The organism is Corynebacterium sp. HMSC072D12, assembly GCF_001813925.1.
GTDB lineage: Bacteria > Actinomycetota > Actinomycetes > Mycobacteriales > Mycobacteriaceae > Corynebacterium > Corynebacterium aurimucosum.
The window spans coordinates 36,904-92,720 of the sequence record NZ_KV814385.1 but is presented as its reverse complement, the minus strand read 5'-3'; the positions used below and the strand labels follow the sequence as shown (position 1 = coordinate 92,720).

The 55,817-nt window shown below is 61.4% G+C and carries 54 protein-coding genes (1 of these 54 running past the window's edge); 26 read left to right on the top strand and 28 right to left on the bottom strand.

Annotated features, from left to right (window positions below):
* Positions 1-1,342, bottom strand: the 5' portion of a protein-coding gene (locus HMPREF2943_RS02300) for a BCCT family transporter (RefSeq protein ID WP_070447206.1). Its footprint begins 503 nt before the window's first position; 1,342 of the gene's 1,845 nt are visible here — the first part of the coding sequence; it begins with the start codon at positions 1,340-1,342; the stop codon falls past the left edge of the window.
* A 305-nt stretch (positions 1,343-1,647) separates the two neighbouring features.
* Positions 1,648-2,496 carry a 16S rRNA (cytidine(1402)-2'-O)-methyltransferase gene (rsmI, locus tag HMPREF2943_RS02295; RefSeq protein ID WP_070447208.1) on the bottom strand — a complete coding sequence of 283 codons (849 nt, stop codon included), beginning with the start codon at positions 2,494-2,496 and terminating at the stop codon, positions 1,648-1,650.
* A 38-nt stretch (positions 2,497-2,534) separates the two neighbouring features.
* On the opposite strand from rsmI, the gene HMPREF2943_RS02290 reads away from it, so the two are divergent.
* Positions 2,535-4,148, top strand: coding sequence for a dolichyl-phosphate-mannose--protein mannosyltransferase (locus tag HMPREF2943_RS02290; RefSeq protein WP_070447210.1), 1,614 nt, complete (start codon positions 2,535-2,537; stop codon positions 4,146-4,148).
* Here the strand turns inward: HMPREF2943_RS02290 and HMPREF2943_RS02285 are convergent.
* Together HMPREF2943_RS02285 and HMPREF2943_RS02280 are read right to left on the bottom strand one after the other, a co-directional pair.
* Entirely contained in the window at positions 4,145-4,834 is a 690-nt protein-coding gene (locus HMPREF2943_RS02285) for a zf-HC2 domain-containing protein (RefSeq protein WP_070447212.1), read from the bottom strand. The two genes, HMPREF2943_RS02290 and HMPREF2943_RS02285, sit on opposite strands and share 4 nt — an antisense overlap.
* On the bottom strand, positions 4,821-5,234 hold the full coding sequence (locus tag HMPREF2943_RS02280; RefSeq protein ID WP_010187578.1) for a DoxX family protein: 414 nt from the start codon (positions 5,232-5,234) through the stop codon (positions 4,821-4,823). Before HMPREF2943_RS02280 ends, HMPREF2943_RS02285 begins: the two co-directional genes overlap by 14 nt.
* A gap of 54 nt (positions 5,235-5,288) precedes the next feature.
* On the opposite strand from HMPREF2943_RS02280, the gene HMPREF2943_RS02275 reads away from it, so the two are divergent.
* Positions 5,289-5,792: a methylated-DNA--[protein]-cysteine S-methyltransferase gene (locus tag HMPREF2943_RS02275; RefSeq protein WP_070710677.1), complete on the top strand. Its 504-nt coding sequence runs from the start codon at positions 5,289-5,291 to the stop codon at positions 5,790-5,792.
* Positions 5,793-5,816: 24 nt separating this feature from the next.
* The gene (locus tag HMPREF2943_RS02270) at positions 5,817-6,434 is read left to right on the top strand and encodes a DNA-3-methyladenine glycosylase I (protein ID WP_083315636.1); all 618 of its coding nucleotides are present in this window, start codon (positions 5,817-5,819) and stop codon (positions 6,432-6,434) included.
* Between the two features lie 40 nt (positions 6,435-6,474).
* Here the strand turns inward: HMPREF2943_RS02270 and glpR are convergent, their stop codons facing one another.
* The 4 genes from glpR to HMPREF2943_RS02250 form a co-directional block, all read right to left on the bottom strand.
* The gene (gene glpR, locus HMPREF2943_RS02265; protein WP_070710675.1) at positions 6,475-7,710 is read right to left on the bottom strand and encodes a divisome protein SepX/GlpR; all 1,236 of its coding nucleotides are present in this window, start codon (positions 7,708-7,710) and stop codon (positions 6,475-6,477) included.
* A 167-nt stretch (positions 7,711-7,877) separates the two neighbouring features.
* Positions 7,878-8,594, bottom strand: coding sequence for a GNAT family N-acetyltransferase (locus tag HMPREF2943_RS02260; protein ID WP_070447220.1), 717 nt, complete (start codon positions 8,592-8,594; stop codon positions 7,878-7,880).
* Between the two features lie 18 nt (positions 8,595-8,612).
* Entirely contained in the window at positions 8,613-9,905 is a 1,293-nt protein-coding gene (gene glp / locus HMPREF2943_RS02255) for a molybdotransferase-like divisome protein Glp (protein WP_070447222.1), read from the bottom strand.
* A gap of 88 nt (positions 9,906-9,993) precedes the next feature.
* Entirely contained in the window at positions 9,994-10,923 is a 930-nt protein-coding gene (locus HMPREF2943_RS02250; RefSeq protein WP_070447224.1) for a UTP--glucose-1-phosphate uridylyltransferase, read from the bottom strand.
* Between the two features lie 70 nt (positions 10,924-10,993).
* Between HMPREF2943_RS02250 and HMPREF2943_RS02245 the strand changes: the two genes are divergently transcribed.
* The 3 genes from HMPREF2943_RS02245 to mscL all read left to right on the top strand — a co-directional run bounded on the left by HMPREF2943_RS02245 (position 10,994) and on the right by mscL (position 13,103).
* Complete coding sequence (locus tag HMPREF2943_RS02245) at positions 10,994-11,560, top strand: 5-formyltetrahydrofolate cyclo-ligase (protein ID WP_070447226.1); 567 nt, start codon at positions 10,994-10,996, stop codon at positions 11,558-11,560.
* Positions 11,561-11,651: 91 nt separating this feature from the next.
* A complete protein-coding gene (locus HMPREF2943_RS02240) occupies positions 11,652-12,296 on the top strand; it encodes an SAF domain-containing protein (protein ID WP_070646122.1) in 645 nt (214 codons plus the stop codon).
* A 378-nt stretch (positions 12,297-12,674) separates the two neighbouring features.
* Complete coding sequence (gene mscL, locus HMPREF2943_RS02235) at positions 12,675-13,103, top strand: large conductance mechanosensitive channel protein MscL (protein ID WP_070447230.1); 429 nt, start codon at positions 12,675-12,677, stop codon at positions 13,101-13,103.
* 91 nt (positions 13,104-13,194) lie between these two features.
* On the opposite strand, the gene HMPREF2943_RS02230 is transcribed toward mscL, so the two are convergent.
* The 7 genes from HMPREF2943_RS02230 to HMPREF2943_RS02200 form a co-directional block, all read right to left on the bottom strand.
* Positions 13,195-13,461, bottom strand: a complete 267-nt coding sequence (locus HMPREF2943_RS02230; protein ID WP_070447232.1) for a hypothetical protein — start codon at positions 13,459-13,461, stop codon at positions 13,195-13,197.
* A complete protein-coding gene (locus HMPREF2943_RS02225) occupies positions 13,461-14,054 on the bottom strand; it encodes a MogA/MoaB family molybdenum cofactor biosynthesis protein (protein WP_010187605.1) in 594 nt (197 codons plus the stop codon). Before HMPREF2943_RS02225 ends, HMPREF2943_RS02230 begins: the two co-directional genes overlap by 1 nt.
* 109 nt (positions 14,055-14,163) lie before the next feature.
* A complete protein-coding gene (locus tag HMPREF2943_RS02220) occupies positions 14,164-15,609 on the bottom strand; it encodes a S1C family serine protease (RefSeq protein WP_070731063.1) in 1,446 nt (481 codons plus the stop codon).
* A gap of 132 nt (positions 15,610-15,741) precedes the next feature.
* Entirely contained in the window at positions 15,742-17,190 is a 1,449-nt protein-coding gene (locus tag HMPREF2943_RS02215; RefSeq protein WP_246817250.1) for a sensor histidine kinase, read from the bottom strand.
* 158 nt (positions 17,191-17,348) lie between these two features.
* Positions 17,349-18,047, bottom strand: coding sequence for a response regulator transcription factor (locus HMPREF2943_RS02210; RefSeq protein ID WP_070447236.1), 699 nt, complete (start codon positions 18,045-18,047; stop codon positions 17,349-17,351).
* A 256-nt stretch (positions 18,048-18,303) separates the two neighbouring features.
* Positions 18,304-18,477 (bottom strand): 50S ribosomal protein L32, encoded by a 174-nt coding sequence (gene rpmF, locus HMPREF2943_RS02205; RefSeq protein ID WP_010187615.1) that lies wholly within the window; start codon positions 18,475-18,477, stop codon positions 18,304-18,306.
* 15 nt (positions 18,478-18,492) lie between these two features.
* Positions 18,493-18,762, bottom strand: a complete 270-nt coding sequence (locus HMPREF2943_RS02200) for a type B 50S ribosomal protein L31 (protein ID WP_070520710.1) — start codon at positions 18,760-18,762, stop codon at positions 18,493-18,495.
* 538 nt (positions 18,763-19,300) lie between these two features.
* On the opposite strand from HMPREF2943_RS02200, the gene rpmB reads away from it, so the two are divergent.
* The 6 genes from rpmB to HMPREF2943_RS02170 all read left to right on the top strand — a co-directional run bounded on the left by rpmB (position 19,301) and on the right by HMPREF2943_RS02170 (position 22,123).
* Positions 19,301-19,537 (top strand): 50S ribosomal protein L28, encoded by a 237-nt coding sequence (gene rpmB, locus HMPREF2943_RS02195; protein WP_010187623.1) that lies wholly within the window; start codon positions 19,301-19,303, stop codon positions 19,535-19,537.
* A 2-nt stretch (positions 19,538-19,539) separates the two neighbouring features.
* Complete coding sequence (gene rpmG, locus HMPREF2943_RS02190) at positions 19,540-19,704, top strand: 50S ribosomal protein L33 (RefSeq protein WP_010187624.1); 165 nt, start codon at positions 19,540-19,542, stop codon at positions 19,702-19,704.
* A 3-nt stretch (positions 19,705-19,707) separates the two neighbouring features.
* Positions 19,708-20,013, top strand: coding sequence for a 30S ribosomal protein S14 (rpsN, locus tag HMPREF2943_RS02185; protein WP_010187625.1), 306 nt, complete (start codon positions 19,708-19,710; stop codon positions 20,011-20,013).
* 15 nt (positions 20,014-20,028) lie between these two features.
* Entirely contained in the window at positions 20,029-20,283 is a 255-nt protein-coding gene (gene rpsR, locus HMPREF2943_RS02180; RefSeq protein ID WP_010187626.1) for a 30S ribosomal protein S18, read from the top strand.
* A 240-nt stretch (positions 20,284-20,523) separates the two neighbouring features.
* Entirely contained in the window at positions 20,524-21,318 is a 795-nt protein-coding gene (locus HMPREF2943_RS02175; RefSeq protein ID WP_070447238.1) for a hypothetical protein, read from the top strand.
* An 88-nt stretch (positions 21,319-21,406) separates the two neighbouring features.
* Complete coding sequence (locus tag HMPREF2943_RS02170; protein WP_070447240.1) at positions 21,407-22,123, top strand: TetR/AcrR family transcriptional regulator; 717 nt, start codon at positions 21,407-21,409, stop codon at positions 22,121-22,123.
* 17 nt (positions 22,124-22,140) lie between these two features.
* On the opposite strand, the gene HMPREF2943_RS02165 is transcribed toward HMPREF2943_RS02170, so the two are convergent.
* Both HMPREF2943_RS02165 and HMPREF2943_RS02160 read right to left on the bottom strand, forming a co-directional pair.
* Entirely contained in the window at positions 22,141-22,821 is a 681-nt protein-coding gene (locus HMPREF2943_RS02165) for a DNA-binding response regulator (protein WP_246817249.1), read from the bottom strand.
* Between the two features lie 134 nt (positions 22,822-22,955).
* Positions 22,956-24,278 carry a serine/threonine protein kinase gene (locus HMPREF2943_RS02160; protein ID WP_070710672.1) on the bottom strand — a complete coding sequence of 441 codons (1,323 nt, stop codon included), beginning with the start codon at positions 24,276-24,278 and terminating at the stop codon, positions 22,956-22,958.
* Positions 24,279-24,422: 144 nt separating this feature from the next.
* Between HMPREF2943_RS02160 and HMPREF2943_RS02155 the strand changes: the two genes are divergently transcribed.
* Positions 24,423-25,091, top strand: a complete 669-nt coding sequence (locus HMPREF2943_RS02155) for a hypothetical protein (RefSeq protein WP_070646108.1) — start codon at positions 24,423-24,425, stop codon at positions 25,089-25,091.
* 23 nt (positions 25,092-25,114) lie between these two features.
* Here the strand turns inward: HMPREF2943_RS02155 and HMPREF2943_RS02150 are convergent, their stop codons facing one another.
* Complete coding sequence (locus tag HMPREF2943_RS02150) at positions 25,115-26,005, bottom strand: serine hydrolase (RefSeq protein ID WP_070710671.1); 891 nt, start codon at positions 26,003-26,005, stop codon at positions 25,115-25,117.
* 68 nt (positions 26,006-26,073) lie between these two features.
* Positions 26,074-26,997, bottom strand: coding sequence for a hypothetical protein (locus HMPREF2943_RS02145; protein ID WP_070710670.1), 924 nt, complete (start codon positions 26,995-26,997; stop codon positions 26,074-26,076).
* Positions 26,998-27,268: 271 nt separating this feature from the next.
* On the opposite strand from HMPREF2943_RS02145, the gene HMPREF2943_RS02140 reads away from it, so the two are divergent.
* Complete coding sequence (locus HMPREF2943_RS02140) at positions 27,269-28,102, top strand: flagellar basal body-associated FliL family protein (protein ID WP_070710669.1); 834 nt, start codon at positions 27,269-27,271, stop codon at positions 28,100-28,102.
* A gap of 224 nt (positions 28,103-28,326) precedes the next feature.
* On the opposite strand, the gene purH is transcribed toward HMPREF2943_RS02140, so the two are convergent.
* The 3 genes from purH to HMPREF2943_RS02125 are packed head-to-tail and all read right to left on the bottom strand — an operon-like array spanning position 28,327 to position 32,204.
* Complete coding sequence (gene purH, locus HMPREF2943_RS02135; protein WP_010187644.1) at positions 28,327-29,859, bottom strand: bifunctional phosphoribosylaminoimidazolecarboxamide formyltransferase/IMP cyclohydrolase; 1,533 nt, start codon at positions 29,857-29,859, stop codon at positions 28,327-28,329.
* A gap of 39 nt (positions 29,860-29,898) precedes the next feature.
* Positions 29,899-30,504 (bottom strand): phosphoribosylglycinamide formyltransferase, encoded by a 606-nt coding sequence (purN, locus tag HMPREF2943_RS02130; protein ID WP_010187645.1) that lies wholly within the window; start codon positions 30,502-30,504, stop codon positions 29,899-29,901.
* Positions 30,505-30,545: 41 nt separating this feature from the next.
* Complete coding sequence (locus HMPREF2943_RS02125) at positions 30,546-32,204, bottom strand: cell division protein PerM (RefSeq protein ID WP_246817248.1); 1,659 nt, start codon at positions 32,202-32,204, stop codon at positions 30,546-30,548.
* Positions 32,205-32,651: 447 nt separating this feature from the next.
* Between HMPREF2943_RS02125 and HMPREF2943_RS02120 the strand changes: the two genes are divergently transcribed.
* The 5 genes from HMPREF2943_RS02120 (at position 32,652) to HMPREF2943_RS02100 (ending at position 38,753) form a co-directional block, all read left to right on the top strand.
* Positions 32,652-33,404, top strand: a complete 753-nt coding sequence (locus HMPREF2943_RS02120; protein ID WP_010187647.1) for a M23 family metallopeptidase — start codon at positions 32,652-32,654, stop codon at positions 33,402-33,404.
* A 253-nt stretch (positions 33,405-33,657) separates the two neighbouring features.
* Positions 33,658-34,200 (top strand): helix-turn-helix transcriptional regulator, encoded by a 543-nt coding sequence (locus tag HMPREF2943_RS02115; protein WP_070710667.1) that lies wholly within the window; start codon positions 33,658-33,660, stop codon positions 34,198-34,200.
* Positions 34,197-34,913: an ABC transporter ATP-binding protein gene (locus tag HMPREF2943_RS02110; RefSeq protein WP_070447267.1), complete on the top strand. Its 717-nt coding sequence runs from the start codon at positions 34,197-34,199 to the stop codon at positions 34,911-34,913. Before HMPREF2943_RS02115 ends, HMPREF2943_RS02110 begins: the two co-directional genes overlap by 4 nt.
* Position 34,914: 1 nt before the next feature.
* Entirely contained in the window at positions 34,915-37,611 is a 2,697-nt protein-coding gene (locus tag HMPREF2943_RS02105; protein ID WP_070710666.1) for an FtsX-like permease family protein, read from the top strand.
* A 386-nt stretch (positions 37,612-37,997) separates the two neighbouring features.
* Positions 37,998-38,753, top strand: a complete 756-nt coding sequence (locus HMPREF2943_RS02100) for a M23 family metallopeptidase (protein WP_070710665.1) — start codon at positions 37,998-38,000, stop codon at positions 38,751-38,753.
* A gap of 4 nt (positions 38,754-38,757) precedes the next feature.
* Here the strand turns inward: HMPREF2943_RS02100 and pcrA are convergent, their stop codons facing one another.
* Positions 38,758-41,283, bottom strand: a complete 2,526-nt coding sequence (gene pcrA / locus HMPREF2943_RS02095) for a DNA helicase PcrA (protein ID WP_070710664.1) — start codon at positions 41,281-41,283, stop codon at positions 38,758-38,760.
* A gap of 122 nt (positions 41,284-41,405) precedes the next feature.
* On the opposite strand from pcrA, the gene HMPREF2943_RS02090 reads away from it, so the two are divergent.
* From HMPREF2943_RS02090 to pgi, 3 genes are all read left to right on the top strand, one after another.
* Positions 41,406-41,768, top strand: coding sequence for a chorismate mutase (locus HMPREF2943_RS02090; protein WP_070710663.1), 363 nt, complete (start codon positions 41,406-41,408; stop codon positions 41,766-41,768).
* A gap of 67 nt (positions 41,769-41,835) precedes the next feature.
* Positions 41,836-42,729, top strand: coding sequence for a trypsin-like serine protease (locus HMPREF2943_RS02085; protein ID WP_070710738.1), 894 nt, complete (start codon positions 41,836-41,838; stop codon positions 42,727-42,729).
* Between the two features lie 101 nt (positions 42,730-42,830).
* Positions 42,831-44,465 (top strand): glucose-6-phosphate isomerase, encoded by a 1,635-nt coding sequence (gene pgi / locus HMPREF2943_RS02080; RefSeq protein ID WP_070710662.1) that lies wholly within the window; start codon positions 42,831-42,833, stop codon positions 44,463-44,465.
* A gap of 162 nt (positions 44,466-44,627) precedes the next feature.
* Here pgi and HMPREF2943_RS02075 read toward each other — a convergent pair whose 3' ends face one another.
* From HMPREF2943_RS02075 to HMPREF2943_RS02055, 5 genes are all read right to left on the bottom strand, one after another.
* Complete coding sequence (locus tag HMPREF2943_RS02075) at positions 44,628-45,695, bottom strand: HNH endonuclease signature motif containing protein (protein WP_246817247.1); 1,068 nt, start codon at positions 45,693-45,695, stop codon at positions 44,628-44,630.
* A 52-nt stretch (positions 45,696-45,747) separates the two neighbouring features.
* Positions 45,748-46,161, bottom strand: coding sequence for a YccF domain-containing protein (locus HMPREF2943_RS02070; RefSeq protein ID WP_070646073.1), 414 nt, complete (start codon positions 46,159-46,161; stop codon positions 45,748-45,750).
* Between the two features lie 10 nt (positions 46,162-46,171).
* Positions 46,172-46,993 (bottom strand): DNA-formamidopyrimidine glycosylase family protein, encoded by an 822-nt coding sequence (locus HMPREF2943_RS02065; RefSeq protein ID WP_070710660.1) that lies wholly within the window; start codon positions 46,991-46,993, stop codon positions 46,172-46,174.
* A 27-nt stretch (positions 46,994-47,020) separates the two neighbouring features.
* Positions 47,021-48,289, bottom strand: a complete 1,269-nt coding sequence (locus HMPREF2943_RS02060) for an alpha-hydroxy acid oxidase (protein ID WP_070710659.1) — start codon at positions 48,287-48,289, stop codon at positions 47,021-47,023.
* A gap of 87 nt (positions 48,290-48,376) precedes the next feature.
* Positions 48,377-53,332, bottom strand: coding sequence for an Lhr family ATP-dependent helicase (locus HMPREF2943_RS02055; RefSeq protein WP_070710658.1), 4,956 nt, complete (start codon positions 53,330-53,332; stop codon positions 48,377-48,379).
* A 34-nt stretch (positions 53,333-53,366) separates the two neighbouring features.
* Between HMPREF2943_RS02055 and HMPREF2943_RS02050 the strand changes: the two genes are divergently transcribed.
* The 4 genes from HMPREF2943_RS02050 to HMPREF2943_RS02035 are packed head-to-tail and all read left to right on the top strand — an operon-like array spanning position 53,367 to position 55,799.
* Positions 53,367-54,125 (top strand): 3'(2'),5'-bisphosphate nucleotidase CysQ, encoded by a 759-nt coding sequence (locus HMPREF2943_RS02050; RefSeq protein WP_210399709.1) that lies wholly within the window; start codon positions 53,367-53,369, stop codon positions 54,123-54,125.
* 35 nt (positions 54,126-54,160) lie between these two features.
* The gene (locus HMPREF2943_RS02045; RefSeq protein ID WP_070710657.1) at positions 54,161-54,967 is read left to right on the top strand and encodes a thymidylate synthase; all 807 of its coding nucleotides are present in this window, start codon (positions 54,161-54,163) and stop codon (positions 54,965-54,967) included.
* On the top strand, positions 54,967-55,512 hold the full coding sequence (locus HMPREF2943_RS02040; RefSeq protein ID WP_070710656.1) for a dihydrofolate reductase: 546 nt from the start codon (positions 54,967-54,969) through the stop codon (positions 55,510-55,512). The genes HMPREF2943_RS02045 and HMPREF2943_RS02040 overlap by 1 nt, the downstream gene beginning before the upstream one ends.
* Positions 55,512-55,799, top strand: a complete 288-nt coding sequence (locus HMPREF2943_RS02035; protein WP_070710655.1) for a glutaredoxin domain-containing protein — start codon at positions 55,512-55,514, stop codon at positions 55,797-55,799. Before HMPREF2943_RS02040 ends, HMPREF2943_RS02035 begins: the two co-directional genes overlap by 1 nt.
* Positions 55,800-55,817: the final 18 nt, after the last annotated feature.

Sequence of the window (55,817 nt, the reverse complement as noted above, 5' to 3'; positions counted from 1 at the left end):
GAATAGCGGTACCACCGAAGATGGCAAACCACACAGTGGAGACACCAGCCGGGACGAGAAGCACGCCAACGCAGAACTCGCGGACGGAACGACCACGGGAAATGCGGGCGAGGAACATACCCACGAACGGCGACCAGGAAACCCACCAAGCCCAGTAGAAGATGGTCCACGTCGACAGCCACTCACCAGCAGTTCCGTTGTCAGACTCGGCGGTACGAGCGATCATCTCAGTGAAGTTCGCCAGATAGTTACCAATGGAACCCGGAATCTGGTTCAGGATCGACACCGTGGGGCCAAAAATGAACACGAAAATGGCCAGCAGAGCCGCCAGAACCATGTTGGTGTTGGACAGGTACTGAATGCCCTTACCCACGCCGGACATGGCAGATAGAAGGAAGGCCAAGGTCAAAACGAGAACGATGCCGATGACGACCTTCTGAGTCGGGTTCTCAATGATTCCGGAGGCTTCCAACCCGGCCTGAATCTGCATAGCGCCCAGTCCCAGTGAACATGCGGTACCGAAGACTGTGGCAAAGATGGCCAAGATATCAATGATCTTGCCAACGAAGCCATCGGCCGCGCGCTGACCGATCAGTGGCACGAAGGCTTGACTTAACAGCTGCTTACGGCCGATACGGAAGGTGGAATAGGCAATGGCGAGACCCACGATGGCATATACAGCCCACGGGTGCAGGGTCCAGTGGAACATGGCCGTGGCCATCGAAGTTCCTACCTCGTGCTCGCTATGGCCTGGGACACCGTTCTTAAAGTAATTAAGTGGCTCGGATGCGCCGTAGAACATCAAGCCGATGCCCATGCCGGCCGCGAACATCATCGCAATCCAAGAGACCGTGGAGAATTCCGGCTCTTCGTTGATCTTGCCCAAGCGAATGGTGCCGAACTTAGAAGCAGCAATGCAAATAACAAAAATAACGAAGATGGTCCCGAAGAGCACATAGGCCCATCCAAAGTTATTCACAACAAAGCTCAGCGCGTTACCAGAGAAGGAAGCAAAGCTCTCCGGCGCTGCCAAGCCCCATGCCACGATGGCAGCGATGAGCAGACCGGCGAACCCCACAATGGTCCAGTCAATCGGTGAATCGATGCCGCCGGGCCCAAACTCGTCGGTTTCTTCTTGTTCTTCTACTGGGGTAGCTGCAGCCGCAGGATCGAACGCCTTGTTGGTGAGCATATCCTGGAGCTGGCTCGTGGCTGAGGATGCCTCGAGGCGCTCGTCGACAGTGCGGTAGTCCTCCACCGCCGCCGGCGAGCTCTGTTCTTGGGAGGCAGCCGAAGACACCTCCGTGTCCTTCACATTGTCTGAATTGGTCGAGTCTGTCATACCTACCGACCTTGGTGCTGTCTCATCAACTAGTCAAACTAAATCAGAAACAAAAAGACTATTCGCCACATGCATTTCGGGCATATAGCGTTCCTCAAGCATCTGTCACGAGCTTCTTTACGCGACCGTTATTCCACTGCAACTGCCGGTTCTGTACCGCAACTGTGCAGCTTGCCAGCTTGTTCGAAGGCATTTCGGAGATATGACACCCCTACCACGCATGCCGCGGCCACGCCGGGCGACATAACGATGCCATAACGATTCCCGCGAAAGAGACGGCCATCACTTGTTCTTATTCGTGCAGCTCAGCCACGGGCCGCAAGGTAGGCATCATAAAGCTCACGATTGGACCACGCCGTTCCCGCGGCGGCTTGCTTGCAGGCATCCTTGGCCCGCACGCCGCGTTCAACCTCTGCGCGGACCTGCTCCACGAGGGTCTCCAACGACACGGGTGCGGCATCACCGCCCTCGATCACTACGGTGATCTCACCCCGCGCATTCTCTTGCGCCCATTCGGCAAGCTCGCCCAAGCAACCACGCTTAATCTCCTCATATGTCTTCGTCAGCTCGCGGCACACTGCAGCGCGACGGTCGGCGCCGAGGATCTCAGAGGCGTCGCCAAGCGTCTGCGCCAAACGGTGTGGGGACTCGAAGAAAGCAATAGCGCGCTGCTCCCCCACCAAGGACTCGAGCCACGCCTTACGCGGGCCGGGCTTGCGCGGCGGGAAAGCATCGAAGAGAAAGTGGCCTACCCCTAAGCCCGACAGGGCGAGGGCAGTCGGCACCGCAGAGGGCCCGGGGAAACACGTCACGGGCACGCCCGCCTCCACGGCGGCGGTCACGATGGAGTGCCCCGGATCAGAAACTACCGGCATGCCGGCATCCGACACGACAAGTACGGTTCCCGTCTGGGCAGCGGCGACCAACGTGCGTGAGCGCTCCTCCTCGTTGTGGTCGAAGTTGGAGACCACCTTGCCGCGGATTTCTACTCCTAACGCCTGGGCCAAGTTGCGGACACGGCGAGTATCCTCCGCGGCAATCACATCTGCGTGGCCCAAAGCGTGCATGAGACGGGCGGAAGCATCACCGGGATTTCCCAGCGGGGTGGCGGCGAGGATGACACCGCGGGGCAGGGGTTCAAGCTGAAGACTCATACTCCCCAGCATTGCACATGCAAGCTAGACTCTTCCGGGTGAGTACCGCAACCCCTACAGATCGATCTGGCCGCCGCAAGCGCACGCGCCCCTCCGCCACGCGTGGCGCCCATACCCGGCCGGCACCGCCTGCCCCTCGGCCCTACACCTGGACCCGGGCCGACTCGATCAGCACTGCGATCATTGGTGTCTTGGCTTTTCTCACACGATTCATTGGTCTGGCTGCTCCGGTTTCTGAAGGCACACCCGTCTTCGACGAAAAGCACTACGTTCCGCAGGCCTGGGACATGGTCACCAGCTGGCACAACCTCTTCCTCGGCGGTATTGAATCTAACCCGGGCTACGGCTTGGTTGTGCATCCGCCGCTGGCCAAGCAGATCATCGCGATATCAGAAGCGCTTTTCGGCTATACCCCACTGGGATGGCGGGCCATGGCCGCGCTTTTCGGAGTGGGCACAGTAATGCTCACCATGGCGCTGGCTCGCCGCTTGTCTGGTTCGTGGCAGGTGGGATTCCTGGCTGGTCTGCTCGCCGTGTGCGATGGCGTACTGCTCGTAGCCTCCAAATTCGGAATGCTCGACATCTTCCAAGTCTTCTTTGTGGTTGCCGCCGCGTGGGCTTTGGCGCGGGATCACCAGCAGATGCGTGAGCGCCTCCACGCCGCCTTCGTGTCGGGGACCATGGGTGACTCCGACTTCGGGCCCCGTTTTGGGTTCCGGTGGTGGCGTTTTACGGCCGGCGTTTTCCTGGGGCTGACGTTGTCGGTCAAGTGGTCCGGCCTGTACTACATCATGTTCTTCGGTCTGATGAGCGTTTTCTCGGACCTCGCGCTGCGCCGCCTCTACGGCGTGCGCCGCTACATCGTGGGCACGCTGGTACGCGATACGCCAGCGGCCCTCGCCTCGATCGTCGCGGTTCCTGTGGCACTGTACACCTGGTCTTGGCGTGCGTGGTTCGCTGATGAAACCGCTGTTTACCGCCACGCCAAAGTAGACGGCACTATTGAAGAGGGCTCTTGGTTGCTCCATCTCCCCGAGCCACTCGCCGGCTGGTTTTACTACCACTCTTCCGTGTTGGAGTTTCATGCCTCTTTGACAACCTCCGGTGGGCACAGCCACCCCTGGGATTCCAAGCCGTGGGCTTGGTTGGTGGCTGCACGCCCTATCCTCTACTACTCCGCCACGGACATCTCCTGCGGGGACGGCAACTCCTGCCGCAAGATGCTGTATCTCTTTGGCACTCCCGCCATCTGGTGGCTGGTCATCCCAGCTGTGCTGTGGGGCCTGTGGTCCCTGCTCGTTCGCCGCAACCGCGCCTTCCTCATCCCGCTCGTGGGTGCCGCGGCGGGATTCCTGCCCTGGCTGGCCGTTTTCGACCGTCAAATGTATTTCTTTTACGCCACGGCGTTCATCCCATTTGTCATCGTGCTGATATCTCTGGCCTTGGGACAAATGATTGGGCGCGGCCGTGTTGTGCAGTGGCGCTGGCTCACAGGACTCTTTGGTACCGCGATGCCCTTGGGTACCTTCCTCACGGTGTGTTACGCCGCGCTCGTGGTGGCGATGTTCGCCTACTTCTCCCCGATTCTTTATGGATACCTCATACCGGATTCGTGGTACAGCTCCATGATGTGGCTGCCATCTTGGTCCTAACGCGGGCTAGCGGACAACGTCCGGTAAATATCCCGCAGCAGGAATCCCCGGTCCGCCGCCCAGGCCCAGCCCAAGCTGGCGGTGGCCAAGCCCGTGCCGATGAGGATATAAACCTGCCCCGCGGCGACGCTGCCCAGGGCAAAATCGCGCATGGTAAAACCGCACAGGAATGCGAACATCGTGCACGCTACCGGCAACAATCCAGGTGCCGAAGCGGGGCGCCATGCCGCAAAAGCCAAGCCACTTGCAAGGCCGAAACGCAGCGCCGCAGCCTCCATCAGCAGGTGCGCGCGCCCTGGGTCAGCCCCTTCCGCGAGGGTTCCTTCGCTCGATAAGGTGGTCAAACCTGAGGCACTAACAACGACCACGACCGCCCACACCAAAAACGCCAGGGACAACACTCCGAGGGATACTCGCGCCAACGTCAGCGACGCCTGCCGCGTGCTGGAAGCGCGCTGCCATTCCGGCTCCACGCCGGCGAGGATCACCTCAGACAAGTCTTGCGGCGGAACGCCTGCCGGTTCCACGAGGCTCAAGGAATGTGTTAGGGCTGCCGCCTTATCCCGGAAAGCCGCGCACTCGGGGCATCCCGATACGTGCGCTTCAATAACATCCGGTGAGAGCTGCGGGGCTTCCCCGTCCAGCTGTGCGGAAATGGCCGCCTGCACCTGCTCATGCGTCAGCACGGCTCAGCACCCCATCCACGCTGGCCCGGCCAGAGCCAAAAACGACAATCATGAGCAGCGACACGATGAGAACCAGCGGATACTCGACGCCACCATCGGCTGCAAAAAGGCCATTGCCCATGTGCACAAAATACAAAGCACAGGCCATGAGGAGAGCCAAAGCCCCCGCCACAAAGGTGGTGAGCAGGCCTACGACCAGCGCCGCGCCTCCCAGCATTTCTGCGAAGGCAGCCAAGTACGCGGAAGTATGCGGCTGCGGGACACCAAGTGCGGAAAACTGCCCGGTTATTTCATCCATTCCGCTAAAAAACATCTTGTCTACACCGTGCGCCACGAAGATGACTCCCAGTACCGCGCGGAAGATCAGGAGCGCGGCATCGCGTACGGCGGGTCTATTCATGGTTCATAGACTACCCTGGATGGCCACCTCTCTCCGAAAGGACTCCCTCCCAGCATGCACTTGTGGACTCCACTGGACACTCCCCTCGGCCGCCTCACCCTCGTAGGGTCCGCGCGAGGCTTATCGCAGGTGTATTTCCCTGACGAGGCTCCAAATCTCAACGGCCTGCAGCGCCTCACCGATCGCTCAGATAGCGCCTGGTCGAGCGTTAAGGTTCTCGTCGCGGCCACCCAACAGATCACCGAATACTTCGCTGGCACGCGGCGAGACTTCGAGCTGCTACTCGACGTCCCTGCATCTCCTGACACCTTCCGCGCCCGAGCACAGCGCGCGCTTCGTGATATCCGCTTCGGTGAGCGCTGGACCTATTCACGCCTTGCCTCCGCGGCTGGGAGCGCCCAAGCTGCCCGCGCCGCAGGCAGCGCCTGTGCCAGCAACCCTCTGCCTCTCGTGGTGCCCTGCCACCGCGTCGTACCAGCAAGCGGCGGCTTGGGGTCTTACCGCGGGGGCGTTGCCGCAAAGCGGCTACTGCTGAAGCACGAAGCGGGGAACCAATGAGTAAGTATTACAGTCTAAAAAGGCATGACTAGTACACAAATGGCAAATGATACGAGACTTGTTTATGACGCGACAGGGCTTGGCCGCCCCGCGTGGGCAATGACTTCCCCACTGCTCAAGGAGTATTACGACACTGAATGGGGCATGCCTGTCCACGAAGAATCCGCGCTGCTGGAACGCCTCTGTCTGGAAGGCTTCCAGGCAGGGCTGAGCTGGGAGCTAGTACTGCGCAAGCGTGATGCTTTCCGCACTGCTTTCGTGGGGTTTGATACGGACCTTCTGGCCAGCTTTGGCGAGGAGGAGGTCGAGCGTTTGATGAACAATCCAGGAATTATTCGCAACCGTCTCAAAATCAACGCAGTGCTCGCTAACGCACGAGCCACGGTGGCCTTGCGCGAGCAGGGCGGGTTGGACGAATTCATATGGAGCTTCTTGCCTGAGGAAACCATCGCGCCGGAAAGCGAAGAAGATATCCCGAAATACACAAAAGAAGCCTTGGACATGTCCAAGGCTTTGAAGAAGGCCGGGTTCAAGTTCGTCGGCCCAGTGACCTGCTTTTCCCTCATGACGGCCATCGGGATGGTGGATGCCCACCTTCTGGGCTCACATCGCCGCGGGAGCTCGGGAGTGTGGTCGGCCTAGCGCTCAGCGCGCTTAGGCACAAGACACACTCGCGTGCCACTTAACCGACTCGCCGTGCCGCGAGATCATCACGCCGCTGGCGCGGGGAAGGATGGGGGCCGTCGAAACCACCGTCGGAATCATCCTCCGAGTACACCGGAAGGTAATCAAAGTCCGGGCTTTCATCATCGATTTCCAAGATGAGGGCGCCCGGCCGGCGCAGGTTCGGCGGCAGCGACTCAGCAGGATTTTCCGCGTTGCGCACACCCAGGCGCGCACGGCGCAGGTGGTAGACGCGACGACGAAGTAGCTCCTGCTCGCGGCGTACTTGGGCGCGCAGCGCCACCAGGTAGACTGCGGTCGCAACACCAGCGATGCCCGCCAACCACCACGTCCAACCGCCCACGACGATGCCCAGGCATACCGTTGCGACCACTGCCACGGCTAGACCAATGAGCGTGCGCTGGCGGCGCTGGTAACGCGTGGCCGAAGCCTCCTTCTCCTTCACAGGATCCCAGCCGCCGCGGCCAAGACGGCGCTGCGCAAAGGCAAGCTCTTCCGCGGAGAGCTCGGTATCGCTGCCATTGGTTTCAGCGTCCGCAGAGTTCGTATCTGCGACATCAATGCGCTCGCCGTCAACCGCTGTGGTCTCTTCCGGCTCCGGAGCATCATCAGCGCCGTCTGTTTCCTCGGCGCTGGAGTCCTCCGGCGTCTGGCCCAGAGAGTCAATAGCTCCCGGGTACATCAAATCGACCGGAGAGGTATAGGAGTCATCCAAGCCGTAGGCATCCTCTGCGACACTAGCGTTGGCTGGAACCGTGAAAACCTCGGCAGCGTTCGATTCAACGCTCTCGATGTCATTATCGAGGTCGTGCTCTTTGTTGGCATCATGCTCAGGTTCCGCTGCTAGCTCGAAATCCTCTTCCGCATCTTCAGACTCAACAACTTCGCCGTCAATCGTGTCGGCGACATCTGGCTGCGCGGCAGCATCAGTCGCAGCGGTCTCAACACGGCCGGATTGAGAATCCTCGCTGACTCCTTCGGCCTCGACCAGCTCGTAGTCTGCCTCCTCAGCACCAGCCTGCGCCTCTGCCTGGGAACTCATGCGGATATCTTCCTTACCCAAGCGCGGCTTACGGCGGCCCGGCACGGAGCCGGAATCGCCTTCGAAGAGCACGCGGGTCTCTTCAAAGGCCTCACCTGTATGGCTCATCGGGCGTTGCGAACGCAAAAGCAACGGGGCGAGGATGAAGAGCCACAACACGATTACGAGAATGATCGGCACGGCAGTCATCATGCGGCTGTGTCCCACTTTCAGGGGTCGACGAAAAGGGAATATAACTAGGCCCCTACTCTAGCCGCCCAGCCCTGGCCTGTGGGCATCAACGAGCCCATAAATTACAAGGTTGTTACTTAAGTGAAAGCAGAGGTAGTTGACCAAAATATCGACCGGTTCAGCATTGGCTAAGCACCGCTGAGGCGGCCCGTCGCGCGCAAGCGCTCGACCGCCCCGGACGCAAAATCCTCACGGTTCAGTGCCAAGAAGTGGTGATCCCTCCACGCACCGTCGATATGCAGGTTCCGGCGCAGGAAGCCCTCATCCCGAAACCCGTTGCTGTGCAGTACCTTGCCGGAAGCAGGATTCTCCGGCAGATAGGTGGCCGTCACACGATGCAGCCCTACACGGTAAAAGGCATGGTCCACTCCGAGAGCGCAGGCGGCAGTAGCCACCCCCGCGCCGTGTACCGCGGAATGAACCCAATAGCCAATCCAGCACTCGCTGACCCCTCCGTGCTGGATATTGCCTAAGGTCAACTGACCCCGGAACTGCCCGTCGACATCAATGACGAGCGGCACCACCGTTCCGGCGCGAGCCGAATCACGCAGAAACATCAAGTGATTCCACCATGCCGACTGCGAATGTGCCGCATCCCATGACGTCGGCAGAGTCGGCTCCACCGGTTTAAGAAAATCCCTATCCTCGATGCGCTGCCACCGCCAAGACTCACCGTCCCGGCGCAGCAGGGGGCGCAGGCGCACTGTCGCGCCGCGCGGGAAGACACGAGATTCTCGCAATCGGACCGCAGGCGTAGCTTCTGGCCACCCCGGATGGTCGGGGTTTGCCTCACCGCTGGCGGGGGTGGAAAAGCGCCCCGCGGCGGTACCGAAAGGATCAAGCATGATGTCGGCGGTGACCAGCTAGGCGCGTTGGGTCAGGAACAGGACGTCCACCACGTCCCCGGGGCGGATCTCTGTAACTTCCTCCGGGATACGGATCATCGCGTTGGCCTCGGATAGTCCAGCCAGCAAATGCGCCGGCGCGCCAGCCGCGCCGCCCAGTCCTTCCACCAGGTAGTCGGAGGTGTCTGCATCTCGCATGAGCCGGGCACGAATATAGCCGCGGCGCCCCGGGCGGGATTCCATGTGATTAAGCACGCGTGCGCGCACCATGCGGCGTTGGCCGCTGCGCTTGCCCAGGGAGAGCCGGATCAGCGGGCGCACAAAGACCTCGAAGATCACCAGCGCGGATACCGGGTTCGAGGGCAACAGGAAGGTCGGGATGCGCTCCTCACCCAACAACCCGAAGCCCTGGACCGAGCCTGGGTGCATGGCTACGCGTGAGGTATCCACGTCTCCCAACTCATCGAGGACCTCGCGGATTTCTTCCGAACCCGCACCGCCCACGGCGCCGGAGATCACCAGTACCTCGCTGCGCGCCAGGTAGGTTTCCAAGGCCTCGCGCACGCGGCGCGGCTCACCGGCGGCAATGCCGACGCGATGCACATCCGCTCCGGCTTCCTTCGCGGCTGCTGCAAGCGAATAAGAGTTCACGTCGAAGACTTGACCCAGGCCGGGTTCGCGGTCGACGTCGACAAGCTCCTTGCCATAGGACACGATGGTCACGCGTGGACGCGGATACGCCAAGACCTTTGAGCGCCCCACAGCCGCGAGCAAGCCAATCTGTGCTGGGCCCAGGATGGTTCCGGAAGACACGGCAACATCCCCGGGCTGAATGTCATCGCCCACGCGGCGCACGAAGTCGCCCGAGCGTACCGGGCGGTGGGAGGTCACGCGCTTACGGCCGCGGTCCGTCCATTCGAGGGGAAGGACGGCGTCGGCAAGCGTCGGCAACGGCGCACCCGTGTAGACGCGCACCGCTTGCTTGGGCTGCAAACGCAAAGGCTGGCGCGAACCTGCGGGAACCTCCCCCACTACAGGCAGAGAACGTTCAACCTCCGTCTCCGTGATGGGAGCATCCGCGTCCTCGGAGTCGTGGCGCGAGCGCGCTTTGAGGGCTTTTTCTCCCCCGACGTCTACGGCACGCACGGCGTAGCCATCAATGGCTGCTTGCGGAAAGCCCGGAAGCGGCTGGTTTGCCTGCACCTCCTCCGCACACTTGAGACCTAGGGCATTCGCGATGGCGATGCGTACCGGTTCAGGTGTCATCGCTGCATCAAGAATGAACGCCATCTGGTCATCGACCGAACGCATGTACCGCCTGCCTTTACTCTGGGGTATGTGGGGCCTAAAGGGATGGAAGTTACTGGAGTAGAGCTTAGCGCGCTGGACGTGTGAAGGCTTAGCCCTTCAACCCCTTTTCTTCTTCGTAGTCCTCCACAATCTTCTTGATTGCCTTGTAGAGCGCAGGACCGTACTTCTCATCACGCAGACCAAAGTCAACGTTGGCCGGGATGTAGCCGCCCGGGTTGCCCAAGTCGTGGCGCTTACCCTGGTGGACTACGACGTGAACGGGGTGCCCCTCCTTAATAAGGAGCTCGATGGCGTCAGTCAGCTGCAGTTCCCCACCCTTACCTGGCTCGATACGGCGAAGGGCATCAAAAATCTTCCTATCGAGCAGGTAGCGCCCAGTAGCCACGAGATTCGAGGGCGCATCAGCCGGGTCCGGTTTTTCCACCATGCCCACGACCTTCTTCACTCCCGGCGCGTTCGTGTCCTCGACGTCGAAGACGCCGTAGTTATAGGTCTCTTCGCGCGACACCTCGAAGGCGCACAGCACGCTACCACCCAGCGCTGCACGAACGCGGGCCATCTCCCCCATGACGGTGGCCGGCAGGACAATGTCATCCGGGAGCATGACGGCGAAGAATTCTTCGTCATCCTCCAGCACAGATTCCGCCAAGCCCACCGCGTGGCCCAGGCCCAGCGGCTTTTCCTGTTCCACGGAAATCGGGTGGATCAACTGAGCAGCGCGCTTGACCTTGGCTACCTGCTCATCTTTGCCGCGGGCGTCGAGGGTCTCGACGAGATCGGGGAACTCCTCGAAGTGCCGCATCACTTCCTGTTTGTTCGGCGCGGTAATCACCGCAAGGCGCTGGGCGCCCACGGACGCGGCCTCTTCCGCGATGAGTTCAATGCCCGGCGTATCAACGACGGGGAGCAGCTCCTTCGGCACGGTCTTGGTGGCGGGCAAAAAGCGAGTGCCCATGCCAGCAGCGGGGACAACGACCGTAGTGATCCCGGTATGGGAATCCTCGTGTGCAATAGCCATAATTTCCACTTTACAATGCAGCCCCCGCGCCCCCGTGCTGCGCTACGCCATCCCGCTATGATTAAAGCCCATGACGACCTCCCACAAGGACGCCTTAAGATCCTTACTCCTTAACGCCCGGCGCGAGCGCAGCGCCGAGCAGCGCGCTGATGACAATGCCGCGTGGTGCACCGGCGTGGGTGAGTTGCTCACTCCCGCGATGCGAGTTGCCGCCTACCACCCACTGGGCACAGAGCCCGGCGGGCCCAACTTCGTAGAGACTGTGGCAACACTCTGCAAGGAGGTTTACCTGCCCATTTCCGGCAAAGACGGTGAGCTTTTATGGACGCTGTATGGCGGGCCGGAGGCCATGTGCCCGGGGGCATTAGGGATTGCAGAGCCCGTCGGGCAACGCCACAGTAGCGATATCTTGGCGCACCTCGACCTCATCTTGGCGCCCGCGATGGCGGTGAGCGAGTCAGGCATGCGCCTCGGAAAAGGCGCCGGCTACTACGACCGCGCGCTCACCCCGCTACCCACTGGGCACCCGCCCGTCGTCGCGCTAGTTCACTCCACCGAGGTCCGCGAGGTTCCTTTCGAGGAGCACGACCGGCCAGTCGATGGCATCCTCACCGAGCGCGGAATGCGCTGGCTGTAGCCAGCACCCTTGTCTCGCACGCTTCGTTGGCTTGTGCGCTTTCCATCGATTTTTCGGGAACCATACGGCGCCGCGTGCAGTCTAAAAAGGCATGGGTTTTCTTCACGTTCTGCGCACTCCGGGGCATCAACGTAGCGTTATCCTTCGCCGCATAGCAGCCACAGTCTTGCTCCTTGCCGCGGCGGCGAGTGCCCTCGCCTCTACCCGCGAGCAGCCCCGCGTCGTGGTCATGGCCCGGGACGTCGCCGCTGGCGAGACGCTGGCGCTAAGCGATGTCTCCGTGGCGCGCGTCCCCTCCTCCGCTCTGCCCGCCACGGCGTTGGGGAGCAACCCGGAAGATGCAGTAGGGCGTGTTCTGGTGGCAGCGGCTAGCGCCGGTGAAATCCTCACCAGCACCCGCCTTCTCAGCTCTGATCTCATCGCGGATTTCGGGATGGAGGACGGCCACCTCATCCCGCTTACCCTGGCTGAGCCAGAAATTTCCCGGAACCTCCATCACGGCGATACAGTCAATATCGTCAGCACGGTCGACGACAGCGACGACATTTCTGCTCCCACTCGTGGCTCGACAATTGCACGGGGCGCACGCGTCGTATCGGTGGGCACTGACGAAGAAGATGCGCGCACGCACACACTCCTCGTCGCCCTTCCTGCTGAGGCAGCCGAAGCCGTCGCGGCCGCTTCTCTTACACAACCGCTCACGGTTGTCATTGTGGGCGACCGCGCCCACAGTTAAGCCATGTTGTGAAGATCATCGCGTTTGCACTGGTAAACCTCCACAAGATGTTGCCACGACATGAAAACTCTGCCTACTATAGGCACATCCACTCGGGCGCTTTATGCTCTTGCAGTCTCGTGACTGCCGCGCGACCCCCGCGGCACCACCTGCAGGATGGCGCACAGAAGTGGCTTTCGCTATTCCAGTATTTCCACATGCTTCGTCTTCCGTTGGAGTCCCTGCGCATCTAGAGCCTCTCTTAGAGAGCATTATTGCTCTATGCCTGCTTTTCTCCGACTTCTCTGAACAGCGCGCCTGCACACAGTGCGGACTACACAAAGCAGACGCTTAAGACACAAGAAGCACCTACCCCCCGTAGATAGGACAACCACCACCATGCTCAAGGGCTTTAAAGATTTCATCCTGCGCGGCAACGTCATCGAGTTGGCCGTAGCAGTCATCATCGGTGCCGCCTTCACCGCGATCGTTACCTCCATCACCGATCACATCATCCAGCCGCTGATTAACTCCCTCGGCTCCCCAGACTTTGGTGGCTTGGGCTTCGCAATTACCGATAACCCGGAGACCTTCCTGGACTTCGGTGCAGTCATCACCGCCCTTATCAACTTCCTCATCGTTGCCGCTGTCATCTACTTCGTCATCGTTGCTCCGATCAACGCCGTCACCGAGCACGCAAAGCGCCGCCAGGGCGTTGACCCGGAGGAGCCGGCTCCGACCACCGAGCAGCTACTCGGCGAGATCCGCGACCTGCTCGCTGCTGAAAACGGTGGCACGACCACCAACAAGCCTGGCTCCAACATCTAAGCCAGAAGCCCCAAGCCTAAAAATCCCGCAGAACCGGCATTTCGCCGGAGTTCTGCGGGATTTTCTTTTGCCTTCACACGCTGCTCACGCACTACTGTGTGGTGCCAAAATGCGGCGGCATGTTCTCGCGGTAGAAGGCCTCCCCCGTGACCTCGTCCTCGTTGTCACCACCGGGGCCGCCTGCGTCCATATCAAAGCTCACGGTGCGCAGCTCATCGGCCCCTGCGGCGGAAGAAGAGCCAGCGGCCCCAGACATTGGCCCGTGAGGGACATCGAAGCTGCGGTCGTAATTCTTGGCGGTCGACGGACGTTTCACGCGACGGCGCGCCCGCGGGGTACGCGGTGTGGGCTCGGCCATTAGACGCTGGATTTCTGCAGCTGATCAACGAGGTGATGCACCAACGGCGTCAAAGTGGCCATGCCATCGCGCACCGCCGCGCGGGAAGAAGCGACGTTGACGATGACCGTTGACCCAGACACGCCCGAAATACCGCGGGAGGTGCACGCATCCACCGCGCCACAAGCCTGGCCGGAAGAGCGCAACGCTTGCGCCACGCCCGGAACCATTTGGTCCAGCACCGCGCGGGTTGCCTCCGGAGTCTTATCACGCGGGCCGACTCCCGTACCGCCAATCGTGAGCACCAGGTCGACTCCCCCGACCACGCCGGTTTCGATAGCCTGCCGGATCTTGGACTTCTTCGAGCGGACGATCACTGCACCGTCAACGGTGAACTCGGCTTCAGCCAGCAATTCACCGGCCAAGCGCGATGTGTCCTGGGCCGCTTCATCCGGGTGATCGGTGACGATCACAACGAGCGCGCGGCGCGGCGCTTGAACGCTTTGCTCTTGTTCGCTGGCAATGAGGAAGGCGTCATCGGGTTCGGTAACATCATCGAGTTCGCGTGAGGCATCGCGCCCCAACAGCTCGGTTGCGTCGGTGTTGTCTGCCACGGAGGTTCTCCTTAAAGGTGGGACGGAATCTTCCGGAAGTAGTTTCTTGAAAAGGTGTCAGGGTGCGAGGTTCACGCGGTGCTGGCGCACCGCCCAAGTATTTGTAAACTTACTCGCTTGCCAGCGTTACCTCTACCTTTCTCGCATCTTCGCTGTCGCGACTCTTCACCTCGAGAGTGACGGTTGCACCAAACTCCTGGGAACGGGTTGCCGCGATCAGGGCATCAGAGCTTTCAATGAGGCGCTCATTAACGCGGGTGACCACGTCACCGGACTTCAGCCCTGCCTTATCAGCCGGGCTATCAGGTTCCACGTCGACGATTTCTGCGCCTTGGGTCTCGCTCTGCGCGCGAACCTTAACGCCCAAGGTGGGGTGCTTGACCCTGCCGTTATTGATGAGCTCATCGGCCATGCGCTTGGCAAAGTTCGAAGGAATTGCAAATCCCAAACCAATGGAACCGCCTTCGGAACTCGAGCCCCTCGACAGCGAGGCAATCATCGAGTTCATGCCAATGATGTTGCCCTCCATGTCCACCAAGGGGCCACCGGAGTTACCGGGGTTTACGGCTGCGTCGGTCTGAATAGCGTCGATCAGCGAGGACTCCCCGCCTTCCTGCGAGGCACGAACAGGGCGGTTCTTGGCTGACACAATTCCCGACGTTACCGTTGCGTTGAGCCCCAGCGGGGAACCAACTGCGACTACTTCTTGCCCCACTGCAGCAGCGTCCGAATCCCCAAACTGAAGGTAGGGCAGGTCATTGGCATCATCAATCTTGATGACGCCAACATCCGTCGTCGCATCCGACGCAACAAATGTAGCGCTATGACGCGAGCCGTCATTCATTGTCACCTCTAGGCGCCCTCCTTGGTCCGCACCGGCAACCACGTGGTGGTTGGTCAGCACATAGCCATCCGGGGAAATGATGGATCCGGAGCCCTCAGCACCACCCGAGCGGGTTATGGAGTAAATGGAGACCACTGCCGGGAGAACCTTCGACGCTACTTCTTCCACAGAGCCATCAGCCGGCTCTTGGCCGGTGCTATTTGCCACTGGCTGACGTTCCAATACTTCGTTGACGGTCGAAGTGGAAGACTTGTCCTTGCCCGCCGCGCCGACCACCGCACCGGTGACACCGCCAGCAGCGACGGCTGCGACGAGCATCATTGCCAGCGCAGTGCCCAGACCTACTTTGCGCTTATTCTTCTGATCGCGGCCCGGCTGCACGCCGTGCACGCCCGCACCTTGTTGTCCTGCATAAGGCTGCGTCGGATTCTGCAACTGCTGGCTGCTCTGATTGGGTTGGCCGAAGCCGTAGCCCGCTCCGCCATAAGGCGCTTGCGCGCCGTAGGGAACCTGGGAGGGCTGAGCACCAAACAAAGGTCGGTTCCCCTGCCCCTGCTGGCCCCCATAAGGGGCCTGCCCGCCAGACTCCCACGAGTTGGTGCGCGGTTGATTCCAACCATTCGATTCGCTTCCCGCCGAAGATGCCTCGCCGCGCTGTTGCGCCTGCCCCCGTCCATCAGAGTTCAGCGGGTTATCCATGGGACTATCCATGTTCGAATTCCTCATATTCATATCAGGTAGTGTGCTCTTTCAAGCTGGTGCGCATCTGTCTCTGCTCTGCCAGTGTGCTAGGAAAGCCTGGACGTTTCCTGTGTGCTCTGAACTGGGGCGATCCACGGCACGTCAACCTTGATTGAACCACCGCTCGGCAAAGATTCGGCCGCGGTCATTGTGGTTCTCCGAGTATTCTCCGGAAGTCTCCTGCGCCTGTCCCGTCGCTTGTTGTGCAGCGGTCGAATCTAACTGAAACTCGTTCGGCTGCTCTTCCAGGCCGTCCACCATGGCATCGCCCTCGGTAGGATGTCCTGGCAGGATGACTTCCATGCGCGTTCCTCCATCTGCAGATTCCTTGATGGTGATGGCTCCGTTGTGCCGCTCAATCACGGATTTCACGATGGCCAGCCCCAACCCAGATCCCGGCATCGCTCGGGCTTCCGCGGAACGGTAGAAACGCTCAAAGACCTTGTCGCGTTCCTCTGGGGCAATACCGGGGCCCGAGTCATCCACGCGCAGGCGCACCTTATCCTGGGCTACTTGCTGCATCGATACGCGGACGGTGCCCGTAGCCGGAGACCACTTCGCGGCATTGTCCATGAGATTGAGCGTGGCGCGGCCCAAAGCAAAGGGATCCCCGTCTAGGACCCAGGGGAAAAACCGCACACGGAAGTCGACGTCTGGGCGGCGGCGCTTAGCTCGGTTGAGGGAATGCTCCAAAACTTCATGCAGCTCCACCGGCTCGGGGTCCTTTTCGGTGGCATCCTCACGCGCCAAATCCACGAGGTCACCAATCAAAGTCGACAGCTCGGACATCTGCGCCATCACGTCCTCTTCCAAATCGCGCCGGTCTTCCTCACTGATACCGAAACCGCCACCGGATTTATTCAGCATCATGAGGAGCTCAATGTTGGTCCGCATGGACGTCAGCGGCGTTTTGAGCTCATGGCCGGCATCGGCCACGAATTGCGATTGTTGCACGCGCGCGTGTTGGAGTGCGGACAGCATTCGGTTGAAGGACACCGTCAGCTGCGACATCTCATCGTTGCTCTCGACCGCAATCGGGCGCAGATCATTGGTTTGCGTCACATAATCGACTGCACGTTTCAGCCGAGCAATGGGCTCCATGCCTGTCTTGGACACCACCATGCCCGCAAAGACGGACAGCAAAACGCCAAAGGCCACGATGATAAGCAAAGCCGAGCCTACTGCGGAGACGAGGTCTTCGGTAGACCCCAAGTCCTTAGCTAGGACTACCGTCGCACCGCCTTCTTGGTACTTGGCCAGTACCCGCTCACCGCCCAAGGTACGGATGGAGCTTTCCACACTGTCCCCATCCGACTTAAAATCACCACCCACGGGCAATGCATCACCGTAGGAAAACGCAACCGCAGGCGGAGAGATAGAGACCCGAGTCGAGGGGTTATAGAGCTTAAATGTCGCGATTTCTTGATCGATATTCTCTACAAAGGCTGGGTCCTGAGCTTGCCGCATCAGCACATCCGCTTGTTGCATGATCTGCTTATCGACGCTCGCCGTCATCGACGCTGCAACCAACCAGTAGGTTAAAAAAGTCATTACGGCTACCGCAACGGCGACAACGACACCGGTAACAAGAGAAAGGCGCCACCGAAGCGGCGCCCGCGAAGCCCAGCCACGACGGCCTGAGAGACCCAACCACGCAGTGGTATCTAGGGCTTCAGAAGGCACCGCGTCGGGCGCGGGCCTCCGCAGAATCACGCGATAGCCTCCCTCATGACGTAGCCAACGCCACGCACGGTGTGAATAAGACGCGGCTCGCCACCTTCTTCAGTCTTCTTTCGGAGGTAACCGATGTAGACCTCAAGAGCGTTTCCGGAGGTCGGGAAATCATAGCCCCATACCTCTTCCAAGATGGTATTGCGGGAGAGTACCTTGCGGGGGTTCTCCATGAGCAGGCGCAGCAGGGCAAACTCAGTGCGGGTCAAAGAAATCTGACGCTCGCCCCGAGTCACCTCACGCGTATCGGCATCGAGCTTGAGGTCCTCAAAGCTCAACTGAGTTTCAACTGGCTGCTTCTTAGCAATCGACTCCGCAGCGGCACGGCGGACCAAGGAACGCACGCGAGCTAGCAACTCCTCCAGCGCGAAGGGCTTGGGAAGATAGTCATCAGCGCCCGCGTCAAGACCCGCAACGCGGTCCGACACTCCGTCGCGAGCCGTCAATACCAGAATGGGGCGGTCCCAACCTTCGCTGCGCAGGGTGCGGCAGACCTCCAGACCATCCATGTTCGGCATCATCACATCGAGGATGAGAAGCTCTGGGTGCTCACTGTGCACCATCTCGACAGCCTGTACGCCATCAGCGGCCAATATGACCTCGTAGCCATTAAACTTCAGAGAGCGGCGGAGCGATTCGCGTACAGCCTGCTCGTCATCGACGACAAGAATTTTCATAATCTCAATTATGTCCTATCGGGGCCCTATTCACGAAGTAGAACCCAGCCTGTCGCCCCCTAAAAGCCACCCCTTAAGCACCGCAATAGTTTATACGTGTGCTAAACAATTGTTCCAAGCTGCATAAACAGTGGACACGACAACAAAACAAAAATTTTCAGGCATAACAAAAATCCCCGCAAATCCACTTTTCTTTGTGGATTCGCGGGGTAACAGTCATGGCCCTAAGACCTCAACGCTGAAAGCGCCTCAGACCTTAGAACTGCTCGACGTCTACCAGGCCGAGCTTGGCAGCCTTAACCAGGCGGCGCGGAATGCGCACGGTCTGGCCGTCGATGGTGACTTCCTGGAGGGCGACATTGTCAGCCTTCCACTGGGAACGGCGAGAGTGAGTGTTCGCGCGGGACTTCTTAAACTTAGGAGTTGCCATCTTCTTCTATCCTCCTTACGCGTTCTTCTTCTTGCGGCGAGCCATTGCACCGAAGCGCTGGTTGAACTTCTCAACACGGCCAGCGGTATCCATAACGCGCTGCGCACCAGTCCAGAACGGGTGGGACTCAGCGGTCACGTCAACGACGATGAGCGGGTACTCGTTGCCGTCTTCCCACTCAACGGTGCGCTCGGAGGTAGCGGTGGACTTGGTCAGGAAGGAGTGGCCGGTACCGGCGTCCTTAAAGACCACCGGGTGGTAATCCGGGTGGATATCTTTCTTCATATGTCGATTCCCTCAGGGTTGAACTACGGGTCGGTTCCTTCCGCGACGCTTCCCTTTTCATACCACCGAGCATCGCCGCGATGACGGCGCTCGATGGCTTGTGGGAGCGTGAAAGGATCGTGCCCGAGTTGGGTCTCTATACTTACAAAATTGTGCGGCTCGCGCCGACAACTCGAAATATCCTACAGGCCAGCGGCATTAAAATCGAAATCGCCGCAGGACGCAGCCCACAGAGTTAGGCGCGGAAACCCGCCTCCAACGCCCCCGCCTGCAGCTTCACCACGGGAGAGCCGTGGGCGAGACACAAATAATAAGCGCCAAAGCCCGACGATAATTCAACGGTGATTAGGTTCTACAGTCCGTGGCATGTAAGATTTCCCCTTGCTGTTGTCAAAGTAATCGTTTTACGCCCTCATCAACTGGTGTTCAACGGATATATGCCTCCTGCTCAACCTCACTTTTCGAGCGCCGCGCCTCACCGCGGAATAGGCACTCCGTTAGTCGCTTTCGATGTGGGCGGCTAGGAGAAAGAAGACCCATGTCGGCTATTTGCCAGGTAACGGGCCGCAAGCCGGAATTCGGCAAGCAGGTCTCGCACTCGCACCGCCGCACCTCGCGCCGTTGGAACCCCAACGTGCAGCGTCGTCGGTACTACCTGCCCTCTGAGGGCCGTACCATCACCCTGACCGTTTCCACCAAGGGCATGAAGATCATCGACCGCGATGGCATCGAGTCCGTCGTGGCTAAGATTCGCGCACGTGGGGAGAAGATCTAAAGATGGCACGTAATGACATCCGTCCAATCATCAAACTGAAGTCCACTGCGGGCACCGGTTACACCTACGTGACCCGTAAGAACAAGCGCAACAACCCGGATCGCATCACCTTGAAGAAGTTCGATCCGATCGTCCGCAAGCACGTCGAATTCCGCGAGGAGCGATAATTTATGGCTAAGAAGTCAAAGATCGCCAAGAACGAGCAGCGCAAGGAAATCGTCGCCCGCTACGCGGAGCGTCGCGCTGAGCTCAAGGCAATCATCAAGAACCCGAACACCCCGGACGAAGAGCGCCTCGAGGCGCAGTTCGAGCTGAACCGTCAGCCGCGCGACGCCGCCCGCGTCCGCGTCCGTAACCGCGACTCCGCTGATGGACGTCCGCGCGGTTACCTCCGCAAGTTCGGTCTGTCCCGTGTCCGTATGCGCGGCATGGCTCACCGTGGTGAGCTGCCGGGCGTTCGCAAGTCCAGCTGGTAAAGGGGTACCCATACAATGGCTGTCAAGCGTAATAATCACAAGAAGTTCCGTATGGAGCAGACCCGCCGCCCGAAGAAGAACCCGCTCAAGGCCGAAGGCATTGAGAAGGTTGACTACAAGGAGATCAAGACCCTGCGTCTGTTCATCTCCGACCGCGGCAAGATCCGCTCCCGTCGCGTCACCGGTCTGACCCCGCAGCAGCAGCGTCAAGTTGCTACTGCCGTCAAGAACGCACGCGAAATGGCTCTCCTGCCGTTCACGTCCCGCTAAACACTAGCTGGTTTCAACAGCGCACTTTTGCCGCTGTACTCGTGACACACTAGGACAGGACAAAAGAGCTTTTAGCCGCCGCCTACCTCCCCTACTGAAAGGGGAAAGTAGGCGGCGGCTTCTATTTTCCAACCAGCAACCTTGTGCGCCCGTATCCACCCTGTCATGTTCAACGCGCGCGTGCAGAGTGATAGATTGAAGGGCTAGAACGCCCCTGATGGAAAGGGAAACAAGGACCTTATGCCACTGCACGAATCCCTCACCGATCTCAGTGAACTCGCCACCCATTGCCACTCCCCTGCCCATGCCCGTGGCCTGCTAGAGGAGGCACAGGACCTGCTGCGCAACGCCACAGCCCACCGCGGAGATGGAGTTGAGCTCGCTGCCTGGTTTTCTCGCGTGGTGACCGATATTGTCCGCTCTCCCGGTCTGGCGAGCCCTGTGCGGCTCACCGGCGCCGCTGCCCGCGGCGATCTTCTCCCCTCTCTCCCCATCACGTGGCTGGGCACCGACGAACAGCTGGAGCAGATTATCACTGAAGCCGGTCTATCCTGTGGTGCGGTGCAAGACCTAGCATCGACGCGTGCGGACGCCGGCCTTCCCCTAGGCGCGGGCGGCGAGGAGGAACTCTACGCCGAGGCAGTGTCTCAGCGGCCGGCACCACTGAAGCTCGTCGACGGTCTCCCCGACCGCTCTGCCGACGTGTCCATTCGTCTCTCCTTGCTCGCACCGGTGTCTGCCATCGCCCGTTGGGCAGCTCCCGCGCCCCGCCCCACCCCAGACCGCCTCGCCATTGGCGTCGAGCGTGAGCTTCTTACCTCCGCCGAAGCGGAGGGGCTGAGCCTAGCTTGGGGCACGGGCATCGCCCTCGAGTTGGGTCGGTGGTACGAGGGCGTCGATCAGCACAGCGTTATGCTGGCAGATTTGCCGCCTTTGGACCGCACCGCCTACGGTTCGGCGTGCCGCACTGTCTCTGCTGCTATCGAATCCATCGTGGCTAGGCACGGTAGTGTGGTTAGCTGTAGTGAAAGCTAAGCGTTAACGATCGCCGTTCACGGCGGGGTGTAGGATTACTGACTTGCCGTCAGTTATTACATGAATTTTATCGAAGGGAGTCCGCCTCATGGCAGGGAGCGTTGGCAGGCCACGGAAGAACAGTCCGCGCCGCCGGGGAAACACCGCGCGCGAGGAGATCCTGGATGCTTCATCCGAGCTCTTCACCACCCAGGGCTTTGCGACAACCTCCACGCACCAGATTGCCGATGCCGTCGGTATCCGTCAGGCCTCGCTGTACTACCATTTTCCTTCGAAGACGGATATCTTCCTCACTCTGCTCAATTCCACCATTGAGCCTTCGCTGGAACTCGCGGATGAGCTCGCGGCCTCAGACGCTGCACCGGCACAGCGCTTGTGGTCCCTTGTGGCCGCAGAGTCGCGCCTGCTATTGACCTCAGCGTGGAATGTAGGCCGTCTGTATCAACTGCCGGTGGCCAACTCCCCCGAATTCGGCGAGTATCACGAACAGCGTGACCGCTTGAAAGAGCACTTCCGCACTGCCGCAGCGGGGATTGTGGGCGAGGATGATCCGCGCCTCGAGCTGCCCTTCCACATCGCGCTCTCCGTCATCGAGATGCGCCCCAACGATGGCAACGCGCCATTTGATGCTTCGCAGCGCGTACCGGAGCAGTCTGCCATGCTTGCCGACGCCGCCCTCGCAGTCCTCGGCGCCACCCCGCCTAAGGACGCCGAAGCGACCACCTTAGATCTGCTCAAGAACCGCAACGACTCTATTTCCTCCGCTGCCGCCGCCGCGGCCGACCGGAAGAAGTCGACTCGCTAGCGGCCGTAGCGGATGCCCTAGCGGCCGTGCCGGATGGCATAGTGCGCTAGGAAGGTCTTATAAGGCTTATACGCCTTTTCACCGTCTGCTCGGAGGCTGTCCACAAGCCGGTCCATCTTGTGATTCGTCTTCTTTTCCGTCCACCCCAGCTCCTCGGCGATCTCGCGAACCGAAGGGATATCAGCATCGGTGGAGCCCGGCTTTTTGAGGTAGCTGGCTAGCAGGCGCAGCAGCTCTTCTTGTTCATCATTGGGAACGTGGCGGGTGCGCGTGCGCTCCTCATCGACATCCTGCTCGCGTTTTGTGCGACGCGAGTAGTTGCTGTTTTCCACGTCGATATACAGCTCATAGGGGCATTCGGGAGTCTCAAAGGTAATCCGCGATGGCCCCGGGGGTACAGCCGCTACTGAACGCGGGCCCAAATCGATGCGGGAAAACCCCGTGACACCGCGCAGCTCGATGCGCAGTGGGATATGGCTGCCCACGTTGCAAATCATCCAGCCCTGTCCGCCGTACCACAGCTGAAAAAGCTGGCGGTGCAGGCTGAGGTCCTCCTCGCCTACCCGGAAGTCACCGGCGCGGCCGACAATGACTTCTTGGCCCGGGGACATGACCATCACGCCACCGATCAAATCATCAATGCGCAGCCGCGGCCCCTGAGGAGCGTTCTGCGGTGGGAGTGGCTGTTGCGGGCCCATAGACACCTCCGTAGGGCTGGGAAACGTGCGCACATCGCCATCCATCCCGGCGAGGTGCCTTCAAACAGTGTCCTTCAGTGTAGCGGCTCTCACTTTAGTTCCGCTCGCTAAGTTACTGCCCCACCCCGCTAGCGCTAGGCCACGATAGCCCACGTCACCACGAAGATGAGGATGATGACAACGACAGTGACCGTGATGATAAGAGCGTTTGAATTATCCCTCGCAGGCGGCTTGTTGTTTGCTTGCTGCGGCGTGGAACCGCGTTGGACGGTAGACCCTGGCATCGCCGGCGTAACCGGTGTGGAAGGTGACACAGTCCCTGGGGACGCCATCGGGTTCGAAGGAGCGACGAAACCAGTGGGCCTTGCCCGCTCCACGGATCCGAAGGAAGCGGCAGGTTCCGGCCAGCGTTGGGAGGGTTGAGGATGCCGGCCAAACTGGCTCGGCTGCCCAGCTCTTCCGGCATTTCGCGGTTGCTCCGGCCGTGCCGAAGGCTGCGGCGTGGGCGCTATACGCGGAGCATCGGCCGCCGGTGCCGCCACACGCTGGGCGGGGCGGGACTGGGAGACGTCGCCAAGCGCGGCAATGAAGTCCTGGGCCCGCGCATAGCGCTGCATGGGCACGCTGTTGAGTGCCTTATTCAGTACGGTCTGTACTTCCGACACAACTCGGCTTGTGTCCCCTGCCAGGAATTCGGCGAAGGCATCACTGGACAGATCCGGGATGCGCCGCTGCCCTTCCCACTCGCTGCGCGGCATCGTGTCCTTAAGATGATGCAGCGTAAGCATCTCGAAGGCGATAAGGGCCAAGGAATAGTCGTCCGCGCGCGCCGACATATCATCATCGCCATAAGCATTACCGTTATTTTCCGGGGCCAAGTATTTCTCAGTTCCCACAATGTGGCCGATTTTGGTCAGCCGAGACTGGCCCTCCTCAATGCTGATTCCGAAATCACTCAGCACAGCCGGTGGCAAGCTGCCGGGGTTCTTACGCAATAGAATATTGGCGGGCTTGATGTCCCGATGCACCCACCCAGGGTGCAGCTCATGGTGCATATAATCCAGCGCCGAGGCAATCGGTTTGAGGTAATACACAACCTCCGCCACGCTAAATCCCCGGCCCTGGTGGGCCCGCTCACGGATAGCATGCCCCAAGGTTTTGCCGTCGATGAAGGCCATGACCATCACGTCATCGCCGCGCGGGGTGGACTCCTTGGAATAAAACTGGACTACCCCTGGGTGGCTACCGATCTTCGTGAGCGCCTTCATTTCATTGTGGAAACGGGCGCGGGAGGCTTCATCACGGACGTCATCCAACAGCACCTTGACGGCGAGCTCACGGGAAAGGTCCGGATCCGTGGCATGAAAGACCTGCCCCATGCCGCCTTCACCCAACAGGTACACGTTGGTGTAGCGCTTCTGCTGGGTCAGCCATTGCACGAAGTAGGAATTAGTCACTGCCCCATTGGACCATATGCACTGGGCAGCATGATGTTGCCATGTCCCATCGCCCCCAAATGGAGGGTACTTAAGCGCGGTTCCGTCCGGTGTTGCCAAGCCGGTTATGCTACGTGTTGTTCTCTACCGTTTTCCAAGGACCCTATGACGACCCCAGGATTTGGCACTAACCATCACGAGCATAAGCCCCCTACACCGGTGTCGGGCCAGTCTCGGCAGCCTCAATCGGAGCAGCGCAACCTCGTTCCGATCATCTGCGCGATCGCAATTCTCATTGCGCTGGTGATTGCAGGCCTCGTTATCTGGTACGACGCCCGCTCCACCAGCCAACAAACGTCCAGCACCAGCGAAAACTCGGAGCAGACAGCCCCTCAGGAGGAGGCTGCCTCCCCGGAGGAGACTGCTGCGCAGAAAGATGAAGAAACGGACGAGGCAGAAGCACCGAGCGAGCAGGCTCCGGGAACTTCAGTGAGCGCCGGGGCTGCCGACGTCCCCGAGGGACTCACTGCCGCCGGTTGGTCCGATTATCCTGAGGCACGCTGCCAACAGGGGGAGGATATGATCTTCGCTGCCCATGGCACCGATCCCGATTCCCACATTGTGGTCTGTGAGAAACAGGACTCCCTCTTTTACCGCGGTGTTTGGTCCAGCGGCGCTGCCTTTGGCCCGGCGCGTGGTGAAGGGGATTCCTTCAGCGCCACGATTCTTGATCCAACCAGCGGGAAAGACACCGGCTCCGTGCTGAACATTCGCGGCACGGACTATGACATCGACGGCGAGGCCGGCGAATTCGAGGACTATTGGCCGCGCTAGCGCCTTTACATCGCTCGTGCTTCTTAAACAGCGCCCTGCTGGCATCGCGCATCGGGCCACTCGACCTCTGCCGTGGCCAGCTGTTTGACCACGCGGCTCAGCATCTGCTGTGCTTCGCCATAATCGCCGGAAGGCGCTGCGGCATAGATCGCCACTGCCACCGTGTGCCCGCCTAGCGTGATTAATCCCATCTGGCGGGCTTCATAAGATCCGTCCTCGGCCGGCCCCCAGCCGCCTTTCATCACCGCGCCTTCTAAAGCCCGAAGACCATAATTCTGCGCGGGATCCGGCTGTCCCATGGCTGCAAGGATCGGATCCGCGCCTTCGTGGCACCCCAGCGCGGCGATGAATTCTGCTTGCTCAGACACCGACCACTGTGTTTGGCCGAAGGCGCTAAAACCGGGGCGCGGTGGCGTAGCGGGGACCTCAGTTGTGCCAATGATGGCCTGGGTGGCTTGTGCGGCTTGTTCTCCCCCGCCGAGGGCCTCCCAGAGAGAATCGGCCGCGGCGTTATCGGAATAGGTGATCGCCCGGGATACGGTATCGGGATCCGCCACCCCGGCGCGTTCGGCGGCGATGGCCAACGGGACTTTCACGGTGGACCACGCAGGCAGCGGGCCGGTGTTGCCAGCCGCTGCGACGGTTCCTGAGCCGGCCACCGCGATCCCGGTACCGGGGTTATCTGCAGCGATGGCGTCGACAGCTTCCTGAAGGTCGGTAGCATTAATCACGGTTGGTTCCTTGTCGAGGGCTGAATCAGCGGCGGGTCCATCAGATACCTCTGCCCCGGAATCAGGCAGCGTGGGCTGTGGGCTGCTCGCCGGAGTGCTGGACTCAGGTGTGGAGACATCACCAATGGTGCAGGCGCTTAGCGACGCCCCCGCAATCCCCACCAGCGCTGCTAGTACTGCCATCCTACGCCGCGGCTGTGCAGGGCTGTGACGTCGCATTGCTACCTGTTTCATTGTTGACCGCCTGAGCATTAGAGGATGAGCACAACCGCGTTGTTTCCACCGGTACAGGTGACAAATTCACCGTTGTCGGAACAATCCATGGTGTAGGTAATCTCGGTGACTGGGCTGTAGGCCTTAATGGTGGCATCAAACTCGTGGGTTTCCACGTAGTGCTTGACGTACTCATCGCGCACAACGTTGGCGAAGGATTCCGTCGTTACCACTGTTCCACGGTAGACACTGTTGAAGTTGCCACCCGGTTCGTTGTTGCGCGCGGCGTCGTTCGCCGGAATCGCCCCCTCCGGCAAGTCCGGGTACTCGGGGCGCTTGTGAGACTGCGAGGTCGTCGTGGGCTGTTCTGTCGTTTCTTCAGAGTTCTCCTCGCTCCCCGCGCTCTCTGCGTCTTCCTGTGCACTCTCATTCTGCTCGGTGAGTTGCGCGGTGGTCAGGGGCGAGCCGGCTTGAGAATGTGAGTCGGCATGTTTGAAGAAAAAAATGTAGGCCAGCGCGGCCATAACGAGGACGACCGCCAGGATCAGCACGGCGATAAGCACAAACTTGCCGGAGTTGGAGGAGCTGCCACGTCCGCTGCTCTCCTGAGAATAGCCAGCGGGGTACCCTGCTGGCTGCTGGTCATACTGTCCGCTACCGTCCTGCGGCACCTGCTGGGACGCGAAGTGCTGCGTCTGGAACTGCTGTTGCTGGCCGTACTGGCCTGATGCACCGGAGGCGGCAAAAGGGTTCGAGTAATTGCGCTCGCCGGAGTGCGCATAACTCTGATTGTTTCCCGTGTTCTGCGGGTAGCTCTGGGGCGGCAGGGGACGCTGTTGCGTTGGCGGCGCTTCAAAGTCCGCGGTTTCCGGGTGGGTATCTTTACGGGAAGGCTGCGGCTGGCCGCTATTTCCCTGCGGGTACTGTGCGCCGAATCCATGGTTGCGATCTGAGTCAGTCACCGAAGCCTCCGTAGATCTAGACGTTCTGGTTATGCCGTATAGGCGTTTTCTATCTTTCTTATCTTTGCACAGCTACCACGATTGCGGTGAGGTTCGTGCATCGTGCTTCATTCACGACGCCGTGTTTCCACGACTTTTCTGATTCTGATGGGGAGTATTCCCACGAGTTTGCATCTCTGTCCGCGCGGACAGCGGTAGAGGGTTTAGATTATTAGAGGTATCTCAATGCTCTATCTCCCCTGTGCACGGAAAGGTTGTTATTCTCCCAGCCATGACGTTTCCTACCGGCCCTTCGGGCACTCCGCCACGCAATTCCGGTTCCTCCGGCTTCGGTTCACCCGCTCCGGGGTTTGGCCACCCCGGCGCCCCCGGCGGTGCTAACGGCCCACACCAGTCCGGCCCGGGCGGTTCTCCGAGCGGGTTCGGCAACACTCCGCCGTTTGGTGGGCAATCTGCTAGCCCCAGCTCACAGCCTTTCGGCGGGAGCGCTCCAACTCCGCCGAGTCCACCTCAACCCACCACGTACACCGCTCCACAACCGCCGAAGGGCACAGGTCGTTTCAGCGGTGCCATCGCCGCGCTGATTGCTCTGCTCGTCATCCTCGCGGTCATTCTCGGCGTCGGTGCATGGTTTATCTGGGGACGCGAGTCGTCCGGCTCAAGCCACACCGCTGCATCCTCCGAACCGACCTCAACAGCTACGCTTCCGGGAACTCCTCTTGCCACCAGCGGCCGTATCGATACTGACCTGGAGGCTGACGGCGTGGTCATTGCCCGCACCTTCTTCCCGGATTCCTATGTCTCGCGCTCCGGCAGCACTAACATCGCTGATGTGCAGCTGGCCGAAGGCCATAGCCAACTCAACGCGGTCTTTGGTTTCAGCGATGACCGGGAGAATACTGATGTTGCCAGCGCCACCGTTACCGTCAACGGAGCTGACGGTGCTGAGCTGGCTTCCTTCGAGGTCCCGGCAGAGGAGGCTCTCGAGATGCCCATCAACATCGCAGACCACCAAGCCCTGCGCTTTACTTTTACGTATAAGGACGCCAACGGCAATCCTGCGGACAACACTGGCTTCGCGGTGGCTTCCCTCCACGCGCAGTAGCGCATGCCGTCGGCCCCTCGCGCGGTAGCGCCAAAGCTGCCCTAGTTGCCAAAGTTATAGCCTCTGACTGCAGTGGCGGCGCATAACTTCGTCGTTTAGGGCAGTTGCTGCCCTCTAGGGAAAGCTGCCATATATACGAAAGCCGCCTCCTTCCCCGCGCGGCGAAACAGCAACGGCGAAGAGAGACGGCTGCGCGCTGCCTACGGCAGCGGGCTATCCAGGATTTAGTGGAAGAAGTGGCGGGTTCCAGTGAAGTACATGGTCACCCCTGCCTTCTTAGCGGCCTCGATGACTTCCTCATCGCGGATGGAACCACCTGGCTGCACCACGGCCTTCACGCCGGCTTCAAGGAGAACCTCCAGGCCATCGGCAAACGGGAAGAAAGCATCGGAAGCAGCGAAGGAACCTTCGGCGCGGTTGGCGCCGTCGGCCAGCGTGTTAGCACGCTCCACCGCGAGCTTGGCGGAATCGACGCGGTTGACCTGGCCCATACCGACACCCACGGTGGCGTTGTCCTTGGCCAGCAGGATGGCGTTGGACTTCACCGCGCGCACGGAACGCCAAGCGAATTCGAGCTGCGCCAAGTCGGACTCGTTCAACGCCTCACCCGCAGCCAGCGTCCAATTGGCCGGGTTATCGCCCTCTGCCTGGTAGGTATCCGGCTCTTGGGTGAGCATGCCACCGGAGATGTACTTAACTTCCTCCTTGGGCGCTTCATGCTCTGCCTGCAGCACGCGCAGGTTCTTCTTGGCTTTGAGAACTTCGATGGCGCCCTCCTCGTAAGACGGAGCCACAATGACCTCAGTGAAGATCTCCTTGACCTGCTCGGCCATCTCGACGGTGACCTCGCGGTTCACCGCGATGACTCCGCCGAAGGCAGACATTGGATCGCAGGCGTGTGCTGCGCGGTGGGCAGCCGCGATGGACTCCTCAGACACCGCGATGCCGCACGGGTTGGCGTGCTTGATGATGGCCACGCACGGGCGCTCATGATCCCAGGCAGCGCGCCAGGCGGCGTCAGCATCCTGGTAGTTGTTGTAGCTCATCTCCTTGCCGTTGAACTGCTTCGCATTGGCCAAACCAGTGGTACCGATGCGGGTCACGGTCGCGGACTGGTGGGAATTCTCGCCGTAGCGCAGCGGAGTGGTCACGTCACCGTCGCTGAGCTGATCGACGAACCATGCGGACACCGCGGCGTCGTAATCAGCGGTGTGCAGGAAGGCATCGCGGGCGAGGCCGCGACGCTCTTCCAAGGTGAAGCCACCGTTGGCCACAGCGTCAGCCACATCACCGTAGCGGGCTGGATCCACGACGACTGCGACGGACGGATGATTCTTCGCGGCAGCGCGCACCATGGATGGACCACCGATATCGATCTGCTCCACGCAGCCATCAAAGTCCGCGCCGGAAGCCACAGTCTCGCGGAAGGGGTACAGGTTGACTACGACGAGCTGGAAGGGCTCTACCTCCAGCTCCTCCAATTGCTTCAGGTGGTCCTCCTTGCGGGTATCCGCGAGGATTCCTGCATGCACGCGCGGGTGCAGGGTCTTTACGCGGCCTTCGAGGCACTCCGGGAAGCCGGTGAGCTTCTCGACGGGCGTGACATCAATGCCCAAGTCCGCGATCTTCTTCGCGGTGGAACCGGTGGAAACGATCTCCACGCCAGCGTTATCAAGTGCCCGGGCAAGGTCTTCCAGACCGGTCTTGTCATAAACGCTAATTAGCGCGCGCTTGATGTTCTTAGGATCTTCGCTCATGGTACGGGGACTTAAGCCTTCCTTGCGGTAATGAGATAGTTAGAGCTGAATGCTGAGCGTCTCGCCCTCCACGCGCATCGCGCGGAGAACATCGACGATAAGTTCTCTTTCGACCACTTTGATGCGCTCGTGCAAACTGGCTTCATCATCCTCTGGCAGGACCCGGACGGGTTCCTGGGCAATGATGGAGCCGGTATCGACACCAGCATCAACGAAATGGACAGTCGAGCCTGTGACTTTGGCGCCATAAGCCAGCGCATCGCGCACGCCATGCGCGCCTTTGAAGGCAGGCAAGAGCGCAGGGTGAGTATTGATGGTGCGACCTTCGAAGCGATCCAGAAAATCCTTACCCAGGATCTTCATAAAACCTGCGGAAACAACAACGTCTGGTTGCGCAGTATCCACTGCGGCAACCAGACGCTTATTCCAATCGGTGCGGTCAGCACCCATCTCTACGACCTCGGTGGCAATTCCCGCCGCCTGCGCGCGCTCAATGCCTTGGCAAGGCACGTCCGCGATGACTTTCACGACGCTGTAGTGCTCATCCTGGCCATCCAAGATAGCCTGCAATAAAGAGCCGGTTCCAGAAACCAGAACCACGACGTTGAGGCGGGCAGTAGCAGCGGGCTGATGCGGTGTAGTCACGCGCTACAGCCTAGCCGCTACCGCTGCGAACCGGGGAATTTTCACTCTTTAACGGAACCTTCAGGCTCTTCGCTCTCCTCTGTTTCTGGAGCGCGCTCCGCATCGCCGTCTTCATCCGCTACTGCTTCGTCCTCGACTTCAGCTTGGGTGTCGACGTCAACATCGCCCGTTTCCACGATTTCTGCATCACTCACATCAGCCTCAGGCACAGCCTCCGTCTCAGCGTCAGCCTCTACTTCGGGATCGGCTTCCTCCGTGTCAGTCTTCGCCTCGACATCAGCCTCGTCCTCGGTGTCGGCGTCTATGTCGGTGTCTATGTCGGTATCGACACCGATGTCGTCGTCAAGCGCTGCCTGTTCCTGCTCGTGCTCTTCCTGAGCGGCGCTGGTGGAGTCCTCAGTGACCTCCTCAACGTCCTCAGCTGCAGCCGAAGCTTCCGGCTCAGTAACCGGGGCGGTGGCGCGGCGCGCACGCCACGCCGTCACTGCCTGTGCGGCGGCAAAAGCACATCCCACGACGAGGCACCACAGGGAGCTCAAGCCCACTGCGGTCCAGACCTCAGGGCCTGTGTATCCATACACTCCCAACGTTCCGGAAACACCGTAGATTGCCACGAGGGCGGTCACTGCCACCGTGATGGTTGCAACGAGCACGACCTGGAAAGACACCAGGGCGCGGCGACGAGCAAATGCCGCCACGGCTGCGATTGCTGGGACCACCAACAACACCGCGAACCAAGGGCTAATGGAAGGCGGAACCGCGGCGGCCAAAGGTAGCGGAGGAAGCGGAACTACATGGCCGCTAAAGAGGCTCACACTGGTTCCCTCACCAATGTGCATCTCCGAGCCGCTCAGCACTGCGCCGGCTGCCACCGCGGCGTTGGGCAGGTACACAATGCTTACTAGAAACAGGCCGATTGTTCCCAGCGCATTGAGCACCGGATAGCTGGCAAGCATCTCGGCCTGGCGCGACCAACCGAATCCCCACAGAACCACCACGAGGACGAGCCCAGCCGCAACCAGGTATCCGAGGTAGCTCAGGCCGATGCGGGCGGCGTCGACGAACACGCGCGGAATGCCGCTGCGCTTGGCCAAGGCCTTCCACAAGCGAGGCCCCATGCCACCAATTAGGGCAACCGCATGAAGCAGAAGCATGCGGGGAAGAACGCGATAGAGCTCCGGAGGAGAAACATCATAGACTTTCCCGGCATCCCACAACATCAACCACGCAATGAAAGTCAGGACGAGTGGCACCACCAGCACGCAGGCGCTCAAGACAAGCAGGTCGTTGATGCTCACCCTATCCTTCACCGCCGCGCGCACACGGCGACCCACCAACCAGGCCAAGAGCAGTGCAGGTAGGGCTGGAACGAAGCCCACATCAATTCCACCAGCGCGGATAGGCGCAAGGTTGAACACCATCCAAGCCTCCCCGACGATGGTGTTCAGCCACGCCGACGGGGAGCTGGTGAGAAGAAGTGCTGCGATGGCGACCACCAGGATGCCGAGGACAACAACGAGGTGCGGAACACCGACGACGATGAGCATGCGACGGATGCGCCCGCGCAGTGTTGTTGGGGCCTGTGCGCGGCGGGCACGTGCCTTGTCTGACTCGATTCCTTTAATACGCTGCGCAGGATCCCGGCGATCCCGCCGGTGCCCGCGCTCAGAGTGCTCAGCACCATCACCGCGTCCACGCACGTGCGCGCGTGGACGGGCAGACGACCTAGACTGGGGACTCGTGTTCTTATTCATCGGCGTCCACTTTGCCACGGGCACCTCCCCCACCGGGGGTGGCGCGACGAGGTCTGATTTAAAAGGTCGCGCACACCCCCGAACGGATACTCTTTATCAGCTATATCCTTAGCTGCATCCGCCCATGAGAACTACCCACGCGCACATCGCTACCGGAGATCGAAAGCACCGCCAGGGATTCACTTCATTCACAGGAATCAGCTACCGCATCAAAACAAGCAAATCTTTCGACGTATCAAGAAGAAAACCGCAATCCGGGTTGCTCCGCTCTCGCCGAGACGCTACTGTTACATCTCGTTGGTAACAGGAAGGTCACAATCGGATAACCAACCAGGTTTAGATGTAACGATTGTTCTGGCTGGACGATAGTGAATTAGGACGGAAGTAGAGTTCATGCGAAGCAAGACTCAGCGAAGCGCAGGTCGCCACCGCAAGATCACCACCTCGCAGACCACGAAAGGGCGCTTGGCGGTAATGACCGTCGCCGCAGGCGCCGTATCCACCGCAGGTGTTGGCGGCGCCGCAGCCGGCACCATTCAATCCGCTGGCACTGGTGAGACCAAGGCACAGTCCATCGACTACACCTTGCAGGCAGATACCGATCCGCTCAAGGACGCACAGGCCGCCGTTGAGGATGCCGCACCACAGATCCTCTCCATCGCTGAAACCAAGCCGGTCGCTGACCTGGCTACCCAGCTCGACAAGGCCATTCAGGCCGCCGATGCGCGCGCAGCTGCTGACGAAGCCAACCGTGCACCGTCCGTTGCTCGCCCGGCAGAAGGTACTTTCACCTCTGGCTTCGGCCCCCGCTGGGGCTCCTTCCACTCCGGCATCGACATTGCCAATGCCGTAGGCACCCCAATCCTCTCCGTTATGGACGGCACCGTCATCGATTCCGGCCCGGCTTCCGGCTACGGCCAGTGGATCCGCATCAAGCACGATGACGGCTCCATGAGCGTCTACGGACACATGCAGACCCTCGACGTCGCTGTGGGCGAGCGCGTCCACGCCGGCCAGAAGATCGCCGGCATGGGCTCTTTGGGCTTCTCCACCGGCTCCCACCTGCACTTTGAAATTCACCCCACCGGTGAGGGCGCTGTGGACCCGATTCCGTGGCTTGCAGAGCGCGGCGTCAACATTTCTTAAGCCCTACCCAACCTAGCCTTCCAACAACTTTTAGGCGGCATAGAGCACTTTTGCTCTGTGCCGCTTTTTGCATCTCAACCACCCCACCCTTGCCTTCGAGCACGCTCCACCACCTACTCCACACCGGACAAGCGGGCGGGGGTACTGAAAGATTCCTTTCCCGAAAACTCTTGACCACCCCAAAGGTTACCCGGTAACTTACCGGGTATGTACCGATCGTATTCTCCCTCTTTCCTCCGCGCAGGAGGTGACCATGTCCGTCAAACACTCCGTGCTTGCTCTGCTGAGTGAAGAACCCGCCACAGCTAGCCACATAAAAACGCGCTTTGCCGAGACCTTCGACAACCTCTGGCCGCTCAACATGGGTCAAGTTGCCCAGACCTTAAGCCGCTTGGAACGCGATGGCCTTATCGCCACCGACGGTGAGCTCACCGGCCCCACCGGGCGCCGCGCCACCAGCTATGCCATAACCCCAACTGGCCGCGAAGAGCTCTCACAGTGGTGGATGTCCACCCTGCACAACGACGCCATCGAGCGCGATGAACTCGTACTCAAAGTGTCGCTTGCAGCGCGACGCTCCGACGTCGACGTCATTGCCGTGCTCGACGCCCAGCGCTTTGCCACCGTCCGCCAGCTGCGTGAGCTCAACCACCAAGCCTCGGAACTGCCCGCAGAGCGCAGCGCCCAGCGCTTGGCTGTTGAGCGCCAAATCTTCGACCTGGAATCTCTCTCACGCTGGCTCGACCGCGTGGAATCCCTAGCCAATCCAACCGCCACCGAGGAGGCCCCGCGATGACCCCCGACTCTATCCCCACGTCCCAGCACATGCCTTTCCCGCTCGAACTCGAGAACATCACCTGCGTCTTCGGTAGCGGCGCCCGCCAGGTCACCGCCCTGGATTCCGTCAACCTGCAGCTGAAACCGGGTGAACTCGTCGCGGTCATGGGCCCTTCTGGTTCCGGCAAGTCCACGCTGCTCAACGTCGCGGGGCTGTTACAGCCACCGACGTCGGGACGCGTGCTTCTCGACGGTGCCGATGCATCCCAGCTCTCCAAAGCCAAGGCCGCCATCGCCCGCCGCCGCCACTTGGGGCTCGTGTTTCAGCACTTCAACCTGGTGTCTTCCCTCACCGTGGGCGAGAACGTGTCCCTCCCCCTTGAGCTGGACGGGCTCTCGCCTGCGCAATGCCGAGAAGCTGCAGAGGAAGCGCTCAGTGAGGTCGGTCTCGACGGCACCATCGACCGCTTCCCGGAAGAAATCTCCGGTGGCCAAGCCCAGCGCGTGGCGATTGCCCGCGCGCTCATTGGACCGCGCAAGGTGCTTTTGGCGGATGAGCCTACCGGTGCCTTGGATACCTCAACGGGTGAGGAGATCATGAAGGTTTTGCGCGCACGTATCGACGCCGGCGCCTCAGGCATACTGGTCACTCACGAGCCGCGTTTCGCCGGCTGGGCTGACCGTGTTGTCATGGTTCGCGACGGGCGCCTCACCGGCGAGGAGGTGCGTTAGTATGTCCGGCATTAATGCCGCCACCCGCCCGACGAGGCGCGATCTCAAGCTTCATCCATGGCGCACTTTGGCTGCCGTGATGCTCATTGCGCTACCGGTGGCCCTTGTCATCGGAATGGCACTCTTTGATAATTCCTCTGGTCGGCTCTCCGCGGCCTTGAGCGCACCCGAGCGAACCCTGCAGATCAGCGCCGAACACCCGGAGATTAGTTATGAAGACGTGCCAGGTCTGGCTGCCGACGTGCTTCCTGGAGGCCTCAGCGTCAGCCCGGTCACCGCTTTTTCTAGCACGTCACTAATCCATAATGGGAAGTCAGCCAGCTCCTGGGTAGATCAATTCGACGCAGAGAATCCGCCGGAGCCCGCACAGGAGGCCGTCGATAAGTTCAATCTTGGCCCCAACCAGGCAGTTCTATCGCGCTCTACCGCACACAAGCTCGACGCCTCCGTTGGAGACGTCATCACCGTGCGCACCAGTGCTCTGAGCGGCGACCACCAAGTCACGGTCGCGGCTATTGCTCCCGAAAACTATGACTTTGTCACCTCCCCCACCCTCAATGACGCTCTCAGCGACCCGTCCTTTCAGATAAACACCTCCTGGGTCATCGTGGGTGATACAACGCTGACCAAAGAGGATGCCGACCGCGCCCATGAGGCCGGGCTGGAAATCTGGGCACCGGAGCTGCGAGATACGGACCGACCCGATTCTGAGTCGGATTCCTTTGGCGGAATCCTGAGCAGCATTCTTTTCGTGCTCTTCTTCTTCGGCCTCTACGCCATCGCCGGATTGCTCATCCTTTTCCTTCTCGCGCCCGTCTTCACGCTGGCTACCGGACGCAATACGCGCCTGTACGCGCTGATGTCGAGCCAGGGTGCATTACCACGCCACATCATGTTCGCAGTGATGGCCTATGGCCTGCTGATGGGACTAATCGGCGCCACCATCGGTGCAATCGTTGGCCTAACGGTCTCGTGGGTATGGTGGACAGCCCGCTATCCGGACTTTGCTGCACGCCCGCCCTTCCTAGCGATTGCTCTCGCGTGGCTCGTGGCGGTGGCAGGCTGTGTCATTGTCTCCATCGTTCCCGCGTGGTTGGCGCAACGTGGCGCCCTGTCCACAGCAATTCAAGGCGCCGCCCCCGACCGCCTCCTGCGCTTCAGGCGGTGGATGGCCATCGGCCCAGCATTCTTGCTTCTGCTCGTGCTCTTCAGCTTCAGCCCATGGGGCGGGTATATCCCCACGGTGCTAGCTCTCTTCGGAGTCATCGCGGTCGCCGCGTCTGCCCCCGCTTTGGTCTTCCTATGTTCCCTGCTATCTCGTCGCGGCCCCCTCGCGTTGCGTCTGGCTGGACGCGGCCTGACCCGGCGCAGCATGCACGCCTTGCCGACGTCCATCGCTCTCGTCTCAGTTGCCTTCGTCGCCTCCCTGTTTGGCGTGGGCATCATGACGGATAGCGCAAAGTCCACTGCCGAAGAAAAACTCGTCATGCCACCTACTTCTGCGCTGATCGAGGAGACGACCTTTGACCAACCAGCGCAGGTTTCTACGCCAGAAGAACGCGCGGCGATAGAGGCAATCCAGCAGACCACCACCGCCCGCTCCTATCCCTTCTATGCTTTCCCCTCGTGGACGACGTCTTTCAGCCTTCCGGAGGATGACACTTTTTACGAGCTCACCACCGAATTTGATTACCAGTGCGAGCAGGTCGATTTCAGCAAGCCGGTTGAGAGGGCAGTCTTCGTGGATAATCAGGGGCGGCGCACCGATGATTCCGAAGAGGCTCGCCAGGAGTGTGCGCACGAGTTGATGACGTCATTTCCTTATAATCCGTTGATCTATCAAAGCAGGATGGTTCAAACCGATTCTTCCCAGCTTGAGCTCTGGCAATTCGACTCGGAGGAAGATCGCCGCGCGGCGGCACAGACGTTGGATGCCGGCGGCATCGTGCTCCCCCACAGCAGCCACGTCGGCAATAACACGCGCGGCACGGTGACCGTAAAAACCTACAACCGCATTGACAGCCCAGAACCGAGCGAAACGCAGGAGGCTGATCTGCCGGTTGTGGAGGCACTGCCTACCGCGGCCCGCGATGTGGTCTTGATTAGCCAGCAGGCAGCAGAGAAGCTGAACATGGAGCCCTTCTACGTGGGCCAAGCCCTCGCGTTCGACGAACCACCGAGCGAGTCAGAGCGCGAAGAGCTGCGAGACCTGACAGCGAGCGCTTCGCAGTCGCAATACTCGCTAAGCTTCGCAGTCTCTACTCCCGAAAGTTTCCGCTACTACCTAGGCCTCGGAATGGGGATCGTCTGCCTCATCGTGCTGACGCTCATCATTGCCAACGCAGCGAGCAGCATGCGCCAGGAAAGCACCGTGCTGCAATCCATCGGCGCCCACCCTTCACTGATGGCCAAGGTAGCGGCGTGGCAGACCTGGATGCTGGCCACCGTAAGCATGTTTTTCGGCGTGATTGCCGGTCATCTCGGCACGTACTTCTTTGCCGATAGTTCTGGATTCGTTTTCTCGACGCCACCTTATGGTCTGCGCCCGCAGGACTACTTCACCCCGGATTGGTGGCAATTCCTCGCCGTGCTTATCGTGCCGCTTCTGGCCGCCGCACTGGCGGCTGCGGTCAATCGCAGCGACAAGACGGGACCGCTGACCGCACGGGATCGCAGCGAATCACGTTCGCTGACATAGCCCTCGTGGCCCACCGTTCCCCGACCGAGCCTTCGGCCGGGGAACAACTCTTTTCACACCCCCCAACCCCTACCCCCATTCTTTAAACCTCTACTTTACCCCTGTAACAATTTTCACTTCTTTCACACATGTAACACGCTGGGCTGTTCGATAGTTTTTCGAACAATCCCTGTATTTACCTGCATTTTTAGACGTTGCGCAGGGTGATAGCTCGGGATAGTTTGTATCTCGTTGCCACAGAGCCTCAGCACGCGGCCGCACCCGCGCCGGCGTGTCGCAGGCTTCAAGGCGCATAACGGCTGTATGGCCGTGCCCTATCGCTCACAAGCTTCCTGCCGCTGACGCCGGCGGAAGCGAGCCACAGCAGGACTTAAGGACGTGAAGTTATGAAGCGCACGCTCAGCGCACTCGCCGCCGTGGCGGTCACCACCGCTACCGTGACGGCCCCAGCGTTCGCCGCCGAACCGGCAGCAAGCGTGGATGTCTCCGACGGGTCCTCCCAGGGCCCTAACGCCGGCGACATCGAAGTCAAGGAAGACTCCAAGGCCGACCTCTTCAAAGCATTCTCCGGGCTAATCGTTTCCACGGCCGGAGCCCTCAACGGGGCCTCCACCCCGGAAATCAACTCCACGCAGGACGGCTTCGATATCGTCCTCGATCCCTCCAGCATTCCTGGTCTCGCCGAGGCCTTCGCCCCACAGGGCGATCACTCCGGTCTCACCCCTATGCGCGGCCAGGATGCCAACGGTAATACCGTGGTCTTTCCGACCTCCGGTACTTTCACCTCTGGCTTTGGCCCACGGTGGGGTTCCTTCCACAACGGCATCGATGTAGCGAACCCAGTCGGCACGCCCATCTACGCCGTCATGGACGGAGAGGTCATCTCCTCCGGCGCAGCCCAGGGCTTCGGCAACTGGATCCGCATCCAGCACGACGACGGCACCATCACCGTCTACGGCCACATGCCCGGCGATCAGCTCTTGGTCAACGTCGGTGACCGAGTCACGGCCGGCGACCAGATCTCCGTCATCGGCAACGAGGGCCACTCTACCGGCCCACACCTGCACTTCGAAGTGCACCCGGGCGGCGGCGCAGCCGTTGATCCGGTGGATTGGTTCAGCGAGCGCGGCATCCTCATCTAAAGCTTTAAAGCTTTTCCATCGGCACACCGCCGATGAGCATGAGGCGGACCTTGCCCGCTGAACCGAAGTCCACGGTAACTGTCGCCCGCGCGCCGGTACCGGAGGCTTCGATGACCGTGCCCAGCCCGTACTTCGCGTGGTTGACACGGTCCCCCACAACTAAATTGAGATGGTTATTCTTCGGCATCGATGTTGCCGGAGCTGGCTTGCGCGAGCGCTGCGAAGGGGAAGACGCAGCGCCCCGCGAGCCATAGCCGCCCCCACGGGAACCAAAGAACCCGCTATCTGAGCCGAAGGTTCGCCCGTATTGATAGGAATCATCTCCACCCCACGCGCCGGACAGCGAGCTGTCTGGTTCTTCACGGCGCCAGTCGATGAGGTCCTCTGGGACCTCGGCGAGGAAGCGGCTGGCCGGGTTCGTCACCGGGTTACCCCAGGACGAGCGGAGAATAGCGCGCGTGAGGTAGAGCTGTTCCCTAGCGCGTGTAATACCTACGTAAGCAAGGCGGCGCTCCTCACTGAGCTCCTTCGGGTCCCCCAGGGAGCGCATGTGCGGGAATTGGCCATCCTCCCAGCCGGTGAGGAAGACAACGGGGAACTCTAGGCCCTTCGCGGTGTGCAGGGTCATCAACGTGACTACCCCAGACTCATGATCCGGAATCTGGTCAGCATCCGCCACCAGCGAAACCTTTTCAAGGAAGGCTTGAAGCGAGCCCGGCGCGGCTTCACCTTCCGAGAGCTCCGGGGCTTCCTCTGCATCTGCACCCAAGAAAGCCATCTCATTGGCCGCCTCAGAGCTGAACTCGCGCGCCACCGACACCAACTCGTTGAGGTTGTCGAGGCGTGCCCCGTCTTGCGGGTCATTAGAGTTTTCAAGCTCCGCGCGGTAGCCGGTGGCGTCAAGAAGCGCGTTGAGCAACTCCCCCAAATCCGGTTGACCCGTCACTTCGTTGACCATGCCCGGAATCTGCGCGCGCACGCCCTCCATCATCTCGTTGAATTTGCTTACGGCATTCACTGCCCGTGTGCCAAGCCCGGCAACCTTGCCCGCTGCCGCATCGCGGAGAGCAGCCCCAAAGCTAACACCAAGGTTCTCCGCGTGCAGAGCAATCTGTGCCTGTGCCTTGTCACCAATAGCGCGCTTCGGCACGTTGATAATGCGGCGCAAGCTCACCGTGTCATCCGGATTATCCATGATGCGCAGGTAGGCCACCAGGTCCCGGATCTCGCGGCGTTCGTAGAAACGCGTGCCACCGACCACCTTGTACGGGATGCCCGAGCGCACGAAAATATCCTCCAACGCGCGGGAGGCATTGTTGGTGCGGTACATCACCGCAATATCCGAATAGGCCGTGCCTTTATCCGCCAAGGAATCAATTTCCGAGGCGATATACCGCGCCTCGTCGTGCTCATTATCCGCCACGTAGCCGACAATTTGCTCACCCTGACCGTGGGCGGTCCACAGGTTCTTCTCGCGGCGACCCTCATTCTTCGCAATGACCGCATTCGCCGCGTTCAGGATGGTCTGCGTCGAACGGTAGTTTTGCTCAAGCAGAATCGTGTGCGCCTGCGGGTAGTCCCGCTCGAACTCCTGAATATTCCTGATGGTGGCTCCACGGAAGGCATAAATTGACTGATCAGAATCACCCACCACGCATAGTTCCGGGGCATCCGGCGGCAGCTCGCCCCGGCCCACCAAGGCCGAGACAAGCGCGTACTGCGCGTGGTTGGTGTCCTGGTATTCGTCGATAAGCACATGCTTAAAGCGGCGGCGATAAAACTCCACTACCTGCGGGTGCTGGTTAAAGATGCGCACCACTTCCCCGATGAGGTCATCGAAGTCCACCGCGTTCGCGGCACGCAGGCGGCGCTGATATTCCTCGTACACGCTCGCCACAGTGAGCTCGAAAGGATTCTTCGTCCTCTCTGCCTCCGCGCGCGCCTGCTCTGGAGAGATAAGCTCATTCTTGCGGTTGGAAATCTGATTCGCCAGAACACGTGCCGAGTACTTCTTGAGATCCAGCTGCATGTCCTTGGCGATCATGGTGAGCAGCCGACGCGCATCATCGCCGTCATAGATGGTGAAATTGGTATTCAACCCAGGCACCAGTTGGGCGTTATTACGCAAGATACGCACACAAATGGAGTGAAAAGTGGACACCCACATTCGTTCTGCCACAGGCCCGACAAGCTGGCCCACGCGCTCCTTCATCTCCGCGGCTGCCTTATTAGTAAAGGTGATGGCAAGGATCTGCCACGGGGCGACCCCGCGCTCGCGCATGAGATATGCAATGCGGCGGGTCAACACGGCGGTCTTGCCCGAACCCGCGCCGGCCACGATGAGCAACGGTGAGCCCGAATGCGTCACGGCCTCTTCTTGTTGGGGGTTTAATCCTTCCAGCAACGGATCAGAAGCCTGACCGGAAGGGGTATCCGCGTTGGGTCCGGGCACGGGGGAAAAACCACCGGCGGAGGCGTCGGTGGAAGGAGCGGAAGAAGAACGGGGCCTAAACGGAGAATTGTTATTCATAATGCTCTCCAACCTACTAGCACCACCGGACATTGCCTTCCCACACCACTTCCTACCGGCGAAGACCAACGTCACGACTCATAATTCCCCTTTGCTCGAACGTGGTGGCACAATCTGAAGACATGAGCGCTTCACAATCTGGCACCCCTGACTCGGGCTTGAGCCCCGAACACCACAACCCCAACGTCGTGGACAACGGCCTCGATATTCGTATGCCCTCGGGCACCGATGATCCACTGAGCGATGCCGAGATTCAGCGCTACCGCGAAGAAATCAACCGCCTCGACCGCGTTATTCTCGACGCCATCAAGCGCCGCACCGATATTTCCCGCACCATTGGTAAGACGCGCATGAGCTCAGGTGGTACCCGTTTGGTACACACCCGCGAAATCGCTATCCTCAACGAATTCCGCAGCGAGTTGGGCGAGGAAGGCCCCGCCATTGCCTCTGCCCTGCTGCGATTGGGACGCGGCAAGCTTGGCTAGCTGAGCGGCCCGCGGAATAATCCCCAACGCACGCGCCTCACGCTAGGTCGTGAGCTACTCTCTCCTCATGCGCTTTTTCTCTCGTCTCGCTGCAACTCTCGCCGCAGCTACTTCCGCCTTCGCGCTGACCGCCTGCAGCGGTTCTTCCTCCCACGTCGCTACCATCACCACCACAACCCTGAACCTTCCTGCCATCGGTGATTCCGGCCGCGCACAGAACTCCGGAACAAATAGGGGTTCGGAAGAAGTCCTCGACAGCGATTCTCTCTGGGATAACACCACTGAAATCCCCCAGGCGGAACGCCCCGATCCCCGCGTGGATCTGGCCCAACCGGAGGCAGCTGAGTACTTCATGACGGCTGGTGTTCTCACTCCGGGGGTCGCAATTTACAACGCAGACAGCAGCGGACGATGCTCCGCTGGTCATTTCGTTGGCGACGGCGAGCGCCTCTTTATCCTCACCGCCGGCCACTGCGGGGATCAAGGCGACACCTTTTTCTACAAGGATCGCGCTGGAGACAACGTGAAGATCGGCGAGATGGTGTTAGAGGCCCGCAATACCAATACGGACAGGATTAACTCAGCCGACATCGCGCTCATCGAGGTCTCCAACCCAGCCGCCCAAGTCTCGACGTCACCTGCTCTGAACGCGCCTTTGGCAGGATGGATGCCCCTTGAGGACGTTGCTTTGACGAAGCCCACAATTTGCCGCGCCGGCTCCACGCGAGGAGTCTCCTGTGGCAACTTCATCGACCGCCACGAGGATCAAGGGCTGTTTACTTTCGGCAATGACAGCGCCCCGGGAGATAGTGGCGGACCAGTCTATGCTTCCATCGACGGCAAGCTCTGGGCCGTTGGTGTGCTGTCCTTCGGCAACGACCAGGATCCCTCTGACGTCGAAGTGGGCGCCATGGAGATCGGAAACACGATGAAGCAATTCGATTTAAAGCTCTACGCCTAGTTCATCGCAGTGCAGCCTTCTGCTTCGGCAGCGAAGGGATTTCTGGACTACGGTGGACACAGTAAGTTTCATGTCTGCTACCTGCCAGAAAGGCTTTTGCAATGGACATCACCGCTCAGCCGCAGTGGGCCGCGCTCACCTCGCTTTTTGAGAGCAAAAAGGACCTCAACCTGCGTGAGCTTTTTGCCAACTCCACTTCCCGCGCCGCAGATTTTTCTTTCGATGCTGCGGGCCTGCACGTGGATCTGTCAAAGAATCTCATCGATGAGGAAGTCCTCAACGCACTGGTGGACCTCGCCCGCGCCGCCGACGTCGAGGGACGCCGCGATGCCATGTTCGCCGGCGAGCATCTCAACAACACTGAGGACCGCGCCGTGCTGCACACCGCGCTGCGCCTGCCTGTTGAAAAAGATTTGAGCGTGGACGGCCAGGACGTCGCTGCCGACGTCCACGAAACTTTAGGCCGCATGCGCGACTTCGCCACCGCGCTGCGCTCCGGCACGTGGCTGGGACATACGGGCCACACCATCAAGAAGGTGGTCAACATCGGCATCGGCGGCTCCGACTTGGGCCCGGCCATGGCCGCGAAGGCCCTGCGCTCCTACGAGGTAGCGGGCATTAGCGCGGAGTTCGTCTCCAACGTCGACCCGGCAGATCTCGCCGCAACTCTCGACGGGCTCGACGCAGGCTCCACCCTCTTCATCGTCGCGTCCAAGACCTTCACCACCCAGGAAACCCTAGCCAACGCTCACGCCGCGCGCCGCTGGCTCATTGAGCAGTTTGATGGTGACGAGTCGGCCGTCGCCAAGCACTTCGTTGCGGTCTCCACCAACGCGGAGAAGGTCGCGGAGTTCGGCATCGACACCCAGAACATGTTCGGGTTCTGGAACTGGGTGGGCGGACGCTACTCCGTCGATTCCGCCATCGGCCTGTCCCTGATGTGCACCATCGGCCCCCTGGACTTCATGCGTTTCCTCGAAGGCTTCCACGCCATGGATAAGCACTTCCGCACCGCTCCTCTGGAGCAGAACGTGCCGGCTCTGATGGGCCTGCTCGGCGTGTGGTACTCCAACTTCTTCGGTGCGCAGACCCACGCGGTGCTGCCTTACTCCGAGGACCTCGGCCGCTTCCCCGCCTACCTTCAGCAGCTGACCATGGAGTCCAACGGCAAGTCCGTACGCCGCGACGGCACTGCGGTGAGCGCCGGCACCGGTGAAATCTACTGGGGTGAGCCGGGCACCAACGGCCAGCACGCTTTCTTCCAGCTCATGCACCAGGGCACCAAGCTCATCCCGGCGGACTTCATCGGCTTTGCCCGCCCGAAGGAGGACTTCCCCACTGCCGACGGCACCGGCTCGATGCATGACCTGCTCATGGGTAACTTCTTCGCGCAGACCAAGGTTCTGGCCTTTGGCAAGACCGCTGAGGAAATCGCCGCTGAGGGCGTGGACGACGCCCTCGTGCCGCACAAGGTTATGCCGGGCAACCGCCCGTCCACCACCATTCTGGCGGAGGAGCTCACCCCGCAGACCCTCGGCGCGCTCATCGCACTCTACGAGCACATCGTCTTCACCCAGGGCATCATCTGGGACATCAACTCCTTCGACCAGTGGGGCGTGGAGCTGGGCAAGCAGCAAGCTAATGACCTAGCACCGGCAGTCTCCGGCAAGGAGGAAGCCGCATCCGGCGACGGTTCCACGGATGCTCTGATTGGCTGGTACCGCAGCCACCGCTAAGCACTGCTTGGCGACGTCCCCCGGCCGAACGGTCGGGGGTTCACGCGTTTTCAAGCGCTGATCGGAAGCTCGGATCGCCAACGCCGCGGAGGCCCTGTGGGCGTCCGCGTGGTGTTTTACCTTCCTGCGGGCATCCGCGTGTCTTTTGTGTTGCGTGGCGGTTTAGCTGTCGGGCGGTCCAAGTCCGTGCTGCGCGGCTTGATAGGCAACCTGGGCGGTGATTGGTTCTCCCCAGGGTGGGATGTAGTCCACATCACCTCGTAGTCGGAAGACGTAGCCGGCACCGGTGGGTTTCTCTGGGTCATCATCATTGACGCCGTTGTGATAAGCACACAGCATCGTCAGATTCGGCGGGTCGGTGGTACCTCCTGCTTTCCACGGAATGAGGTGGTGCACCTGGGCATAATCAGCAGGCTTATTACATCCTTTCCTGGCACAGGTGGGATGCTCAGCACTAGCCATCATGCGCTGCTCAAAACCGGCTAAGCGTTTCATGCGGTGCAGCCACACCGGCCCGATGGTGGGGTGGATGAGGGTGACGTAGCCGATCTCGGCGAACTTATAGTTCAGAAACTCCCGCCCTGTCATCCGTCCACCATTGGTCAGCTCTAGGACGATGTCATCGCCGTCGCCGCTGACAATCTTGTCGAGCTTGTCCAAGGTCACCACCACACTGGTGAATATGGCCGGTTTGGTTCCGCCGTGGGACTTGCTGAAGAAGACGTGTTTGGCTGCCTTCAACAGATTGTCCTGGTTGAGAGATTCTAGAACGCCGCGCATCTCGGTGACGGTCATGGGATCATCGGTAATGGTTAGCGAGTGCGGCCCATCAGCCCGGTAGGTCATGCGCACACCAGGTGTGGGCACGCGTTTGGGCTTGAGCTCTTTTAAGCGCTTGGCCGCCACGGCTGGGATGCTGTGGGCAGGTGTGCCGGCAAGCTTGAGGCGTAGGTTCCAGGCATGCAGCTGATTCTTCAGTTTCTTGGTATAGGACTCGATGAGGCTGAGTGTGGCCAGATCATGGCGTTGTTCGGCAGCTCGGGCTCGAGCTTGTCGTTGCTTACCCGTGAACTTCGTAGTGCCGAAGTAAATGTGGTTCAGGCGTGCCAGTTCGGCGGCGTCAGCAGGCGAAGCGCCGAGTGCGCGTAAACGTTTCTCGCCTCCTACCGCCAGCTCCACCAAAGAAATCCCCGAGTTGCGGTAGGAGAAATAGGTCTCTAAATCCCCCATGACCCAGAACACTAAAGCACCCTGACCACCCCCGCAACCGGAGAGAGAATCGTTAAAGCTTGATCATCGACTCCCAGCCGAAGGGGATCTCATCTGAGTCGACAATCTTGCGGCCGAACGGGAAGCAGGTCACCGGGATCATCTTTAGGTTGGCCCAGGCAACCGGAAGACCCACGATGGTCACGGCCTGGGCCGCTGCGGTGGTCACGTGGCCGATGGCTAGCCACAGGCCAGCGACCAGGAACCAGACAACGTTGGAGAACCGCGACATGCCACCAGTCCCCTTGATCGGCTGAATGACGGAGCGTCCGAAAGGCCACAGCGCGAAGTTGGCCATGCGCATCGAGGCCACGCCTGCGGGGATGGTCACGATGGGGATGCACGCCAGGATTCCAAGAAGGAAGTAGCCTAGGGCGAGGACAAGGCCACCAGTTGCCAACCAGATGATGTTAAAAATGATCTTCATACATCCCAGCCTAGCGGCGCGGCTGGCAGTGTGGGCACCACCAGATCACACGCTCCAACTCGCTCTCGTCACCGCCGGCGTCCACGCCACCCAGCGTGGATTTCTCAATGAGAGTGCCGCAGCGCCGGCAGCGCTGACGGTTGCGGCCAAAGACATACGTGGTCTCCCCCGCCCGCTTCACACCGGTGGTGACACGCACCGGCGAGTCCCGGTTAGCCCAGATGAGGCGGCGGGAGAGGGTGAGGATCTGGGGGACGTCGACAAGCGCTACCGGCGTCGCTGGATGAACGCCGGCCAAGAAACAGATTTCGGCGCGGTACTCGTTGCCCAAGCCCGCCACGTTGCGCTGGTCCAAGAGGGCCGCACCGATGCTGCGCTCCGTGCGGGTCTCGATGCGGCGCACGGCCTCCTCGAAGCCTCCTTCTTCCCATTCTGGCGCGAGGATGTCGGGGCCAAGGTGCGCCATGCGCTGCTCAAATTCGCGCGTGGGAAACACTCCCACGTGCCCCAGCCAGTGCCCTACCAGCTCGATATCACGCGGGGCGTTCTCCATCTGTAGCACTACGCGCGCGCTGTGGCCGGGCTTGCGCCAGCGGTCACCGGCGTAGTGGATGGCCCACGTGCCCTCCATCTTGAGGTGCGTATGCAGGATCAGCTCGCCGCCGAAGTCCATGAAGAGGTGCTTGCCATAGGGCCAGACTTCCTCGCACACCAGCCCGTCGAAACGCACGGTGGCATAGCGCGGCACGCGCAGGGAGGAGGAGGTCACGCGCCGGCCTTCCATAAACTGCAGCCGGTTCGACAACTGCAGTACAGAATCGCCCTCTGGCACAGTAGAACCTCCTCACCGAACGGGTGCCTACTCTACCGGCGCATCCTTTCCCGCACCGAATGCCAGCGCGCCCGGCTCCCACGGGGTAACCACGTGCTGCCGGCCTAGGTCTTCGATCCTCTTCACACCGAGCAGCTGCAGGGTGTTTTTAAACTCCTCCGCCAGCAGCTCAATGACGCGGTCGACGCCTTCCTTGCCGCCGGCCATCAGCCCGTAAAGGTAGGCGCGGCCGATGAGGACGAAGTCCGCCCCGAGCGCCAGCGCAATGGCGATATCGACGCCGGACATGATGCCGGAGTCGTAGATGATCTCCACGTCCGGGCCCACCTCGGTGCGCACGGCCTCCAAGGCTTGCAGGGTGTTGACCACGCGGTCGAGCTGGCGCCCGCCATGGGAGGACACCACGATGCCGTCGGCGCCGAGGTCGATGACCTTGCGGGCGTCCTCGGGGTTGACGATTCCCTTGACAAAGAGCTTGCCCTGCCAGGACTCGCGGATCCACGCCAGATCCTCGAAGTTGAGGCCCGGGTCGAACATGGTGTTGACCAGCTCGCCCAGGGTGCCGGTGGTCGAGGTCAGGGAGGCAAAAGTAACCGGGTCCGTGGTGAGGAAGTTGAACCACCACTCCGGGCGCCAGGCGGCGTCGAAGACGGTGCCTGCGGTCAGGCGAGGTGGGATGCGCATGCCGTTGCGAGTATCGCGCAGCCGCTGGCCGGCCACGGGCGTGTCCACGGTGACCACCAGGGTGTCATAGCCGTTGGCCGCCGCGCGTTCGATGAGCTCTTGGCAGGCGGAGTGGTCCTTCCACAGGTAGAGCTGGAACCAGCGGCGGCCGCTATTGCCTTGCGACGCCGCGACCTCCTCCACCGAGCGCGTGCCCATCGTGGAGAGCGTAAACGGGATGCCTGCGTCGCGGGCGGCTTGGGAACCGGCGTCCTCGCCTTCGGCGTGCATGAAGCGGGTAAAGCCGGTCGGCGCAATGCCGAAGGGCAGGGCCGCGGGCTCGCCGGCAATCTCGGTGCTTAAGGAAATGTCGTGTGCGCCGTTGAGCACGTTCGGCATGAGGCGCACGTCGCGGAAGAAATCGCGGGATTCGCGGTAGCTGACCTCGTCGCGGGCTGCGCCGTCAACGTAGTCGAAGGCGGCCTTGGGTGTGCGACGCTTGGCAATCTTGCGCAGATCCCACACATCAGCAGCCTCCGCCAGGCGGGCTACCCGGCGGTCGAGGTTGGGTGCTTCGAACCGCATGAGGTTCTTCAGCTCGGACACGTTAGGCAATTGGCGCTTCAGCCGCATGGCGACAAGACTCCTTTTCTATCGGACTATCAGCTTCTGAGGTTAGACCTAGGAAATGCGCGAAGCCGAAAAGCTGCGGATTAAGATTCAGCGCCGGCGGCGGCGCGGGCGGAAGCCACCCGGGCTCCCCGGTGTATCGGGCGCACCCGGGTCCCCCAAGTCCTCAGAAGCTCCGTTCTCCGGATCATCGAAGGACAGTTCCTCCATCGCCTCGACGGCGCGACGCCCACCGCGACGTGCGGGACGGTAAGGTTCGGCGGAGCGCGCGGCTTCTCCAGAGTGGCCGTGCTGTCCTGCACGGCCGGAAGAGGCGGTGTGGGCAGATCCAGTAATCCGCACGCCCTTCGGGGTCAGTGCCGCCCCCAGTGCGCGCAGCTCACCGCCCAGCTTCGACTCGAAGATGGGCCGCCCGTTTGCCTTCTCGATGACCAGCTTGCTCAAGCGTCCGGCGGCCACCAGCTCGTTGAGGCCCGCGAGAACTGCGGCAAGTACCTCGGTGCGCTCGATACCCTCGGGCAGAGCGTTAAAGAACGTCGTCAGCGTCTTCCCGCCGCGGGTTAAGTGCGCCACCGGCAGGCCATCCATGAGCACCACCAAGGCACCCGCGGCGCGGGTGGGGCGGGCCGCGGATTCGCCGACATCAGTTGGCGGCCAGGGCAGCGCCGCGCCATAAGGGTTGGCGGGGTCCGTGGCGGCCAGGACATACGTCTGCGGCTCGCGAGTTCCGGAGGGCCAGCCCGTAACATCGGGGGAATCATCCACCCCGCGCAGGCGATCGATGACCGCAGGCGTGGAGAACTGCGCCGCGCCCAAGCCCTCAATGACGTAGCCGCGCATCGCCTTGCCGGATTCCTCGAAGCCGGAGAGCACCTTGTAGGCCAAGGCGAAGCCGCCGAGGACATCCTCGGCCACCACAGACCCGCGGGTAAGCACGCCGTAGCGGTCCAGCCAGGCCTCGCCGTGCGCGATGGAACGCGAGGTTGCGTCCGTAGCAGCTGGAACGGAGAGCGACCAGCGTCCCACCACGTCCGGTGCGGTCGGTGTACCGGAAGCATTGTGTGCTTGCGCAAAGGACGTGCGCCCCATGCGCAGGCGCGAGCGCGTTGGCCGACGCCGCGCGCGATGCGCCGCACGCCCGGCGCGCCCACCTGCGGCCAGGTGGGCCCGGATAGGAGCGAAGGAATCGGGGCTGACCAGACCTGCTTCCACCAAGCCCCAGAGCGCCTCCCGGACCTCCTCGGGTGTGCCGCTGAGCTGCGGTTGAATATCGGAGATGAGGTAGCTGCCGCCGCCCTGCAGGGCCTCGAGCAACTGGGTCTGCAGCAGGGACACGCCCGCTTCCTCCGCAGAGACCTGCGGGGCGAGCTGTGCGGCATAATCCACCGGCAGCAGCATGATCCACGGGTCGTTGAAGCCGGCCTTGCCCGCGCCGACGATGAGGACTTCGCCACTGGCGGTGAGTTCATCGAGCATCGTCGGCGAATAATCCCCGACGCGCGCAGGAAGGATGAGGCTCTCCCAGGCCGAGGCCGGCAGGCGCACGCCGGCCAGCTGCTCGATGACGGCGAAGACGCCGTCCACCCCACGCAGCACTGGGCGCCGGCCCACCGCGGCTACCTGCTGCCAGTCCGGCAGGAAGCGCCCGAAGGCCTCGGGAGAAACAGGCTGCGTGGCAGCTCGGGCAGCCGCCAGCGAGCGCGAGCGGATGACCTTGAGCACCTCCGCCGCGCAGTACTCCTGTTCCTCCACGCCTTGCCGGTAGTGCCCCGCCAGGATGGAATCCAGCCCATTCAGCGTCGAGTGCGCCCCCGCGGCTGACAGGCCAAAGGCCTCCTGCACTTCGCGCGCCACAAAGGGCCCGCGCGTGCGCGCCCAGCGGCTAACCAGCTGATCGACGGCATCGGTAATCGTGGCCTGCTGTGCAGGAATACCGGGCGGAACGGGGATGCCGAGACCGTCGCGAAGCAGCGGCGCATCGAGCGCTTGCGCCACGTGCTCGCGGCCGTTGATGCGCACCCGCATAATGCGTGCACCGAGCGCATCGAGTGCGCTGAGTGGCACCGTGGCGTGCGCACCGAATTCCTCGACCGGGATGGGGCCGAGCACGCGCAGCAGGTCCGCGACCTCCTCAGTGGTGCGCGCCTGACGTTCCGGAGTGGTGCGCTGCAGCTGGGCGTGGACTTCGGCGATGATGGAGCCGTCGAGAAGCTCGCGCAGCTCCACCGTGCCCAACAGCTTCGCCAACAGCGCCGAGTCCAATGCCAAGGCCGCTGCGCGCTTTTCCGCTAGGGGCGAGTCCCCCTCGTACATGAACGCGCCGGTGTAGTTGAACAGCAGCGAGGACGCGAAAGGCGAAGGCTGCTCCGTGGTGACCTCCGCGATGCGCACGCGGCGGTGCGCCAGCTCCCGCATGACCTCCGTGAGTGCTGGCAGGTCATAGACATCCTGCACGCATTCGCGCACGGTCTCCAGGATGATGGGGAAAGAGGGGTAGTTGCGGGCGACGTCGAGAAGCTGCTCCGCGCGCTGGCGCTGCTGCCACAAGGGCGCGCGCTTGCCCGGGTTGCGCCGAGGCAGAAGCAGCGCTCGCGCCGCGCACTCCCTAAACCTAGAGGCGAAGAGCGCGGAGTTTCCCACCTGTTCGGTGACGATGTCCGCTATCTCATCGGCGTCGAAAAGAAACAGCGAAGCATCCGGGGCCGCCTCGCCCTGCGGCAAGCGCAGCACAATGCCATCATCGCCCGCCACTGCCTGCGCATCCATCCCGGTGCGCTCCGCCACGCGCTGCCCCACCGCCAGCGCCCACGCCGCATTCACCGGCCGGCCAAACGGGGTGTGCAACAGCACGCGCCAATCCCCCAGCTCGTCCGTGAAGCGCTCCAGCAGAAGTGTCTTCTCATCCGGGATGAGCCCGGTGGCCTCGTTCTGTTCCTGCAGGTAGGCGGCGATATTGCGCCGCGCGTTCTCATCCGCACCGCGCACCACCGACGGATCCGCGAGCGCCTCCCGCCGGAATGCACCCAACGCCTTGCCCAGCTCATAGGGACGCCCAGTTTGGTCACCGTTCCAGAAAGGCAAACGCCCGGTGTGCCCCGGCGCGGGTGTCACCAACACCTGGTCGCGCGTGATCTCCTCCACACGCCAGCTCGTCGCACCGAGGGTGAAGATATCCCCCACCCGGGTTTCATAGACCATTTCCTCATCGAGCTCACCCACGCGGCGCGGCGCGGAACCAGCCTCACCAGTACCCACCAGGAAGACGCCGAACATGCCGCGGTCCGGGATGGTGCCGCCGTTGGTCACCGCCACGCGTTGCGCGCCGGGGCGCGGGGTGAGCACGCCCGTCACGCGGTCATAGACCACCCGGGGTTTGAGCTCCGCAAAATCCGTCGACGGGTACACACCACTGACCAAGTCCAGAACGGAGTCGAAGACCTCGCGTGCTAGGTCCTTATAGGGCCAGGCACGGCGCACGGTGTCATACCAGCTGTCGGCCTCGAGGCCCTCGCTCGTGCTCGCGCTTGCCGACGCCACCACCGCCGCCACCGTCTGCTGTGCCAAGACATCCAACGGGTTGCGCGGTGCGTGCATCTCCTCAATGAGGCCCTCCTCCATGCGGGCGACGGTGAGTGCTGATTGCACGAGGTCCGCGCGGTGCTTGGGATAGAAAGAACCATGAGAGACCGCACCCACGGAGTGCCCGGCGCGACCCACACGCTGCAGACCAGAAGCCACCGAGGGTGGGGATTCCACCTGCACCACCAGCTCCACCGCGCCCATGTCGATGCCCAGCTCCAGGGAGCTCGTGGCCACCACGGCCTTGAGCGTGCCTTCCTTGAGCATCGTCTCCGTCAGCGCGCGCTCGTCCTTGGACACTGAGCCGTGGTGCGCCCGAGCAATCACGGCAGGTGCCTTACCGGCAACATCCACCTGCTTCATCAGCTGGGCCGGGTCGCGCCGGGTGGCTGGGCTCAAGGACTCTGGATCGTGCTCCTGAGCATAGAGCTCGTTGAGCCGGCTGGTAAGCCGCTCGGCGGTGCGGCGCGAATTAACGAAGACGAGGGTGGAGCGCTGCTCCATGATTTCGGCGTAGAGCTCTTCTTCGATGAAGGGCCAGATGGACTTCGCTGTGGGCAGTGCAGAGTCTCCTACCCCGCCCTCTTCCTTGCGTTGCGCGTTTACGCGCAACGCGTCTTGGGGGCCTTGGGTGATGCCAAGGGGGTCGTCGACAGTCGCCTCCCCGATGGGCGAGCCTTGCTCCGGGGTGGGCAGGTCCGACATGTCCTCGACCGGCACGTGGACGTCGAGCTGCCAGCGCTTCTTGGCGGGCGGTGCGATGATGTCGACGGGACGGTCGCCGCCCAAGAAGTTGGCGACAGCACTCAGCGGCCGCACCGTAGCCGACAATCCAATGCGTTGAAACTCCCCGGCGATGAATCCGAGGCGCTCCAAAGTCAACGCCAGGTGCACGCCGCGCTTGGTGCCGGCCAGGGCATGAATCTCATCGATAATGACGGTATCAACCGTCTTCAAAATCCCCGCAGCCTTCGAGGTGAGCATCAAGTAGGCCGATTCCGGCGTGGTGATGAGGATGTCTGGTGGCTTGCGCACCTGGCGGGCACGCTCTGCCTGCGGGGTATCCCCCGAGCGCACGCCAACGGTAATATCCGGCACCTCCAGCCCCAGCCGCTCGGCGGTGCGGGCGATGCCGTTGAGAGGGGCGCGCAGATTATTCTCCACGTCCACGCCCAAGGCCTTCAGCGGTGAGATATACAGCACTCTCACGCCATCATGAGCGCCCTCGCGGGAAGGCTCATTGCTCAGCGGCAGCGCGGTTTGGCCCTCGCGCTCCACCAAAGAATTCAGCGCCCACAAAAAGGCCGCGAGCGTCTTACCAGAGCCGGTTGGTGCCACAACCAGCGCATTCGCACCACCGGAAATCGCCTCCCACGCCTGTTCTTGGACTGGAGTGGGGGCAGCAAAAACGTCCTGGAACCACCCGGCTACCTGCGGGCGGAACTTCGCCAGAACGTTTTTAGACATGCCCTACTGTATCGCGCGCGCTAATCTGGTCACTATGACCGTTGAGATTTCTGATTCCCGTCTAACTAATTCCCTCGCCGCTGGCTGCGGTGAGATCCTCAAAGGCGTGCGCAACGGTGGCCTGCTGCGTGGCTTGGCGCTGGGTGATGCCGGCGATGAAGCCGCTCAGGAATGGATCGCCCGCGTCCTTGAACAGCACCGTCCGAAGGACGGCGTCCTGTCGGAAGAAGCTGCCGATGACTTGAGCCGTCTAAAGAAGGAACGCGTGTGGATCGTTGACCCGCTCGACGGCACCAAGGAGTTCGCTACCGGCCGCCAGGACTGGGCCGTCCACATCGCGCTGGTGGAAAACGGCACCCCCATCCACGCGGCCGTCGGCATGCCGGACATGGGCGTGACTTTTAAGTCCTCCGATGTGCGCGCGGTAACGGGCCCGCTGTCGAAGAAGTTCGTGGTTTCTCGTAATCGTCCGCCGAAGGTAGCGGATTACGTCGCGGAGAAGATGGGCTTTGAGACCGTCGGCGTGGGCTCCGCGGGTGCGAAGGCCATCCACGTGTTGTTGGGTGACTATGACGGATACATCCATGCCGGCGGCCAGTACGAGTGGGACCAGGCCGCCCCGGTGGGCGTGGCTTTGGCCGCGGGCCTGCACTGCTCGCGCCTGGATGGCTCCCCCATCAAGTTCAATAACGAGGACACCTTCATCCCGGATCTTCTGATCTGCCGCCCGGAGCTGGCAGAGGAGATTCTGGAGCACGCCGCCGCCTACGCGGAGGCCAACGGCGGGTACTAACCCCACGCGCGTGGCACGGACGCAAGAGCGCTATCATGGCGACCATGATTGAGACTCCGTACGAGGACCTCCTGCGCCGCGTCCTCGAAGAAGGCGCGCCCAAGGGCGACCGCACTGGCACCGGCACCCTCTCCCTGTTCGGTGCCCAACTTCGCTATAACCTGGCGGAGTCTTTTCCCCTGCTGACCACCAAGAAGGTCTACTTCCACGGCGTGATTGGTGAGCTGCTGTGGTTCCTGCGCGGCGACTCCAACGTAAAGTGGCTGCAGGAGAACAAGGTCCGCATCTGGAACGAGTGGGCCGATGAGGACGGTGAGCTGGGCCCTGTCTACGGCGTGCAGTGGCGCTCCTGGCCCACTCCGGATGGCCGGCACATCGACCAGATCCAGGTCGCCCTGGACACGCTCAAGAACAACCCGGACTCGCGCCGCAACCTGGTCTCCGCGTGGAACGTCTCTGAGCTGGACAAGATGGCGCTCATGCCCTGCCATCTGCTTTTCCAGCTCTATGTCGCTGACGGCAAGCTCTCCATGCAGGTCTACCAGCGCTCGGCAGACATGTTCTTGGGAGTGCCCTTCAACTTGGCTTCCTATGCCGCGCTGACCCACATGTTTGCCCAGCAAGCAGGTTTAGAGGTAGGCGAGCTCATCTGGACCGGCGGAGATTGCCACATCTACAACGACCACATCGAGCAGGTTAAGGAGCAGCTCTCCCGCGAGCCCCGCGAGTACCCGCAGCTCAAGCTCCACAAGTCTGAGAGCCTCTTTGACTATGACTTCAAGGATTTTGAGGTCATCGGCTACGACCCCCACCCCACCATCAAGGCACAGGTGTCGGTCTAATGCTGGGCGCAATCTGGGCCCAGTCCCTCGACGGGGTCATCGGTGACGGCGTGGTCATGCCTTGGCACGTGCCGGAGGACCTGAAGCACTTCAAAGAAGTGACCATGGGCGCGCCTGTCATCATGGGCCGCAAGACGTGGGAATCCCTCAACCCCAAGTTCCGCCCACTTCCGGGCCGGGACAACATCGTGCTGTCCAGCCATGAACCCGGCGAGTGGTCTGCGGGCGCCACCGTGGTGGATAACCTCGATGCCGCGCTTGATGCCACGCCTGGCGACGCCTGGATTATCGGCGGCGGCCAACTCTACAACTCCGCTCTCGACCGCGTGGACACCATAGAGCTCACCCTCATGGGTGTGCAGGTCGGCGATGCCTACGGCGACGATGCCGTGCACGCCCCCTCCGTACCGGATGAGTTCAGCTTGTCTGCCGATAGCGACTGGCTGACCTCACAGTCCGGACACCTCACCATCCCCGGCCAGCCGCCTAGCGAGCTGCCGATGAAATACCGTTTCCTCACCTACGACAGAAAGGCTGCTGCCTAATGAGCACTAACGTTGCCGCTCCCGAAACCACTGAGCACGTCACCATCTTCTTTGCCGACTGGTGCCCGTTCTGCCAGCGCCTCATTTCCGCACTCAACCGCACGGAGACCCCGCACGCGCTTGTCGACGCCGAAGCCGAAGGCACCGAAGACATCAACGCGTGGATTGAGTCCGTCAACGACGGCAACCGCATCGTGCCCACCGTCCTCTACTCCGACGGCACCCACGCCACCAATCCCGCTGCTAGCGAGGTCCGCGCCAAGTACGCGGAGCTGGCCAGCGAATAAGCCCCCCCCCCCCCCCCC

What these genes read in the sequence shown, in the direction of transcription:
- rsmI (WP_070447208.1), bottom strand. Translation starts at nt 2,496, where the DNA reads ATGAGTCTTCAGCTTGAACCCCTGCCCCGCGGTGTCATCCTCGCCGCC.
- HMPREF2943_RS02280 (WP_010187578.1), bottom strand. Translation starts at nt 5,234, where the DNA reads ATGAATAGACCCGCCGTACGCGATGCCGCGCTCCTGATCTTCCGCGCG.
- HMPREF2943_RS02275 (WP_070710677.1), top strand. Translation starts at nt 5,289, where the DNA reads ATGCACTTGTGGACTCCACTGGACACTCCCCTCGGCCGCCTCACCCTC.
- HMPREF2943_RS02270 (WP_083315636.1), top strand. Translation starts at nt 5,817, where the DNA reads ATGACTAGTACACAAATGGCAAATGATACGAGACTTGTTTATGACGCG.
- glpR (WP_070710675.1), bottom strand. Translation starts at nt 7,710, where the DNA reads ATGATGACTGCCGTGCCGATCATTCTCGTAATCGTGTTGTGGCTCTTC.
- HMPREF2943_RS02260 (WP_070447220.1), bottom strand. Translation starts at nt 8,594, where the DNA reads ATGCTTGATCCTTTCGGTACCGCCGCGGGGCGCTTTTCCACCCCCGCC.
- glp (WP_070447222.1), bottom strand. Translation starts at nt 9,905, where the DNA reads ATGCGTTCGGTCGATGACCAGATGGCGTTCATTCTTGATGCAGCGATG.
- HMPREF2943_RS02250 (WP_070447224.1), bottom strand. Translation starts at nt 10,923, where the DNA reads ATGGCTATTGCACACGAGGATTCCCATACCGGGATCACTACGGTCGTT.
- HMPREF2943_RS02245 (WP_070447226.1), top strand. Translation starts at nt 10,994, where the DNA reads ATGACGACCTCCCACAAGGACGCCTTAAGATCCTTACTCCTTAACGCC.
- HMPREF2943_RS02240 (WP_070646122.1), top strand. Translation starts at nt 11,652, where the DNA reads ATGGGTTTTCTTCACGTTCTGCGCACTCCGGGGCATCAACGTAGCGTT.
- mscL (WP_070447230.1), top strand. Translation starts at nt 12,675, where the DNA reads ATGCTCAAGGGCTTTAAAGATTTCATCCTGCGCGGCAACGTCATCGAG.
- HMPREF2943_RS02230 (WP_070447232.1), bottom strand. Translation starts at nt 13,461, where the DNA reads ATGGCCGAGCCCACACCGCGTACCCCGCGGGCGCGCCGTCGCGTGAAA.
- HMPREF2943_RS02220 (WP_070731063.1), bottom strand. Translation starts at nt 15,609, where the DNA reads ATGGATAGTCCCATGGATAACCCGCTGAACTCTGATGGACGGGGGCAG.
- HMPREF2943_RS02215 (WP_246817250.1), bottom strand. Translation starts at nt 17,190, where the DNA reads ATGACTTTTTTAACCTACTGGTTGGTTGCAGCGTCGATGACGGCGAGC.
- HMPREF2943_RS02210 (WP_070447236.1), bottom strand. Translation starts at nt 18,047, where the DNA reads ATGAAAATTCTTGTCGTCGATGACGAGCAGGCTGTACGCGAATCGCTC.
- rpmF (WP_010187615.1), bottom strand. Translation starts at nt 18,477, where the DNA reads ATGGCAACTCCTAAGTTTAAGAAGTCCCGCGCGAACACTCACTCTCGC.
- HMPREF2943_RS02200 (WP_070520710.1), bottom strand. Translation starts at nt 18,762, where the DNA reads ATGAAGAAAGATATCCACCCGGATTACCACCCGGTGGTCTTTAAGGAC.
- rpmB (WP_010187623.1), top strand. Translation starts at nt 19,301, where the DNA reads ATGTCGGCTATTTGCCAGGTAACGGGCCGCAAGCCGGAATTCGGCAAG.
- rpmG (WP_010187624.1), top strand. Translation starts at nt 19,540, where the DNA reads ATGGCACGTAATGACATCCGTCCAATCATCAAACTGAAGTCCACTGCG.
- rpsN (WP_010187625.1), top strand. Translation starts at nt 19,708, where the DNA reads ATGGCTAAGAAGTCAAAGATCGCCAAGAACGAGCAGCGCAAGGAAATC.
- rpsR (WP_010187626.1), top strand. Translation starts at nt 20,029, where the DNA reads ATGGCTGTCAAGCGTAATAATCACAAGAAGTTCCGTATGGAGCAGACC.
- HMPREF2943_RS02175 (WP_070447238.1), top strand. Translation starts at nt 20,524, where the DNA reads ATGCCACTGCACGAATCCCTCACCGATCTCAGTGAACTCGCCACCCAT.
- HMPREF2943_RS02170 (WP_070447240.1), top strand. Translation starts at nt 21,407, where the DNA reads ATGGCAGGGAGCGTTGGCAGGCCACGGAAGAACAGTCCGCGCCGCCGG.
- HMPREF2943_RS02165 (WP_246817249.1), bottom strand. Translation starts at nt 22,821, where the DNA reads ATGGGCCCGCAACAGCCACTCCCACCGCAGAACGCTCCTCAGGGGCCG.
- HMPREF2943_RS02155 (WP_070646108.1), top strand. Translation starts at nt 24,423, where the DNA reads ATGACGACCCCAGGATTTGGCACTAACCATCACGAGCATAAGCCCCCT.
- HMPREF2943_RS02150 (WP_070710671.1), bottom strand. Translation starts at nt 26,005, where the DNA reads ATGGCAGTACTAGCAGCGCTGGTGGGGATTGCGGGGGCGTCGCTAAGC.
- HMPREF2943_RS02140 (WP_070710669.1), top strand. Translation starts at nt 27,269, where the DNA reads ATGACGTTTCCTACCGGCCCTTCGGGCACTCCGCCACGCAATTCCGGT.
- purH (WP_010187644.1), bottom strand. Translation starts at nt 29,859, where the DNA reads ATGAGCGAAGATCCTAAGAACATCAAGCGCGCGCTAATTAGCGTTTAT.
- HMPREF2943_RS02120 (WP_010187647.1), top strand. Translation starts at nt 32,652, where the DNA reads ATGCGAAGCAAGACTCAGCGAAGCGCAGGTCGCCACCGCAAGATCACC.
- HMPREF2943_RS02115 (WP_070710667.1), top strand. Translation starts at nt 33,658, where the DNA reads ATGTCCGTCAAACACTCCGTGCTTGCTCTGCTGAGTGAAGAACCCGCC.
- HMPREF2943_RS02110 (WP_070447267.1), top strand. Translation starts at nt 34,197, where the DNA reads ATGACCCCCGACTCTATCCCCACGTCCCAGCACATGCCTTTCCCGCTC.
- HMPREF2943_RS02105 (WP_070710666.1), top strand. Translation starts at nt 34,915, where the DNA reads ATGTCCGGCATTAATGCCGCCACCCGCCCGACGAGGCGCGATCTCAAG.
- HMPREF2943_RS02100 (WP_070710665.1), top strand. Translation starts at nt 37,998, where the DNA reads ATGAAGCGCACGCTCAGCGCACTCGCCGCCGTGGCGGTCACCACCGCT.
- pcrA (WP_070710664.1), bottom strand. Translation starts at nt 41,283, where the DNA reads ATGAATAACAATTCTCCGTTTAGGCCCCGTTCTTCTTCCGCTCCTTCC.
- HMPREF2943_RS02090 (WP_070710663.1), top strand. Translation starts at nt 41,406, where the DNA reads ATGAGCGCTTCACAATCTGGCACCCCTGACTCGGGCTTGAGCCCCGAA.
- HMPREF2943_RS02085 (WP_070710738.1), top strand. Translation starts at nt 41,836, where the DNA reads ATGCGCTTTTTCTCTCGTCTCGCTGCAACTCTCGCCGCAGCTACTTCC.
- pgi (WP_070710662.1), top strand. Translation starts at nt 42,831, where the DNA reads ATGGACATCACCGCTCAGCCGCAGTGGGCCGCGCTCACCTCGCTTTTT.
- HMPREF2943_RS02075 (WP_246817247.1), bottom strand. Translation starts at nt 45,695, where the DNA reads ATGGGGGATTTAGAGACCTATTTCTCCTACCGCAACTCGGGGATTTCT.
- HMPREF2943_RS02070 (WP_070646073.1), bottom strand. Translation starts at nt 46,161, where the DNA reads ATGAAGATCATTTTTAACATCATCTGGTTGGCAACTGGTGGCCTTGTC.
- HMPREF2943_RS02060 (WP_070710659.1), bottom strand. Translation starts at nt 48,289, where the DNA reads ATGCGGCTGAAGCGCCAATTGCCTAACGTGTCCGAGCTGAAGAACCTC.
- HMPREF2943_RS02055 (WP_070710658.1), bottom strand. Translation starts at nt 53,332, where the DNA reads ATGTCTAAAAACGTTCTGGCGAAGTTCCGCCCGCAGGTAGCCGGGTGG.
- HMPREF2943_RS02050 (WP_210399709.1), top strand. Translation starts at nt 53,367, where the DNA reads ATGACCGTTGAGATTTCTGATTCCCGTCTAACTAATTCCCTCGCCGCT.
- HMPREF2943_RS02045 (WP_070710657.1), top strand. Translation starts at nt 54,161, where the DNA reads ATGGCGACCATGATTGAGACTCCGTACGAGGACCTCCTGCGCCGCGTC.
- HMPREF2943_RS02040 (WP_070710656.1), top strand. Translation starts at nt 54,967, where the DNA reads ATGCTGGGCGCAATCTGGGCCCAGTCCCTCGACGGGGTCATCGGTGAC.
- HMPREF2943_RS02035 (WP_070710655.1), top strand. Translation starts at nt 55,512, where the DNA reads ATGAGCACTAACGTTGCCGCTCCCGAAACCACTGAGCACGTCACCATC.